This is a genomic window from Nonomuraea sp. NPDC049655, assembly GCF_044465465.1.
GTDB lineage: Bacteria > Actinomycetota > Actinomycetes > Streptosporangiales > Streptosporangiaceae > Nonomuraea.
Genome location: NZ_JBITLS010000012.1, coordinates 241,274 through 296,471, shown reverse-complemented (window position 1 = coordinate 296,471; position 55,198 = coordinate 241,274). Strand labels below are relative to the sequence as shown.

The 55,198-nt window shown below is 72.2% G+C and carries 52 protein-coding genes (1 of these 52 only partly in view); 24 read left to right on the top strand and 28 right to left on the bottom strand.

Annotated elements, in window-relative coordinates; genetic code table 11:
* Together ACIBQ6_RS35260 and ACIBQ6_RS35255 are read right to left on the bottom strand one after the other, a co-directional pair.
* Positions 1–966 carry the 5' portion of a sigma-70 family RNA polymerase sigma factor gene (locus ACIBQ6_RS35260; protein WP_358298830.1) on the bottom strand. It extends 12 nt beyond the left edge of the window, so the window shows 966 of its 978 coding nt (coding positions 1–966); it begins with the start codon at positions 964–966; the stop codon falls past the left edge of the window.
* Between the two features lie 36 nt (positions 967–1,002).
* On the bottom strand, positions 1,003–1,410 hold the full coding sequence (locus ACIBQ6_RS35255; RefSeq protein ID WP_397217241.1) for an SgcJ/EcaC family oxidoreductase: 408 nt from the start codon (positions 1,408–1,410) through the stop codon (positions 1,003–1,005).
* 166 nt (positions 1,411–1,576) lie between these two features.
* Here ACIBQ6_RS35255 and ACIBQ6_RS35250 point away from each other — a divergent pair, with 166 nt between their 5' ends.
* Positions 1,577–2,689, top strand: coding sequence for an NAD(P)/FAD-dependent oxidoreductase (locus tag ACIBQ6_RS35250; RefSeq protein ID WP_397217239.1), 1,113 nt, complete (start codon positions 1,577–1,579; stop codon positions 2,687–2,689).
* 13 nt (positions 2,690–2,702) lie between these two features.
* Here the strand turns inward: ACIBQ6_RS35250 and ACIBQ6_RS35245 are convergent, their stop codons facing one another.
* The gene (locus ACIBQ6_RS35245; protein ID WP_397217237.1) at positions 2,703–3,164 is read right to left on the bottom strand and encodes a MarR family winged helix-turn-helix transcriptional regulator; all 462 of its coding nucleotides are present in this window, start codon (positions 3,162–3,164) and stop codon (positions 2,703–2,705) included.
* Positions 3,165–3,325: 161 nt separating this feature from the next.
* Between ACIBQ6_RS35245 and ACIBQ6_RS35240 the strand changes: the two genes are divergently transcribed.
* Positions 3,326–4,990 carry an alpha-amylase family protein gene (locus tag ACIBQ6_RS35240; protein WP_397217235.1) on the top strand — a complete coding sequence of 555 codons (1,665 nt, stop codon included), beginning with the start codon at positions 3,326–3,328 and terminating at the stop codon, positions 4,988–4,990.
* A gap of 113 nt (positions 4,991–5,103) precedes the next feature.
* On the opposite strand, the gene ACIBQ6_RS35235 is transcribed toward ACIBQ6_RS35240, so the two are convergent.
* Positions 5,104–5,697: a TetR/AcrR family transcriptional regulator gene (locus ACIBQ6_RS35235; RefSeq protein ID WP_397217233.1), complete on the bottom strand. Its 594-nt coding sequence runs from the start codon at positions 5,695–5,697 to the stop codon at positions 5,104–5,106.
* Positions 5,698–5,764: 67 nt separating this feature from the next.
* On the opposite strand from ACIBQ6_RS35235, the gene ACIBQ6_RS35230 reads away from it, so the two are divergent.
* Genes ACIBQ6_RS35230 through ACIBQ6_RS35220 form a run of 3 tightly spaced genes read left to right on the top strand, consistent with a single transcriptional unit; the run spans position 5,765 to position 9,047 of the window.
* Positions 5,765–6,487, top strand: coding sequence for an SDR family NAD(P)-dependent oxidoreductase (locus ACIBQ6_RS35230; RefSeq protein ID WP_397217231.1), 723 nt, complete (start codon positions 5,765–5,767; stop codon positions 6,485–6,487).
* Positions 6,488–6,496: 9 nt separating this feature from the next.
* Entirely contained in the window at positions 6,497–7,270 is a 774-nt protein-coding gene (locus tag ACIBQ6_RS35225; RefSeq protein WP_397217229.1) for an alpha/beta fold hydrolase, read from the top strand.
* 25 nt (positions 7,271–7,295) lie between these two features.
* A complete protein-coding gene (locus ACIBQ6_RS35220; RefSeq protein WP_397217227.1) occupies positions 7,296–9,047 on the top strand; it encodes a bifunctional metallophosphatase/5'-nucleotidase in 1,752 nt (583 codons plus the stop codon).
* Between the two features lie 41 nt (positions 9,048–9,088).
* Here the strand turns inward: ACIBQ6_RS35220 and ACIBQ6_RS35215 are convergent, their stop codons facing one another.
* The 4 genes from ACIBQ6_RS35215 to ACIBQ6_RS35200 all read right to left on the bottom strand — a co-directional run bounded on the left by ACIBQ6_RS35215 (position 9,089) and on the right by ACIBQ6_RS35200 (position 12,975).
* Entirely contained in the window at positions 9,089–9,829 is a 741-nt protein-coding gene (locus ACIBQ6_RS35215) for a cytochrome d ubiquinol oxidase subunit II (protein WP_397217225.1), read from the bottom strand.
* An 11-nt stretch (positions 9,830–9,840) separates the two neighbouring features.
* Positions 9,841–11,091 (bottom strand): cytochrome ubiquinol oxidase subunit I, encoded by a 1,251-nt coding sequence (locus tag ACIBQ6_RS35210; protein ID WP_397217223.1) that lies wholly within the window; start codon positions 11,089–11,091, stop codon positions 9,841–9,843.
* Positions 11,092–11,188: 97 nt separating this feature from the next.
* Complete coding sequence (locus tag ACIBQ6_RS35205) at positions 11,189–11,857, bottom strand: response regulator transcription factor (RefSeq protein ID WP_352361586.1); 669 nt, start codon at positions 11,855–11,857, stop codon at positions 11,189–11,191.
* A complete protein-coding gene (locus ACIBQ6_RS35200) occupies positions 11,854–12,975 on the bottom strand; it encodes a sensor histidine kinase (RefSeq protein ID WP_397217221.1) in 1,122 nt (373 codons plus the stop codon). The genes ACIBQ6_RS35205 and ACIBQ6_RS35200 overlap by 4 nt, the downstream gene beginning before the upstream one ends.
* Positions 12,976–13,022: 47 nt before the next feature.
* Here ACIBQ6_RS35200 and ACIBQ6_RS35195 point away from each other — a divergent pair, with 47 nt between their 5' ends.
* Positions 13,023–13,238: a hypothetical protein gene (locus tag ACIBQ6_RS35195; RefSeq protein ID WP_358000040.1), complete on the top strand. Its 216-nt coding sequence runs from the start codon at positions 13,023–13,025 to the stop codon at positions 13,236–13,238.
* 3 nt (positions 13,239–13,241) lie between these two features.
* Here ACIBQ6_RS35195 and ACIBQ6_RS35190 read toward each other — a convergent pair whose 3' ends face one another.
* The 7 genes from ACIBQ6_RS35190 to ACIBQ6_RS35160 form a co-directional block, all read right to left on the bottom strand.
* Complete coding sequence (locus ACIBQ6_RS35190) at positions 13,242–14,258, bottom strand: acyl-CoA desaturase (RefSeq protein ID WP_358298851.1); 1,017 nt, start codon at positions 14,256–14,258, stop codon at positions 13,242–13,244.
* 172 nt (positions 14,259–14,430) lie between these two features.
* A complete protein-coding gene (locus ACIBQ6_RS35185; RefSeq protein WP_397217219.1) occupies positions 14,431–17,343 on the bottom strand; it encodes a BTAD domain-containing putative transcriptional regulator in 2,913 nt (970 codons plus the stop codon).
* 86 nt (positions 17,344–17,429) lie between these two features.
* Complete coding sequence (locus tag ACIBQ6_RS35180; RefSeq protein ID WP_352323140.1) at positions 17,430–17,642, bottom strand: hypothetical protein; 213 nt, start codon at positions 17,640–17,642, stop codon at positions 17,430–17,432.
* An 82-nt stretch (positions 17,643–17,724) separates the two neighbouring features.
* Positions 17,725–18,042, bottom strand: a complete 318-nt coding sequence (locus tag ACIBQ6_RS35175; protein ID WP_352323139.1) for a DUF3140 domain-containing protein — start codon at positions 18,040–18,042, stop codon at positions 17,725–17,727.
* A 29-nt stretch (positions 18,043–18,071) separates the two neighbouring features.
* Positions 18,072–18,728: a response regulator transcription factor gene (locus tag ACIBQ6_RS35170; protein WP_357976348.1), complete on the bottom strand. Its 657-nt coding sequence runs from the start codon at positions 18,726–18,728 to the stop codon at positions 18,072–18,074.
* The gene (locus tag ACIBQ6_RS35165; RefSeq protein ID WP_397217217.1) at positions 18,725–19,894 is read right to left on the bottom strand and encodes a sensor histidine kinase; all 1,170 of its coding nucleotides are present in this window, start codon (positions 19,892–19,894) and stop codon (positions 18,725–18,727) included. The genes ACIBQ6_RS35170 and ACIBQ6_RS35165 overlap by 4 nt, the downstream gene beginning before the upstream one ends.
* Before the next feature lie 16 nt (positions 19,895–19,910).
* The gene (locus ACIBQ6_RS35160) at positions 19,911–20,498 is read right to left on the bottom strand and encodes a hypothetical protein (RefSeq protein ID WP_397217215.1); all 588 of its coding nucleotides are present in this window, start codon (positions 20,496–20,498) and stop codon (positions 19,911–19,913) included.
* Positions 20,499–20,782: 284 nt separating this feature from the next.
* Between ACIBQ6_RS35160 and ACIBQ6_RS35155 the strand changes: the two genes are divergently transcribed.
* A complete protein-coding gene (locus tag ACIBQ6_RS35155) occupies positions 20,783–21,529 on the top strand; it encodes an SRPBCC domain-containing protein (protein ID WP_397217213.1) in 747 nt (248 codons plus the stop codon).
* 79 nt (positions 21,530–21,608) lie between these two features.
* On the opposite strand, the gene ACIBQ6_RS35150 is transcribed toward ACIBQ6_RS35155, so the two are convergent.
* Entirely contained in the window at positions 21,609–22,397 is a 789-nt protein-coding gene (locus ACIBQ6_RS35150) for an alpha/beta fold hydrolase (protein WP_397217211.1), read from the bottom strand.
* A gap of 276 nt (positions 22,398–22,673) precedes the next feature.
* Complete coding sequence (locus ACIBQ6_RS35145) at positions 22,674–23,870, bottom strand: MFS transporter (RefSeq protein ID WP_397217209.1); 1,197 nt, start codon at positions 23,868–23,870, stop codon at positions 22,674–22,676.
* 72 nt (positions 23,871–23,942) lie between these two features.
* Here ACIBQ6_RS35145 and ACIBQ6_RS35140 point away from each other — a divergent pair, with 72 nt between their 5' ends.
* Positions 23,943–24,914, top strand: a complete 972-nt coding sequence (locus ACIBQ6_RS35140) for a GlxA family transcriptional regulator (protein ID WP_397161622.1) — start codon at positions 23,943–23,945, stop codon at positions 24,912–24,914.
* 16 nt (positions 24,915–24,930) lie between these two features.
* On the opposite strand, the gene ACIBQ6_RS35135 is transcribed toward ACIBQ6_RS35140, so the two are convergent.
* Positions 24,931–25,206: a sulfurtransferase TusA family protein gene (locus tag ACIBQ6_RS35135; protein ID WP_358298869.1), complete on the bottom strand. Its 276-nt coding sequence runs from the start codon at positions 25,204–25,206 to the stop codon at positions 24,931–24,933.
* 163 nt (positions 25,207–25,369) lie between these two features.
* Between ACIBQ6_RS35135 and ACIBQ6_RS35130 the strand changes: the two genes are divergently transcribed.
* Together ACIBQ6_RS35130 and ACIBQ6_RS35125 are read left to right on the top strand one after the other, a co-directional pair.
* The gene (locus ACIBQ6_RS35130; RefSeq protein ID WP_397217207.1) at positions 25,370–27,472 is read left to right on the top strand and encodes a histidine kinase; all 2,103 of its coding nucleotides are present in this window, start codon (positions 25,370–25,372) and stop codon (positions 27,470–27,472) included.
* Positions 27,473–27,576: 104 nt separating this feature from the next.
* Complete coding sequence (locus ACIBQ6_RS35125) at positions 27,577–28,383, top strand: hypothetical protein (RefSeq protein WP_397217205.1); 807 nt, start codon at positions 27,577–27,579, stop codon at positions 28,381–28,383.
* A gap of 26 nt (positions 28,384–28,409) precedes the next feature.
* On the opposite strand, the gene ACIBQ6_RS35120 is transcribed toward ACIBQ6_RS35125, so the two are convergent.
* Positions 28,410–29,630 carry a hypothetical protein gene (locus ACIBQ6_RS35120; protein WP_397217203.1) on the bottom strand — a complete coding sequence of 407 codons (1,221 nt, stop codon included), beginning with the start codon at positions 29,628–29,630 and terminating at the stop codon, positions 28,410–28,412.
* 142 nt (positions 29,631–29,772) lie between these two features.
* Here ACIBQ6_RS35120 and ACIBQ6_RS35115 point away from each other — a divergent pair, with 142 nt between their 5' ends.
* Positions 29,773–31,587, top strand: a complete 1,815-nt coding sequence (locus ACIBQ6_RS35115; RefSeq protein ID WP_397217201.1) for an ABC transporter ATP-binding protein — start codon at positions 29,773–29,775, stop codon at positions 31,585–31,587.
* Positions 31,587–33,410 (top strand): ABC transporter ATP-binding protein, encoded by a 1,824-nt coding sequence (locus ACIBQ6_RS35110; RefSeq protein WP_397217199.1) that lies wholly within the window; start codon positions 31,587–31,589, stop codon positions 33,408–33,410. Before ACIBQ6_RS35115 ends, ACIBQ6_RS35110 begins: the two co-directional genes overlap by 1 nt.
* 5 nt (positions 33,411–33,415) lie before the next feature.
* Here ACIBQ6_RS35110 and ACIBQ6_RS35105 read toward each other — a convergent pair whose 3' ends face one another.
* The 4 genes from ACIBQ6_RS35105 to ACIBQ6_RS35090 all read right to left on the bottom strand — a co-directional run bounded on the left by ACIBQ6_RS35105 (position 33,416) and on the right by ACIBQ6_RS35090 (position 36,722).
* On the bottom strand, positions 33,416–34,627 hold the full coding sequence (locus ACIBQ6_RS35105) for a PP2C family protein-serine/threonine phosphatase (RefSeq protein ID WP_397217197.1): 1,212 nt from the start codon (positions 34,625–34,627) through the stop codon (positions 33,416–33,418).
* Positions 34,628–34,728: 101 nt separating this feature from the next.
* Positions 34,729–34,938: a hypothetical protein gene (locus ACIBQ6_RS35100; protein ID WP_397217195.1), complete on the bottom strand. Its 210-nt coding sequence runs from the start codon at positions 34,936–34,938 to the stop codon at positions 34,729–34,731.
* Positions 34,935–35,543 (bottom strand): hypothetical protein, encoded by a 609-nt coding sequence (locus ACIBQ6_RS35095; protein WP_397217193.1) that lies wholly within the window; start codon positions 35,541–35,543, stop codon positions 34,935–34,937. Before ACIBQ6_RS35095 ends, ACIBQ6_RS35100 begins: the two co-directional genes overlap by 4 nt.
* Before the next feature lie 54 nt (positions 35,544–35,597).
* Positions 35,598–36,722, bottom strand: coding sequence for a hypothetical protein (locus ACIBQ6_RS35090; protein WP_358298887.1), 1,125 nt, complete (start codon positions 36,720–36,722; stop codon positions 35,598–35,600).
* Positions 36,723–37,211: 489 nt separating this feature from the next.
* On the opposite strand from ACIBQ6_RS35090, the gene ACIBQ6_RS35085 reads away from it, so the two are divergent.
* Together ACIBQ6_RS35085 and ACIBQ6_RS35080 are read left to right on the top strand one after the other, a co-directional pair.
* Positions 37,212–37,508, top strand: coding sequence for a hypothetical protein (locus ACIBQ6_RS35085; RefSeq protein ID WP_397217191.1), 297 nt, complete (start codon positions 37,212–37,214; stop codon positions 37,506–37,508).
* A gap of 193 nt (positions 37,509–37,701) precedes the next feature.
* Positions 37,702–38,016: a hypothetical protein gene (locus ACIBQ6_RS35080; RefSeq protein WP_358298891.1), complete on the top strand. Its 315-nt coding sequence runs from the start codon at positions 37,702–37,704 to the stop codon at positions 38,014–38,016.
* Between the two features lie 20 nt (positions 38,017–38,036).
* On the opposite strand, the gene ACIBQ6_RS35075 is transcribed toward ACIBQ6_RS35080, so the two are convergent.
* Positions 38,037–38,900: a helix-turn-helix transcriptional regulator gene (locus ACIBQ6_RS35075; RefSeq protein ID WP_358298893.1), complete on the bottom strand. Its 864-nt coding sequence runs from the start codon at positions 38,898–38,900 to the stop codon at positions 38,037–38,039.
* A 152-nt stretch (positions 38,901–39,052) separates the two neighbouring features.
* On the opposite strand from ACIBQ6_RS35075, the gene ACIBQ6_RS35070 reads away from it, so the two are divergent.
* The 7 genes from ACIBQ6_RS35070 (at position 39,053) to ACIBQ6_RS35040 (ending at position 45,312) form a co-directional block, all read left to right on the top strand.
* Entirely contained in the window at positions 39,053–40,114 is a 1,062-nt protein-coding gene (locus ACIBQ6_RS35070; protein WP_397217188.1) for an aldo/keto reductase, read from the top strand.
* A 14-nt stretch (positions 40,115–40,128) separates the two neighbouring features.
* Positions 40,129–40,416: a putative quinol monooxygenase gene (locus tag ACIBQ6_RS35065; RefSeq protein WP_358298897.1), complete on the top strand. Its 288-nt coding sequence runs from the start codon at positions 40,129–40,131 to the stop codon at positions 40,414–40,416.
* A 191-nt stretch (positions 40,417–40,607) separates the two neighbouring features.
* Positions 40,608–41,414, top strand: a complete 807-nt coding sequence (locus ACIBQ6_RS35060; RefSeq protein WP_397217186.1) for a S1C family serine protease — start codon at positions 40,608–40,610, stop codon at positions 41,412–41,414.
* A gap of 35 nt (positions 41,415–41,449) precedes the next feature.
* Entirely contained in the window at positions 41,450–42,427 is a 978-nt protein-coding gene (locus ACIBQ6_RS35055; RefSeq protein ID WP_352361528.1) for a MoxR family ATPase, read from the top strand.
* A 6-nt stretch (positions 42,428–42,433) separates the two neighbouring features.
* Positions 42,434–43,318, top strand: coding sequence for a DUF58 domain-containing protein (locus ACIBQ6_RS35050; protein ID WP_358298901.1), 885 nt, complete (start codon positions 42,434–42,436; stop codon positions 43,316–43,318).
* Positions 43,315–44,265, top strand: coding sequence for a VWA domain-containing protein (locus ACIBQ6_RS35045; protein ID WP_397217184.1), 951 nt, complete (start codon positions 43,315–43,317; stop codon positions 44,263–44,265). Before ACIBQ6_RS35050 ends, ACIBQ6_RS35045 begins: the two co-directional genes overlap by 4 nt.
* On the top strand, positions 44,266–45,312 hold the full coding sequence (locus ACIBQ6_RS35040; protein WP_397217183.1) for a VWA domain-containing protein: 1,047 nt from the start codon (positions 44,266–44,268) through the stop codon (positions 45,310–45,312). It begins immediately after the preceding gene.
* Between the two features lie 15 nt (positions 45,313–45,327).
* Here ACIBQ6_RS35040 and ACIBQ6_RS35035 read toward each other — a convergent pair whose 3' ends face one another.
* Positions 45,328–45,753, bottom strand: a complete 426-nt coding sequence (locus ACIBQ6_RS35035) for a DNA-binding protein (protein ID WP_358298907.1) — start codon at positions 45,751–45,753, stop codon at positions 45,328–45,330.
* Positions 45,754–45,907: 154 nt separating this feature from the next.
* Between ACIBQ6_RS35035 and ACIBQ6_RS35030 the strand changes: the two genes are divergently transcribed.
* On the top strand, positions 45,908–47,074 hold the full coding sequence (locus ACIBQ6_RS35030) for an erythromycin esterase family protein (protein WP_397217181.1): 1,167 nt from the start codon (positions 45,908–45,910) through the stop codon (positions 47,072–47,074).
* 81 nt (positions 47,075–47,155) lie between these two features.
* On the opposite strand, the gene ACIBQ6_RS35025 is transcribed toward ACIBQ6_RS35030, so the two are convergent.
* Positions 47,156–49,528 (bottom strand): hypothetical protein, encoded by a 2,373-nt coding sequence (locus ACIBQ6_RS35025; RefSeq protein WP_397217179.1) that lies wholly within the window; start codon positions 49,526–49,528, stop codon positions 47,156–47,158.
* Between the two features lie 251 nt (positions 49,529–49,779).
* Here ACIBQ6_RS35025 and ACIBQ6_RS35020 point away from each other — a divergent pair, with 251 nt between their 5' ends.
* Positions 49,780–50,589, top strand: a complete 810-nt coding sequence (locus ACIBQ6_RS35020; RefSeq protein ID WP_397217177.1) for an ArsR/SmtB family transcription factor — start codon at positions 49,780–49,782, stop codon at positions 50,587–50,589.
* A 61-nt stretch (positions 50,590–50,650) separates the two neighbouring features.
* Here the strand turns inward: ACIBQ6_RS35020 and ACIBQ6_RS35015 are convergent, their stop codons facing one another.
* Positions 50,651–52,258 (bottom strand): beta-N-acetylhexosaminidase, encoded by a 1,608-nt coding sequence (locus ACIBQ6_RS35015; protein ID WP_397217175.1) that lies wholly within the window; start codon positions 52,256–52,258, stop codon positions 50,651–50,653.
* A complete protein-coding gene (locus ACIBQ6_RS35010) occupies positions 52,255–53,499 on the bottom strand; it encodes a Gfo/Idh/MocA family oxidoreductase (protein ID WP_358298918.1) in 1,245 nt (414 codons plus the stop codon). Before ACIBQ6_RS35010 ends, ACIBQ6_RS35015 begins: the two co-directional genes overlap by 4 nt.
* A 141-nt stretch (positions 53,500–53,640) precedes the next feature.
* On the opposite strand from ACIBQ6_RS35010, the gene ACIBQ6_RS35005 reads away from it, so the two are divergent.
* A complete protein-coding gene (locus ACIBQ6_RS35005; RefSeq protein WP_397217173.1) occupies positions 53,641–54,813 on the top strand; it encodes an ROK family protein in 1,173 nt (390 codons plus the stop codon).
* Positions 54,814–55,198 lie beyond the last annotated feature (385 nt).

The window sequence follows — 55,198 nt, the reverse complement described above, 5'->3', positions numbered from 1 at the left end:
GTCGAAACCGGCCGCCAGACCGAAGGCCGCGAAGATCTCGGCCCCCTGGAACACCGAGTTCCGGCTGATGCCCTCGGCGGTGACGGTGAAGATCTGCAGCGTGTGGGGCTCGTACCGGTCGCCGGCGCGCCGGAAGGCGCCGAACCCCGGCTGGCCGTTGGCCGTGACCGCCGCCAGCCGCCAGTCGGTGCCGGCCGCCTCGAAGACCCAGTCCATGAACAGGCCGTAGTTGCCGCGCCCGGCGAACCAGTTGAGCATCGGCGGCATCTCCATGACGACGTCCTCGGTGAGCAGCCGTTTGAGCTCCTCGACGTCGGCGTGCTCGAAGGCGCGCATGTAGCGGTCGACCCAGGCGCGCTGCTCGGCCAGCGGCGGCTCGCCGAGCGGTTCGCGCCGGACGCCGGCCTCCTTCACCCGGGCGCGCGCCCGCTGCAGGGAGCTGTTCACCGACACGACGGTGGTGCCGAGGATCTCCGCCGACTCCGACGCGGAGAAGCTCAGCACGTCCCGAAGGATCAGCGCGCCGCGCTGGCGCGCCGACAGGTGTTGCAGGGCGGCGGCGAACGCCAGGCGCAGGCCGCTGCGCTCGACCACGGCGCCGGCCGGGTCGCCGGCGTCCAGCATCGAGTCCGGCAGGGGCTGGAGCCAGGCCAGGTTCTCCCCCTGGACGAGCGGCGCCAGCGGGTCGGACGCGGCCACCAGCCCCGACGGCAGCGGCCGGCGCCCCCGCACCTCCAGGGCCGTCAGGCAGGCGTTGGTCGCGATCCGGTAGAGCCAGGTGCGCAGGGAGCTGCGGGTGCCGTCGTACTGCTCCCGCGCCCGCCACGCCCGCAGGTACGTCTCCTGGACCAGGTCCTCGGCGTCGTGGGGTGAGCCGAGCATCCGGTAGCAGTACGCCAGCAGCTCCTTGCGGAACGGCTCGATCCGGCGATCGAAGCCCTCTTGTCCCGGCGTCACCGCGTCCACGCCCTTGCCCTGCCTTCCGCCTGCCTTACGGGTACGTCAGCCTGCCACGACGGCCGGGCTGTTGTGGTAGGCCGCGAGCAGCCAGGCGCCGTCCCGCTTCTCCAGCACCCAGGTCGCGTACACCATACGCTCGGCGGGGACCTCGGTCTCGCCGGGGAAGAGGACGCCGGTCTGGCTCACCGCGATCGCGGCGCTCTCGCCCAGGAAACGGATGCTCTCCAGCCGGTCGGCGGTCGTGCTGCCCTTGAGGTAGGACGCGAAGCCCTCGGCCATCTTCCCGCGCACCTCCTCCCTCGACCGGCGCACGCTGCCGGGCAGGATCGAGGTGGCGTCCTCGGTGTAGTCGGTGACGAAGGCGTCGGCGTCGCCGTCGGCCCATGCCTGGTAGAGGCGCTCAAGGACGCTCTTGATGGCGGCCACGTCGTGCTCTCGGGTCTCGGTCATGGCTCTCTCTCCTCATCGCTGATGACAGGTTCACGGATACGTACCGGCGGGGCCGCCGGAACTCATCGCGCCGGGGCGGAGAACTTCTGGGCAGTTGCGGTTCGGGTTACGAACTATTATGGTTCGTAATACGAACAAGCTGTGGTTCCGACGGGAGATGTGCACCATGAGCCGTACTGTGGCGATCATCGGTGGTGGTTACGGCGGCGCGGCGGCCGCCAAGGCGCTGGACGAGCACGCGGACGTCGTGCTCATCGAGCCCAAGGACGCCTTCGTCCAGAACGCCGCGTCCATGCGGGCCCTTGCCCGGCCGGAATGGGCCGGGAAGATGTTCTTCCCCTACGACCGGTTGATGGAACGTGGCCGGATCGTCAGGGAGCGGGCGGTCTCGGTGGATTCGCGGGGTGTGCTGCTGGCGTCCGGGGAACGGGTGGAGGCCGACTACCTCGTGCTGGCCACCGGGTCGGTGTACCCCTTCCCGTTCAAGTTCGAGGACGACCTGGCCGGGCAGGCGCGGGAGCGCATCCACGCCGTCCACGAGGAGCTGGCGGGGGCCGGGCGGGTGCTGATCGCCGGGGCCGGGCCGGTCGGGCTGGAGCTGGCCGGGGAGATCAAGGTCGTGTGGCCGGACAAGCGGGTCACGATCGTCGATCCCGGCACGGAGCTGCTGCCGGCGTTCGAGCCGCAGGTGCGCGCCGACCTGCGCAGGCAGCTCGCCGAGCTGGGGGTGGAGCTGCTGCTCGGCACCACACTGGACGCCGAGCCGCCCGCCGGGCCGGGGCGGGCCGGGCCGTTCACCGTCGGGTCCACGGCGGGGGAGCTGTCGGCCGACATCTGGTTCCGCGCGTACGGCGTGCGCGTCCGGACCGGCTACCTCGATGGCGACCTCGGCGACGCGCGCACGCCCCGCGGCCACGTACGGGTGACCGAACGGCTCAACGTCGAGGGCCACGAGCACGTCTACGCGATCGGCGACATCACCGACCTGGCCGAGGCCAAGATGGCCGGGAACGCGATGCAGCACGCCGAGGTCGTGGCCGCGAACATCATCGCCCAGCTGCGCGGCGAGCGGCCCTCGTCGGTGTACCGGCCCTCGCCGCTGCCGTTCGTGCTGCTGCCGCTGGGGGCCGAAGGGGGCGTCGGCCAGCTGCCCTCGCCCGAGGGGCCGATCGTGCTGCCGGCCGAGTCGGTGGCCGACTACAAGGGCCGGGACCTGTTCACCGGACGGTTCGCTGAGCTGTTCGGGGTCGCCGGCGAGCCGGCGCCGGCCGGGGTGTGACCGCGGGCGGCGGTCAGGGGGTGTCGGCGCGCTCGATGAAGACCGTGGGGGCGTTGTTGTCCCGCACCAGGCGGGAGAGCAGATCGGCGAGCGTGGCGCGCTCGGCCTCGTCGAGCCCCGACGGAAGCTCGTCGATGCGCCGGCACGCCTCGGTGTAGAAGTCGTCGGCGAGCTTGGCGCCCTCCTCGGTCAGCGTGACCTGGACGGCGCGCCGGTCGGCGGGGTTGGGCTCGCGGCGCACCATGCCGCGCTGCGCGGTGCGGTCGACCAGCTCGGTGAGGCTCGACTTGGCCAGGCGCAACATCGCGCCCAGCTCGCTCATCCCGTACGGCTGGGCCATCAGCACGCACAGGAGCTGGCCCTGCTGGGAGGTCAGCCCGTACGCGCGGGCGGACTCGGCGTAGACGGCGTTGACCAGGAAGGTCGAGCGCACCAGGGCGGAGACGACTCCCAGCTGCTCCTCGGGCTTGGCCATGAGATCAGATTACCATCAGTTCGGCCCCCGAACTATTCGCGTGGGATCCGCACGGCTGCTCGGGTTCGGCGATGCCCCGGTAGCCCGAGGTCACGAGATTAGAACCGGACGCAAACCACCAAAAGGACATTTCTTCTGGCCGGGTGGGTAGCAGCCCCGCCATGCGACTGACGTACACCTCCGACGTCTGGTGGAAGAACGCCGTCGTGTACTGCCTGGACGTGGAGACGTTCAAGGACGGTAACGGCGACGGTGTGGGCGACTTCCGCGGCTTGACCCAGCAGATCGACTACCTCGCGGGTCTCGGCGTGACCTGCCTCTGGTTGATGCCGTTCTTCCCCACCCCCAACCGGGACGACGGTTACGACATCACCGACTTCTACAGCATCGACCCCCGGCTGGGGACCCTGGGCGACTTCGTGGAGTTCATGCGGACCGCCAACGACCGGGGCCTGCGGGTGATCGCGGACCTGGTCGTCAACCACACCTCGGACCAGCACCCCTGGTTCAAGGAGTCGCGCAAGAGCAAGGACTCGCCGATGCGCGACTGGTACGTCTGGTCCGACACCCCCGAGCCCGACGACCCGAAGCAGGTGGTCTTCCCCGACAAGGAGGACTCCATCTGGCAGTACGACAAAGGCAGCGGCCAGTACTACCTGCACAGCTTCTACCGTCACCAGCCGGACCTGAACGTCGGCAACCCCGAGGTCAGGGACGAGATCACCCGCATCCTCGGCTTCTGGATGGAGCTCGGCCTGTCGGGCTTCCGGGTGGACGCGGTGCCGTTCCTCATCGAGAACGTCAACCCCAAGCTGGCCAACCCGCACGAGTTCCTGGCCGACCTGCGGGCCTTCATGACCAGGCGCAAGGGCGGCTCGATCCTGCTGGGCGAGGTCAACCTGCCCTACAAGGAGTTACTGCGGTACTTCGGTGAAGGGCTCGGTGACCAGATCACCATGTGCTTCGACTTCATCGGCATGCAGAACAGCTGGCTCTCCTTCGCCCGTAACAACGCCCGACCCCTGATGGACGCCCTGCAGGAACGCCCCCGGGCCCCCAAGGACTGTCAATGGGCGATGTTCCTCCGCAACCACGACGAACTGACCCTCGACAAGCTCACCGACGAGGAACGCCAGGAGATCTTCGAGGCGTTCGGCCCCCGTAAGGACATGCAGATCTTCGGCCGCGGGCTGCGGCGGCGGCTGCCCACGATGTTCGGCGGCGACCTGCGGCGCATCAAGATGGCCTACAGCCTGCTGTTCTCCCTTCCCGGCACCCCCGTGATCTTCTACGGCGAGGAGATCGGCATGGGGGAGAACCTGGACGAAGAGGGGCGGATGGCCGTCCGCATCCCCATGCAGTGGTCCGAGGACGGCGGCTTCAGCCAGAAGGAGGAGACGGTCCGCGAGATCCCCGAGGGCTCGTTCGCGCCCGACCGGGTCAACGTGGCCGACCAGAAACGCGACACCGACTCGCTGCTGCGCTGGTTCCAGCTCCTCATCGAGCGGTACCGCGAATGCCCTGAGCTGGCCTGGGGGCAGTACACGGTGCTGGACACCGGCGACGACGCGATCTTCTCGCACCGCTGCGACGCCGACGGCGCGACGGTCGTGGTCGCCCACAACCTGTGCGACACGGCCAGGGACGTCGAACTGCGGCTGGACGGCCTGGAGAACTGCGACCTCACGGACCTGCTGGTGGACGGCACGATCAAGGTGTCGGCCGACGGCACGGCCAAGCTCGCGCTGGGACCGCACGGCTGCCGCTGGCTGCGCGCCTCGCCCCCCGAACTGCCCCCGGAGGACGCGGGCGTCATGTCGCAATAAATCGGACGGCCAAGCATTCCAGGCGTTTGTAAGCCGCGCGGCCGCGCGGGTCAGGTTTTGTGCGCCGGGCGGCCGTGCGGCTTTCGGGCGGCCGTGCGGCTTTCGCGCGGCCGTCAGCGCGGGGGCGGCGGGTAGGCCGCCATGGCGAGTTCGGCGACCCCCAGCAGGCCGGCGTAGGAGGCGCCGTCGCGGGACTGCGTGGACATGCCCTGGATCACCGACGCGAAGAAGGTGGCCAGGGCTTCCGTGTCGGTGCCGGGGGCCAGCCGGCCGGCCGCCACGTCGTCGTCCACGCGCTTCCTGATCGCCGCCTTCGCCGCCTCCCTGAACCCGCGCAGCAACTCCGCCACGTCGGCGGACTCCGGCCCGCAGTTGACCGCGGCGCTGATGATCAGACAGCCGGGCGGGTGGTCCGCGTTCGTGTACTCGGCGGCCGACTCGCGCAACACGCGTTCGACGGCTTGGCGGCCGGTGGGCTCCTCGGCGAGCGCCCTGGTGGTGAACGCGCCGTGGGTGAGCTGGTAGCGGCGCACCGCCTCCTCGAACAGCCGTCGTTTGTCGCCGAAGGCCGCGTACAGGCTGGGGGGCCTGATGCCCATGGCGGCGGTCAGCGCCGCGATCGAGGTCGCCTCGTAGCCGTGCTCCCAGAACGCGCGCAGCGCGCTCTCCAGTGCCGCGTCCCTGTCGAATGCCCGCTGCCTCGCCATGCGCTCATTCTATAGCGATCGCTATGTTATGGTTTCTGTATCGATCGCTAAAGAAAGGATTCGAGCGATGAGGACTGCCCTGGTGACGGGCGCCGGCAGGGGCATCGGCCGGGCCATCGCGCTGCGCCTGGCCAAGGACGGGTTCCGCGTGATCGTGAACTACGCCAGGGACGCCGCCGCGGCCGAGGAGGTCGTCGGGCTGATCGGGGCGAACGCCGTGGCCGTGCGGGCCGACCTGGGCGTGCCCGAGGAGGTCGAGCGGCTCGCCCGCCGGGTGGCCGAGGAGACCGACGTGCTCGACGTGCTGGTCAACAACGCCGGCATCGGCCTGTCCAAGCCGCTCGCGCAGGAGACGGAGGAGGGCTACGACCGGCTGTTCGCGGTCAACGTCAAGGGCCCGTTCTTCCTCACCCGGCAGGTGCTGCCGCTGATCCCCGACGGCGGCCGCATCGTGAACATCACCTCCGGCGCGGCCCGCATCGCCTATCCCGAGGGCATCGCGTACGCGATGACCAAGGGCGCGGTCCAGGTGTTCACGCTGGCCCTGGCCAAGGAGCTGGGGCCGCGCGGCATCACGGTCAACAACGTCGCGCCCGGCATCATCGACACCGACGTCAACGCGGGCTGGCTGAGCGACCCCGGGGCCCGCGCGTACGCGGCGAGCAGGCACGCGCTCAACCGCATCGGCGAGCCCGGCGAGATCGCGGACGTGGTCGCGTTCGCCGCCTCGCCCGCGGCGAGCTTCATCACCGGCACCACCCTCGACGCCACCGGCGGCGGAAACCTCTAGGAGACCCCCATGCCCACAGTCGTCCACGACGGCGGACACGTGCACTTCAACCGGGCGGGCAGCGGCCCCGGCCTGGTCATGGTGCACGGCACCGGCGGCGACGCCGTCAGCAACTACGGCCACCTCGTCCAGAACTTCACCGACATCCGCACGGTGATCACCCCCGACTACGCCGGCAGCGGCGAGACCGCCGACCCCGGCGGCGACCTCACCCTCGACCTGCTGATCGAGCAGGTCGCGGCGACCTTCCCCGAGGGCGGCCCGTCCGACCTGGTCGGCTTCTCGCTGGGCGCGGTGGTGGCGGCGGGGGTCGCCGCCCGGCATCCCGAGCTGGTCGGGCGGCTGGTGCTCATCGCCGGCTGGACGCACGCCGGCGACCCCCGGCTCCGGCTCGGCCTGCGCACCTGGGCCCGGCTGGCGGCCACCGACCCCGAGAGCTTCGCGGCGTACGCCCCGCTGGTCGGCTTCAGCCCGGCCTTCGTGAGCGGCCAGGGCGAGGACGGCCTGAAGGCCATGATGGCCGGCGACCCGCCCCCCGGCACGGTACGCCAGATCGAGCTGGACCTCAGGACCGACATCAGGGACCTGCTCCCGAGCATCACCGCGCCCACGCTGGTGATCGGCTGCACGCAGGACCACCTCGTCCCGGTCGGGCACGCCCGCGCCCTGCACGCCGCGTTGCCCGGCAGCCGTTACGCCGAGCTGGACAGCGGGCATGTGGTGCTACACGAACGTCCCGAAGAGGTGACAGCCTTGATCCGCGATTTCGTAACCAACGAGTAATTTGTCCTGGTTACCCTCCAGGCACATGCAGACCAAGAAGCTCGCCGCCACAGGGGCCGCCGCGCTGACCGCGCTGGCCCTGGTGGCGCTCCCGGCCCACGCGAGCGGGGACAAGAGCGTCACCGTCACCGTGATGGGGACGTCGGACATCCACAGCAACGCCCTCAACTGGGACTACTTCAAGGACGCCGCCTACGCCGACAAGCAGGGCAACACCATCGGCCTGGCCCAGGTGTCGTCGCTGGTCAACAAGGTCAGGGCCGAGCGCGGGGCGGACCACACGCTGCTGTTCGACTCGGGTGACACGATCCAGGGCACGCCCCTGGCCTACTACTACGCCAAGGTCGAGCCGATCACCGAGACCGGGCAGACCCACCCGATGGCCAAGGCCATGAACGCCATCGGCTACGACGCCGTCACCCTCGGGAACCACGAGTTCAACTACGGTCTGCCGCTGCTGGCCACCTGGATCAGGCAGATGCGGGCGCCGGTGCTGGGCGCCAACGCCGTGCACGCCGGGAGCGGGCTGCCGGCGTACCGGCCGTTCGTGATCAAGACCATGAAGGTCAAGGGCGACAAGCCGATCAAGGTCGGCGTGCTCGGCCTGACCAACCCCGGCGTGGCCATCTGGGACAAGGCGAACGTCGAGGGCAAGCTGCGCTTCACCGACCTGGTCGAGTCGGCCAGGAAGTGGGTGCCGGTCATCCGCGGCCTCGGCGCGGACGTGGTCGTGGTGACCGCGCACGCGGGCGACAGCGGCATGTCCTCCTACGGCACCGACCTGCCCGTGGAGAACGCCTCGGCGATGGTCGCCGAGCAGGTGCCGGGCATCGACGCGGTGCTGTTCGGGCACGCGCACAACGAGGTCGCCCAGCGCTTCGTGACCAACAAGAGCACCGGGCAGCAGGTGCTGCTCACCGAGCCGGGCAAGTGGGGCCAGCGCCTGTCGCGGCTCGACTTCACCCTCACCAAGCAGCGCGGGAAGTGGGTCGTGACCGGCAAGAGCTCGGCCACGCTCAACACCAACACGGTGACGGAGGACCCGAAGATCGTCTCGCTGCTCAAGCCGCAGCACGACACCACGGTGGGCTACGTCAACAAGGTCGTCGCCAAGTCGGCCGAGGAGCTGTCGGCGGCCGAGTCGCCGTACAAGGACACGCCGATCCTCGACTACATCCAGCAGGTGCAGACCGAGACGGTGAAGGCCGCCCTGCCGGGCAACACGCTGCCGGTGTTGTCGATCGCCGCGCCGTTCAGCCGCACCGCCGTCTTCCCCGCCGGTGACGTGCGGGTCAGGGACGTGGCCGGGCTCTACGTCTACGACAACACGCTGCTGGCGATCAAGCTGACCGGCGCCCAGATCAAGGACTACCTGGAGTACTCGGCCCGGTACTTCAACCAGCTCAACCCGGGCGACCCGGTGGACGTCACCAAGCTGACCAACGCCGGCAACACCCCGGACTACAACTACGACCAGCTCTCGGGCGTCTCCTACGACATCGACGTGGCCAAGCCCGCCGGGCAGCGCGTCGCCAACCTCACCTTCGAGGGCGCGCCAATCCCGGCCGGCAAGGAGTTCGTGGTCGCGATCAACAACTACCGCCAGTCGGGCGGCGGCGGCTTCCCGCACGTCACCACCGCTCCCGTGCTGTACAACGCGCAGGTGGAGATCCGCCAGGCGCTGATCGAGTACGCCACCGCCAAGGGCACGATCAACCCCGCCGACTTCGCCTCCGCCAACTGGCGGCTGACCCGCGACGGCGCTCCGCTGTTCTGACCCGACGCCAGGCGGGTGCTCCACCAGGGTCACCCGCCTGGTCACAGGTACGACGGCCCGCTGACCCGGTGCCGGAACGTCCACCACACCCACCCCTGCGAGGCCACCAGCAGCGGGATCAGGACGAGGATCACCGGCGTCAGCAGCGCCCCCGACGACCCCGCCACCAGCGGCAGCCGCAGCCCGGCCAGCACCCCCACCACCAGCAGCGCACCGGCCGTCAGCGCGTACGTGCGGCCCTCGCCCGCCTCGCCGGACAACACCCCGGCCCGCTCCCGCAACGGTCCGCGCAGCCGCAGCGCCGCGAACGCCAGCCCGTGCACCGCGAACAGCGCCGCCACCACCAGCGCGGCCAGCAGCACGAGCGGCCCCTGGATGCCGAGCAGCACCTCGGCGAGCAGCAGCCCCCAGCTCAGCGCCAGCCCCCAGCTCCCGGCCACGATCCCGCCGTCCCAGAACGCCTGCCAGCGCGCGCCGGGCACCCGCCCGCGCAGCCACAGGCCCATGTCCCTGACCACCCACGAGACGAGCAGCGCGACGACCACCGCGTAGTTGCCGCTCAGGAGATGGCCCTCCAGGTCGGGGAAGAGCCCCGCGAGCACTCCGGCCGAGGCCACCAGCCACACCTCGTTGCCGAGGAAGAACGGCGCGATCGCGGCGATCACCTCGCGCCGCTCGCCCGCCGACCGCCCGAGGTAGGGCAGCGCCATGCCGACCCCGATGTCGGCCCCGCCCAGCACGAGGTAGCCGAGGGCGAAGAAGGCCAGGACGAAGATCTCCATGATCGGCTCCTTCAGAACGCGGGGACGGGGACGGGGGTCTCGGCCGGAAGGGCGCCGAGCGCGACCGCGCCGGGCCCGCGCCTGGCCGCCCGGGCCAGCAGCCAGTAGTTGACCGCGATCAGCACCGTGAACACCGACACGAACGCCGTCAGCGACAGCCGCATCTCGCCCGCCGTCACCGGCGACATGGCCTCGGACGTGCGCAGCAGCCCGTAGACCACCCACGGCTGACGCCCCACCTCGCGGAAGGTCCACCCGGCGAGCATGGTGACGAACGGCACGGGGATCATCAGCGTCAGCAGCCAGTGCCAGGCCCGGAAGCCGCGCACGACGGGCCGGAAGAACATCAGCAGCAGGCTCAGCCCCGCCACGACGGTCATCACCACCCAGAGGATCATCATCGTGATGCCGGCCCCCTGCACCCAGCCGGTCGGCGGCAGGTAGTCGCCCGGCCCGAACCTGGCCGTCATGTCCGCCTGCACGGCGGCCAGCCGCTCGGCCTGGCCCGTCCAGGCCGCCGCCTTGGACGGCTGGAGGGTCTGGAACCCGAGCCCGCCGAACGTCACCGTGAAGAACGAGGCCGGCAGCGCGACGCCGACGCCGATCCGCAGCGACTTCCGGAACAGGTCGTGCTCGGCCGTGCGTCTGCGCAGGTGGTAGGCGCTCACCCCGGCCATGAAGAACCCGCCGACGATCATCGCGCCGCCGATGACGTGCCCGAACGCGATCTGCGCGGCCGGGTTGGCGATCATCGCCCCGAAGTCGGTCAGCCGCAGCCTTGCGCCCTCGACGGCGTGGCCGACCGGGTTCTGCAGGAAGCCGTTGGAGATCATGATCCAGAACGCCGACGCGTACGCGGTGAGCGTGACGACCCAGATCAGCGCCAGGTGCGCCCAGCGGTTCAGCCGGTTCCAGCCGAAGATCCACAGGCCCAGGAACGTGGCCTCGACGAAGAAGGCCACCAGCGTCTCGATCGCCAGCGAGGCGCCGAAGACGTTGCCCGCGTAGTCGGTCAGCCCGCTCCACGACAGCCCGAGCTGGAACTCCATGACCAGCCCGGTGACGATGCCCATGGCGTAGTTGATGATGTAGAGCTGCCCCCAGAACCTCGTCATCCGCAGGTGGACGGGGTCGCCGCTGAAGGTGGCCCGGGTCTGGACGACGGCCACCAGCGTCGCCAGGCCGAGCGTCAGCGCGACGAAGAGGAAGTGCGCGCCCGCGGTGAACGCGAACTGCAGCCGGGCGAGGTCGACGGTGTCCATGCCGAGAGCTTGGCGTCACGGCCTGCTCCGCCGCGTCATGCTCCGGTCTGCAATCCGGCGTACAACCCCGGGCCGAAGATCACTAAAGTCGTACGACTCAGGTTGTAAGCCAGCCCGGCGTGATCATCCCGGCCTCGTAGGCGACCACCACGAGCTGGGCCCTGTCGCGCACGCCGAGCTTGGTCATGATGCGGCTGACGTGCGTCTTCGCCGTGGCGGGGCTGAGCACGAGCCGGGCGGCGATCTCGTCGTTGGACAGCCCGGCCGCCACCAGGCCCATGACCTCCCGCTCGCGCTCGGTGAGCGCGTTGAGCTCGGGGCCCGGCTCCGGCCGCTTGACCCGGCCGGCGAACTCCGCGATCAGCCGCCGCGTCACCGACGGCGAGATCAGCGCGTCGCCCCTGGCCACGACCCGGACCGCGTGGATCAGCTCGGCCGGCTCGGTGTCCTTGACCAGGAACCCGCCCGCGCCCGCGCGCAGCGCGCCGTAGACGTAGTCGTCCAGGTCGAAGGTGGTCAGGATGATGACCTTGACGCCGTCGAGCCGCGGGTCGCCGGCGATGCGCCGGGTGGCCTCCAGGCCGTCGAGCTCGGGCATGCGGATGTCCATGAGCACCACGTCGGGCCGGTGCTCGTGGGCGCCCGCCACGGCCGCCGCGCCGGTGCCGGCCTCGCCGACGACCTCGATGTCGTCCTCGTCGGAGAGTATCGACCGGAATCCGGCGCGGACCAGGGTCTGGTCGTCGGCGAGCAGTACGCGGATCATCGGACTCCGTTCAGTGGCAGGCGGGCGACGACGCGGAAGCCGCCCTCGGGGCGCGGGCCGGCCTCCAGGTCGCCGCCGAGCGCGGCGGCGCGCTCGCGCATGCCCTGCAGGCCGAAGCCGCTGCCTTCGGTGTACGTGGCGCCCGGGCCGTCGTCCTCGACCCGGATCAGGATGTTCCCTGAGGAGTTGCTGACCGAGAGGGTGGCCTTCGTCGTGCCGGAGTGGCGGGCGACGTTGGTCAGCGACTCCCTGATGATGCGGGCGGCGGCCAGGTCGACCTCGGTCGGCACGGCGTCCAGGAGCCCGGACGGCTCGACGGCCACCTCCAGCCCCGACGCCGCGACCAGGTCCGGCAGCCGCGCCAGGCTGTCCGCGGGCCTGGTCGGGGCGTCCTCGTCCACCTGGCGCAGCACCCCCAGCGTGGTGCGCAGCTCGCGCAGCGTCTCCTTGCTGGTCTCCTTGATGGTCCGCAGCGCGGCCTCGGCCTTCTCGGGACGCCTGGCCAGCCCGTGCAGCGCGGCCGACGCCTGCACGTTGATCATGGAGATGTTGTGCCCGAGCACGTCGTGCAGCTCCCTGGCGATGCGCAGCCGTTCCTCGCTCTCGCGCCGCCTGGCCTCCTCCTCCTTGGAGTGCTCGGCGTCCAGCGCGCGCCGCTGCGCCTCCAGCAGGTACGCCCGGCGGTTCCTGGTGACCCCGCCGAACGCGATGGCGGCCACCACCCAGCCGGTGATCGCGCCGAACGTGCCGTCGTCCACGTGCCTGGACCCGTGGGACTCGCCGAACCCCATCGCCAGCAGCACGGCGGCCCCGGTGGCGATCGCGGCGGCCAGCCGTCCCTGGTCGGCGGCGGTGTAGAGGGCCACGAACACCAGCACGACCAGCGGCCCGTCGAACCGGGCGAGCGGATAGTAGGCGGACACCGCCACGACGACCACGATCAGCGACGTGACGGGAAGGCGCCGCCGCAACAGCAGCGCGCCGCACGACACGATCGGCAGCACCACGTCCAGCGCGCCGGCGGGCTGCTCGCTCCTGAGCCCGGCGAGCAGGGTGCCGGCGAGCACGACGGCGACGACCACGAGGGACACCGTGCTGCTCGCCGACAATCTAGGCATGTGCTCTATTTTGTATGGTCGTGCGAGTGATGGGGTAGTTGACCGAGATGAGTACCAAGGATGAGCTCCGGCAGGTCGAAGAGGACCTGGCCCGGCTGAAGGCGGAGAACCAGGACGTGCGCGACCAGGTGGGCACCATGGGCGCGACCGACCAGATCGAGACCGCCGCCATGATCGCCCAGGCCGACGAGCAGTCCGAGCTGATCGCCGACCTCGAACGACGCCGTGCCGATCTGGAGAGGCGGGTCGAGGAGGAGGGCTGAGGCTCAGCGGCGCAGCGGAGCGCCCACCTCGTGCAGGTGGCGCAGGGCCTGGCCGTAGGAGGCGACGAGCCCGGTCTGCAGGTAGCTGACGCCGACCTCGGCGCAGTAGCTCTCGACGATGGGCTGCGCCTTGCGCAGGTTGGGCGCGGGCATGTTCGGGAACAGGTGGTGCTCGATCTGGTAGTTGAGCTGGCCGAGCGCCACGTCGGTGAACAGGCCGCCCCTGACGTTGCGGGAGGTCAGCACCTGCTTGCGGAGGAAGTCCAGCTTGTCGTCCTTGGTCAGGACGGGCATGCCCTTGTGGTTGGGCGCGAACGTGGAGCCCAGGTAGAGGCCGAACAGCCCCTGATGCACGGCCAGGAACACCAGCGCCTTGCCGAACGGCAGCACGGCGAAGACCGCGCCGAAGTAGAGCACGAAGTGGGTGGTCAGCAGCGCCAGCTCCGCCCACGGCCGCTTGGCCGCCGGCGCGAGCAGCGCCTTGAAGCTGGCGATGTGCAGGTGCCAGGCCTCAAGGGTGAGCAGCGGGAAGAACAGGAACGCCTGGTACCTCGCGACGGCCCGCGCCAGGCCCGCGCTCCGCGTCACCTGGTCGTCCGACCAGACGATCACCGCGGGGGAGACGTCCGGGTCGTGGTCCTCGTGGTTGGGGTTGGCGTGGTGGCGGTTGTGCTTGCTGGTCCACCATCCCCAGCCCAGGCCGATGCCGAGGTTCCCCAGCAGCAGACCGGTCACGTCGCTCGGCCGCCGCTTCCTGAACACCTGGCGGTGGCCCAGGTCGTGGGAGACGAAGCCGATCTGCGCGAAGACCACGGCCAGCGCGACCGCGACGAGCAGTTGCCACCACGAGTCGCCCACCCAGGCGAACAACGCCCAGCAGCCGAGGTACGCGGCGACCACGATGGTCAGCCGCACCGCGTAATAGACCGGACGCCGGTCGAGGAGACCGGCGTCAGAGATTCGGCGGGCTAGTCGGGCGAAGTCACTGCCCCGGGTGTCGACCACACTTGGACTGGCCACAGATCTCCTCACATTGCGGTGGAAAGTTGCCACAACCCTGGCGTATCCGCCGCGAAACCGGAAGGTGTTCCATGCTCGTCCGGGGAGCGGCGGAGAAGGGGTTCGTCGTCGGTTTCCGTGGCCTCTTCCCCGACCATATGGCCCGGCGGCGCATGCCGCGTACGCGACGGGCTCAGCCGAGCATGGACATTGCGTGCCGCTCCGGGGCCGGCAGCGCCGCTCCGCTGGTCAGAGCCTCGCGGAAGGCGTCGGCGCCGAGGGCGGAGCGGCACCGTCCGACCAGGGCCACCACGGCGGGGTCGGCGGAGTCGGCGACGCCGCGCAGCGCGCGGGCCGCGCCCAGCAGCTCGGCCGCCGGCCGGGGCGGCAGGTGCTCGGCGACGCCTTCCAGCACGGTCGCGCGGGCCGTCCGGTCGCCGCAGGTCTCCATCAGCTCCAGCGCCGTGCGCAGCGGCGGGCCGGGCTCCGTCACGCGAGCCAGCTCGACCTGCATGAACGCCCTGAACTGCGCGGGCCCGTCCCCGCTGCCGAGGGCCAGCGCGCGGTCGAGCAGCCGGGCCGCCGCCGACCGGTCGCCGGTGCGCCGGGCCAGCTCGGCGCGGGCGTGCAGGACCCTGGCCTGGGTCACCGCGTCCTCGGCCCGCAGCGCCGACCGCCATGCCTGCGCCAGCGTGGTCGCGGCCCCCTCGTGGTCGCCCGCCCGCGCCTTGAGCTGCCCGAGCCGGAGCAGGAACGTCATCGGGCCGAACGGCGCGTCCAGCCCCGACAGCTCCGCGGCCAGGCGTCCCGGCTCCTCGGCACGGGCGAGCGCGGCGGCGAAGTCGCCCCCGTTCTCGGCGACCAGCGACAACCAGTAGAGGCAGGCCCACTGGCCCCAGCGGTCGCCGGTGCGGCGGAAGCCGTCGAGCGCCGGGCCGAGCAGGTCCTGCGCGCCGGCGACCGGGCCGTACTCGAACCGGACGATGCCGCCGACCAGCAGCGCGGCCGAGCGCGTCCACAGGTCGGGGGAGTCGCGCAGGCGCTCGACGACGTCCTCGGTGAGCTCGACGACGTCGGCGGGCGGGCGTTGCGCGCCGCTCATGGCCCAGAAGTTCAGCGCGGCGGGATGGTCGGAGTCGAGCACCGCCGGGGTCGGCTCGCCGCCCGTGAGCACCCGGCACAGCCCGTGCGCCAGCTCGCGTCCCGGCGGCGGCACGTCACCGACCCGGCGCAGCACGGCCGCCGCCCGCTCGCTCATCTCGCGCCGCCGTCCGCGCATGATCCAGGGCCAGAACCGGGGCAGGATCAGCCTGAGCGGGTCGTCGGAGTGGCGCAGCGCGGCGTCGAGGTTGTCCTGCTCGGCGTCCAGCACCTCCAGCCAGACGAGCTGCTCGCCGGTACGCAGGAGCGGATCGGCGGTCTCGGCCAACCGGGTGTAGTAGCGGGCGTGGGCCTGCCGGAGGGCGGGCAGGTCGGCGGCGGCGTACTGCCTGATGGTGGCCAGCATCGAGTAGCGGTCGCCGGAGACCGAGACGAGCGACTTGTCCACGAGCGAGGCGAGATCGTCCGGGTCGCCGCCGCACACCTCCGCGACGGCCTCGTACGTCGCGCCGCCGGAGAAGACCGTCAGCCCGCGCAGCAGCTCGCGCTCGGGCGCCGACAGCAGGTTCCAGCTCCAGTCGATGACGTCGCGCAACGTGCGATGGCGCGGCTCGGACGTCCGCCCTCCGCGGAAGGCCAGCCGGTCGCCGAGCTGCCGGACCAGCACGGACACCGGCATCGTGCGCAGCCGCGCGGCGGCCAGCTCGATCGCCAGCGGGATGCCGTCGAGCTCCCGGCAGATGCGCCCGGCGTCGGCCGCGCTCACCTCCAGGCCGGGCCTGGCCGCCGCGGCCCGCGCCAGGAACAGCTCCGCGGCCTCGGGCAGCGGCAGGACGGGATGCAGCACCTCGCCGGGGATGTCGAGCGGCTCCCTGCTGGTGGCCAGGACGCGCAGCCCGGCGACCTCCGACAGCAGCCACCGCGCGACCGTGGCGGCCTCCTCCACGACGTGCTCGCAGTTGTCCAGCACGATGAGCGGCGACGTGCCGCGCAGCGCCCGGACCACGTCGGTCGTCCGCAGCACGCTCTCGACCGCGGCCCGCACCCCCGTGGCGGAGGCCAGCTCGACCAGCCACACGCCGTCGGGCACGTCGAGACCGCGGGCCGCCTCCAGCGCCAGGCGGGTCTTGCCCACGCCGCCGGGGCCGACCAGCGTGACCAGCCGCTCGTCCCGGCCGCCCAGCAGGGCGTGCAGCCGGGCGACGTCGCCGGTGCGGCCGACGAAACCGGTCAGCCGGGCGGGCAGGTTGCCCCTCGGCGCGGGAGCAGGGTCGCGCAACGCCGCCATGTGGGCCGCGCGCAGCTCGGGGCCGGGATCGACGCCCAGCTCGTCGGCCAGGTCGGCCCTGATCCGCTCGAAGACCTCCAGCGCCTCGCCGCGCCGCCCGCGCGCCACCAGCGCCCGCATGAGCAGGGCGTGGAACGGCTCGCGCAGCCGGTGCGCCGCGACCAGCTCCTCCAGCTCGGCCACGCCCCCCGGCCCGCCGTCCTGTCCGCCTCGCGCCTGCTCGGACGCGGGCTCGGACGCGGGCTCGGGACCGAGGGCGGAGGCGGCCTCGGCGGTCAGGTCGGCGGTGATCGCGGCGGCCAGGGCCGTGAGGCGCAGTTCCTCCAGCCGGGCCGCGGGCGCGGCGGCGAAGGCCAGCCCGGCCGCGTCCGCCAGCGCGGGCCCGCGCCACAACGCCAGCGCGCCGCGCGGGTCGCCGGCCCGCACCAGCCGCTCGAACGCCGAGGCGTCCACCTCGCCGGGCGGCACGTCCAGCAGGTAGCCGGCCGGGTGCGAGGAGATCAGCCCAGGCGCCTGCCTGCGGGCCCGCGACACCAGCGACTGGAGCGCCGCGGCCGGATGGGCGGGCGGCTCGCCGGGCCACAGGTCGTCGATCAGCCGGTCGGCGGTCACCACCCGGCCCGGGTCGAGCGCCAGACGGACGAGCAGGGCCCGCACCCGGGCGCCGCCGATCTCGGCCCCAGCCACCTGGAGCGGCCCCAGGACCCCGATCCGCATGCCTCCACCGTACGGGCATGCGGCCATGCCGGGTTCCCGGCGGGCCGCCCGCCTTCACCCGGTTCGAGCAGCCCGGCGCAGTGAGCTCAGCTCTCCGAGAGCCGGTCGAAGAGGGTGAGCGCCGCCTGGCGCACCTCCTCCGGGGTCAACCCGTCGAGGGCCTGCCGCGCGTCGGCGATGTCACGCGTCGTGGCCAAGGTGATGGCCACGGACGAGGCCGCGGCACGGTCGATCGATCCCGTCGGGGCGGCGTCGGCCAGCTGCTGGGCGCTCGCGGCGAGGTCGAGGTTGTCTCTCAACGGATCTCCTCGGACGAAGTCGGCTTCGCACATTTCATCACTTTGCGTCGCCCCACATCCACCATTTGTTGAATTCGAGGCGTTATGCCCTGAGCGGGTCGTGGCCGACGGACATCAGCTCGCGCCGCGAGTCGTCGTCCGTCCGGTCGCCCATGGTCTCGACCAGCTCGACGACCTGGCGCATCACGTCCAGGTCGGCCTTGGTCAGGTCGCCCTTCCGCTTGCTCAGGACGTGCAGCACGCCCCTGCCCAGCTCGTCGATGCCCATGTCGGGGTCGGGAGGGAAGCCCTCCTCGTCCGAGGCGTCGGCGAGCAGGTAGCCGCGCAGCTCCTCTGAGTTCATGTTGACCGCCCGGTGGAACTCGTTCCAGAGCGTGTCCGTGTCGAAACCCTCAGTCATATGGGCCGCCTACCCGCCCGACCCTCGCGTTACGCCCCGGGAACGGTCAGCCCCGACTCGTAGGCCGCGATCACCGCCTGCACCCGGTCGCGCAGCCCCAGTTTGCTCAGCACGTTGCTGACGTGCGTCTTCACGGTGTGCTCGCTGACCACCATGGCCTCGGCGATCTCCGCGTTGGACAGGCCGCGCGCGATCAGCTGCAACGTCTCGCGCTCCCTGGCGGTCAGCGACTCCAGCGTGTGCGCGGGGGCGGCGGTCGTCGCGGGGCGGGAGGTGAACTCGGCGATCAGCCGCCTGGTCACCGTGGGCGCGAGCAGCGACTCGCCCGCGGCCACGACGCGCACCGCGGTCACCAGGTCGTCCCGCCGCACGTCCTTCAGCAGGAACCCGCTCGCGCCCGCGCGCAGCGCGTCGAACACGTAGTCGTCCAGGTCGAACGTGGTCAGCATCAGCACCCGGCAGGCGGTCTCGGCGCACACGATCCTGGCCGCCTCGATGCCGTCCATCCTGGGCATGCGGATGTCGAGCAGCAGCACGTCCGGCTCGTGGGCCCGTACGGCGGCCACGGCCTCGACCCCGTCGCCCGCCTCGGCCACCACCGAGATGTCGGGCTGGGCGTCGAGGATCATCGCGAACCCGCCCCTGACCAGCTCCTGGTCGTCGGCCACCACGACGCGCACGCTCATCGGCCGGCCCCCAGCGGCAGTCGCGCCGACACCGCGAAGCCGGGCACGTCCGCGCGCGGGCCGGCGGTCGCGCTGCCGCCGCAGGCCGCGGCGCGTTCGCGCATGCCGATCAGGCCGTTGCCGCCCGAGGGCAGCGCGGGGCCGCCGCCGCGCCCGTTGTCCGTGACGTCGATCATCAGGTGGTCGTCCTCCCAGGTGAGCCGGATCTCGGCGCGGTCGGCGCCGGAGTGCTTGACGATGTTGGTGAGCGCTTCCTGCGTGATCCGGTAGGCGGCCAGCGCGCTGTCGGGGCCGATCGGGCGGGGCTCGCCGGACTCGGCGAAGCGCACGTCCAGGCCGGTGCCCGCCACCTGGCCGGCCAGCGCGGGCAGGTCCGCGAGGGTCGGCTGCGGCGTCCGCGGCGCCTGCGGCTCGTCCTCCTTCAGTACGCCGAGCATGCGGCGCAGCTGCACCATCGCGTCCCGGCCCGCGGCGGCGATGGCGTCGAAGGCGGCCTCGGCCCTGGCCGGGTTGCTGCGCACCACGACGGGCCCCGCCTCGGCCTGGACCACCATGAGGCTGACCGCGTGGGCCAGGATGTCGTGCATGTCGCGGGCGATCCTGGCCCGCTCGCGTTCGGCCGCGCGCTCGGCTTCCAACTGACGCTCCCTTTCGAGCCGGGCCGCGCGCTCGGCCAGCTCGGCGGCGTGGGCGCGGGAGGTGGCCGCCGCGCGGCCGATGGCGTAGGCGGCGGTGAACAGGGCGACCCCGCGCATCGCGGTCTCCCACGAGCCGACGGAGGACAGCCCGCCGACGAGGGTCACGACGAGCATGACGACCCTGGGCAGGCGGGGTGAGTACGCGGCGACCGTGTAGAAGGCGACCAGGGCGCCGTACCAGATGGGCTGGCGGGCGACGTTGTCGGCGAAGTCGTAGAGCGCGCCCACGACCAGGCTGGCGATCAGCATGGTCACCGGCCACCGGCGCCGCCAGACGACGGGGAGCGAGGCGCCGATCGCGATCACGTACCCCCACCAGTCCCATCTGCCGCCCTGCGGGTCATGGCTGGAGACCAGCGGCCAGACCTGGACGAGGGCGATCAACAGGGCGAGCGCCCCGTCCACCCAGAGGTGGGGGAGCGCTCGAAGCCGGCGACGGAAGACGTCGACAAGCGTCAGATCGGACACGGGGTCCCATTCTTCCTCACGCATGGACGAGCACGGGCCGGGCGCCGGCCGGGGCCTGGCGGCGGGCCAGCGGCCAGAACGACACCAGCATGCACACGGCGCCGAGCGGGATCAGGTCCTTCTCCAGGATCGGGATGGCGAAGTCGAGCATGACCAGGACGGGGGTCCAGAGCTTGACCTGCCGCCGCGCGGCGAGCTGGACGACCAGGGCCAGCTGGGCGACGTAGAACAGGAGCGGGCCGGCGGCGTAGACCGCGAGCGACACCCCCGGAACCGCCTGGACCTGGTCGAACAGCGGGGACATCGCGTCGTGGTCGGCGGCCATGAACCCGACGACGATGTCGATCACGAACTGCGCGGCCGCGCAGGCGATGCCCACCAGGCCGACCACGAGGCTGGTGGTGGCGATGCGGTTGCGGCCCAACATCCGCCACATTTCCCGAAATATCACGATGAACAGGGCAAGAGCGGCAAGGAAGGCGAGATGGCCGGCCGTCCAGGCCAACCCCGGCCCTCGGCTCCCGTCCAGGCCGTCGACGATCCGGATCACGCCGTACGACAGGACGAGCAGCGGGGCGGCCACGAAGGCGGCGCGGGTGTTCATCGGGGGTTCTCCTCAAGGGGCGGGGCGATGCACTTATCCTGCGGTTTTCCGCTCCGGATGTGATCGCCGGGACGGGCGATCCCGCGCCTCGCTCTCAAGAGGGATGCCCCTCGCTCCCACGCCCCACAAGCCTGCCGATCGCGCCCACATGCCTGCCGACCGTGCCCAGACGCCGGCCGACCGTGCCCCACATGACGGCCGACAACGGGAGTCGGCTTGACAACCGATATTGTCGGTGCGATCGTCGGCCGCACACCGCGCCGGGCCGTGACAGGGAGACCGCCATGCCGCACGAGTTCGAGATCCGCCACGAGATCCAGCTGGACGCCGCCCCCGACGTCGTCTGGCAGGCCATCGCGGAGGGCCCGGGCATCGACTCGTGGTTCATGGGCCGTACCGAACTGGAACCGCGCGAAGGCGGCCGGGGCGCGCAGACCTTCGGCGACGACGTCGCCACCGAGTCGGTGGTGACCGCCTGGGAGCCGGGCAGGCGCCTGGCCCACCGGGGCGTGGAGAACCCCGACGGCACGTTCATGGCCTTCGAGTACCTGCTGGAAGCCCGCGGCTCGGGCAGCACGGTGCTCCGCTTCGTCCACAGCGGCTTCCTCGGCGACGACTGGGAGTCGGAGTACGACGACCTGGAGCGCGGCGACCTCCAGTACCTGTACAAGCTGGCCGTCTACCTCAGGCACTTCCCCGGCAGGATCTCCACCCACAACCTGTTCCTGGCCGGCCCGTGCGCGTCGGAGGAGCGGTTCTGGGCCGCCCTCGCGGGCGCGCTCGGCGTCGCCGGCCGCCCGGTGGCGGGGGAGAAGGTGACGGTCGCGATCGAGGGGCGTTCGCCGGAGCGGGGCGTCGTGGAGTGGGTGACCGCTCCGGGCACGTTCGTGGCGGTCCGTACGGACGACGGCCTGTACATGTTCGTCCAGGGACGCGGCATGGCGGTGGTGGAGCACCACGCCTACGCCCCGGTGGACGGCGAGGCCCTGGAAGCCGCCTGGACCCACTGGCTCGCCACCGTCTCCGCCTGACCGCCCGCCCTCAGGCGAAGAACCCGCCTGAGCGGCGGCCCTCAGGCGAACCTCACCGTCTTCGCCTGACCGGCGGCCCTCAGGCGAAGAACTCCCGCAGCACCGGCGCCAGGGCCTCCGGCTTGACGATGTGGGTCTGCCCGTCGAGCGTGCGGTGGTCGGCCGCGGGCAGCGCCTTCGCCAGCGCGCCGACGGAGTTGCGCATCCACTGCGGGCTCTTCCCGCCGTCGGCGACGAGCGTCGGGACGGTCACCGACGCCCACGCGTCCTCCGGGTACGGCACGCCCCGCTGGTGCGGGAAGACGAGCGCGGTGTCGTACGGCAGGGTGTGCGCCACGGCCTTCAGCGTGGCCCACGCGGGCATGAACCGCATCATCGCCACCACGATCGCCGGCAGGCCGACCCCTTCGCGCATGAACATCCTGACCGCCTCGGCCCGGCGGCCGGCGGCCACCAGCGCCTCCAGCCGTCGCGGGTAGTCGTCCTTGATCGGGGGGCGGGTGCCGTCCACGACGAACGGGGGCTCGTACAGGGCCAGGCGCTCGACGGGCAGGCCGTGCTGGACCGCGGCCAGGGCGAGGGCGGCGCCGGAGGAGGTGCCGTACAGGCGGACCGGGCCGCCGGCCTCCTTGACGAGCGCGGCCAGGTCCTCGACCTCCCGTTCGACGGCGTACGGCTGGGTGTCGCCGCTCTCGCCCCGTCCGCGGCGGTCGTAGGTGTAGACCGTGAAGTCGGGGGCGAGCGCCTCGGCCAGGCCGCCGTTGATGCTGGAGCCGCGGAAGCTGAGTGCGCCGTCCACGAGGATGACCGCCGGGCCCTGGCCTGCGCGTTCGTACGCGATGGGGGTGCCGTCCGCGGAGTTGATCATGCTGCTCATGGTGTTCCTCCCGTTTCGTGGTGCCCACGCTAGCTACCGACAAATAAAATTGTCAAGAAATCTTTTGGGAGAAGACGTACTGATACGGGTACCTCTGCGCTCTTACCTGGTGGAGTCGTCCCGAGCGCGGGGGAACGCCGGGGCGGCTCCCACATCGCGTGCCGCGAAAAGGAGGGGACGGCACGTGCCGCAGACGGGGGCGGGCGGTCTGCCAGCCGCTCGCCCCGGCCGCGGCACGTGCCGTGGGCACCGTCCCCTCGGCGTCGGCTACGTCGCCGGGACCGTGACCGGCCCGCTCCCGGACGCCTGCGACCTGCGGCCGAGCCGCCGTACCGGCCCGATCACCAGCAGCGCCGTCACCACGCCGACCGTCACCAGGGCCGAGCCCAGCATGAAGACGCGCGGCTCGACCAGCGCGGTGACCGGGCCGGCCAGCGCCTGCCCGACCGCCATGCCCGCGACCGACCCGGCCACCTGGTAGGCGTTGACCCGGTTCAGCACGTCCGGCGCGACCTGGGTCTGCACGGTCGTCGACCACATCACCGACCAGAACGCCATCGCGCACCCCCCGAGCAGGTGCCCGGCCATCAGCAGCGGCAGCGGCAGTCCGAGCGCGACCGACAGCGGCACGGCGACGTACCCGATCAGCGCCACCGCCCCCGCCGCCAGCGGCCTGCGCGGCTTCAGCCGGATCGCCACCAGCCCGCCCAGCACGGTCCCGAGGCCGAGCGCCGCCATCACCCAGCCGTAGTCGGCCCCGATGACCTGGGACGACAGCGGCACGTACGGCCCCACCACCAGCACGCCCCAGAACACCCAGACCAGGATGACCGACCACATCCAGCTCCTGGCCTTGAACTCCTCCCAGCCCCTGCGCAGGTCGCTCAGCACGTCGGACGGCTCCGGCGTGGGCACGGCGACCCGCACCAGCAGCAGGCACACCGCGCTGACCAGGAACGTCGCGGCGTCCACGGTGTAGACGAAGACCGGCCCGGTGGCCACGACGAGGATCCCGGCCAGCGCGGGCCCGACGAGCTGGGTGACCGCCTCGGCGATCTTCAAGGTCGCGTTGGCCCGCTGCGCATCCTCGGCGACCAGCGGCACCATCCCGTTGACGCACGGTTCGAACACCCCGGCGGCCATGCCCGACAGGAAGGCCATCGCCAGCAGCAGGGCGAACGGCGGGGCGCCGTCGAGGAAGGCGACGGCCACGACCGCCTGGGTGACCACCCTGACCACGTCCGCGCCGATCATCAGGCGCCGGGGTCCGATCCGGTCGGCGACGACCCCGCCGAACAACATGACCAGCACGGCCGACGCGGTCCAGAGCGCGAGCACGAAGCCGACGCCGGCGATCCCGTAAACTTTGCCGATCGCCAGCGCCGAGGCGACGGGCATCATCGCGTCGCCGAGCAGCGAGATCGTGCGGGCCCCGAAGTAGAGGGCGAAACTCCTCGTCCACATGAGCCCTAATTCTGGATTTTTCCAGATCAGAGCGCTGGTGTCCCAAATGACATCATTGGGTACATTTGCGCCATGCCCCTGGACTGTCCCGAGACGCCTCCGGCCCCCGTGAGCCCGCACCGCGTGGTCGCCCTGGTCGCCCCCAACCAGGAGCTCTATCCCGTCACCTCGGCCTCGGCCGTCTTCGGCTACCAGGGCCCCGACATCCCCCAGCACTACAGCCTCACCCTGTGCGCCGAGCGGCCGGGCTCGCTGCCCACCACCCTCGGCGTCCCCATGCAGGTGGACAGCGGTCTCGAAGCCATCGACGAGGCCGGCACCGTGATCGTCGCGGGCTGGACCCTGGTCCCCTCGCCGGCCGTGCTCGACGCGGTGTCCCGGGCCCACTCCCGCGGGGCGCGGATCGTCGCCGTCTGCGCGGGCATCTTCATCCCCGCCGCGCTGGGCCTGCTGGACGGCCGCCGCGCGTCCGTCCACTGGGAGCTGTCCGGGGAGCTGGCCGCCCGCCACCCGCGCGTCATCCCCGACGACACCGTCATCTACGTGGACCACGGCGACGTCGCCACCGCCGGAGCCTCGGCCGCCACCCTCGACCTGTGCCTGCACCAGGTGCTCCAGGACCACGGCGCGGCCCACGCCATGCGCATCGGCCGCCAGCTCGCCGCCGGGCCGCACCGCGAGGGCTGCCAGCGCCAGTACCCGCCGCTGCCCACCGCGGGACCCATGCCGGACTCCCTGGCCCCGCTGCTCGAATGGCTGCTCGGCCGCCTGCCCGACCACGTCACCGTCGAGGACATGGCCGCCTACTCAGGCGTCTCCGCGCGGACCCTGACCCGGCAGTTCGCCGACCAGCTCGGCGTGCCGCCCGCCCGCTGGCTGCTGGAACGCCGGCTGGCCGCCACCCGGGCGCTGCTGGAGGAGACGGACCTGCCGGTCGAGACGATCGCCACCCGCGTCGGCCTCTCCTCGGCCGTCAACCTCCGCCGCCGTTTCCACACCGCGCTGCGCACCACCCCGGCCGCCTACCGGCGCTCCTTCCGCTGACGGGCGGCGGCCGCCGTCAGGCCGCGTGCCAGGGACGGGCGGGCTCGGTCTCCTTGGCGGCGTCCGCGACGCGCACCGCGTACGTCGGGCGCTCGGCGCCGGGCACCGGCCCGAGGTAGGAGTGGCCGGTCAGGTGGCACCACGCGGGCAGGTCGACGGGCGCGGCGGGGTCGCTGGCGATCAGGTGGATCACGGCGCCCGGACCGGCGCGCAGCACGTGCCCGCGCAGCTCGATGAGCAGTTGGACGCACATCTTGTCGCCGCCGTCGATCACCAGATCAGGTTCGGGCATGCGTATAGGAAACCACGCGTCGCCGTCGAGTAGGTTGAGGCCTGTCCTGGCCCCGTGAGGGGCCGGAGCAGGCGTCGGACGGTAACGGCCCGGACACAACGGGCGGATTATCCCAGTAAAAGGGTCATAATCCTGTTCAAGTGTTGGGGAAGGCGGTGATGAGATGACCGGGTTCACCGAGATCGCCGAAGAGGCCGGGCCGGCGGAGAGCCACGGGACCGGGCGCGGCTCCGCGGGCCGGGGCGTGCGGCTCGCGCGCGTCACGGCCGTCGTCCTGGCGGTGGCCTCGCCGGTCCTCACGGTCGCCGCGCTGCTCGTCTACGCCCGTCTGCCGGAGGCGTGGACGCCGCTGAGGACCGCCTCGCCCCAGACGGCCGCCGCCCTGACCTTCCCGGCGGTCGGCGCGTTCCTGATCTTCCACCGGCCGCGGCTGAACATGGCGTGGCTGATGGTCGCGGGCGGCATCGCCGCCGCCGTCAGCGACCTGTCCAGCGCGATGATGTTCCGGCTGGCCGCCGACGGCGACCTGGTCGCGGCCGGGCTCGTACGCTTCCCCGCGCAGGTCGGGTGGGCGGTGTGCGGCCTGGCGCTCACCATGCTGCTGCCGCTCTACTCGCCCGACGGGCGGCTGCCCTCGCCGCGCTGGCGGTGGGTGCTGCTGCTGGGCGCGTTCTCACTCGGGCTCGACCTGGCCCGCTCGGTGTTCCGGCCCGACCCGCCCCCCGGCAGCTACCCCTACCCGGCCGTCATCCCCAACCCGCTGCAGATCCGCGCGCTCGGGCCGTACGTGGAGGCCGTCTCCATGGTGGCCTGGACCGGCATCTACGTCGCCATGGCGCTGACGGCGCTCTCCCTGGCGCTGCGGCTGCGCCGGGCCGATCCGGTGGGCAGGCGGCAGATCGGCTGGCCGCTGTTCGCGTTCGCGGGCTACGTCGTGTTCCTGATCACGGCCGCGTTCGTGCCGGCGCTCCTGTGGCCGAGCGTCGTGTGGGCGGCGCTCATCCCGGTCGCCGTCGCGTTCTCGGTGACCCGCTACCGGCTCTACGGCATCGACACGGTGATCAGCCGGGCCTTCGTCGCGGCCGGGCTGGTGGCCGTGGTGAGCGCGGTCTACTTCGGCGCGGGCGCGCTGTCCAGCCTCGTGGTCTCCGGCTACGACGAGATCGCGGGCATCGCCGCCGCGCTGTTCGCCGGCGCGTTCTTCCAGCCGCTGCGGCACGTGCTGCAACGCGCCGTCGACCGCCTCCTGTACGGCAGCGTCGGCGACCCCGCCGTGCTGGCCGAACGCCTGACCCAGGCCGTCCGGCGCGGCGACCCGGCCAAGGCGCTGACCTCCGTGGTCAGCGTGCTGCGCGACGGGCTCGCGGTCGAGGGCGTGGCCGTGGAGGTCGCCGACGGCGAGCCGCGTTACGTCGAGAGCGGCCGGGTGGGCGCGGAGCCCCGCCAGGTGCCGCTGGTGTGGCACGGCGAGCGCGTCGGCCGCCTGTTCGTCGGGCCGCCCGGCCCGCGCCGCTTCCCCGCCGCCCACAACGAACGCGTGCTCACCACGCTCACGCCGTACGCCGCCGACGTGGCGCACGCCGTGCGCATGGCCGCCGACCTGCAGCGTTCCAGGGAGCGCATCCTGACGGCCAGGGAGGAGGAGCGCCGCCGCCTGCGCCGTGACCTGCACGACGGGCTCGGCCAGACCCTCTCGGCCATGGCCATGACCATCAACATGGCCAGGATGAGCCTGAAGAAGTCCCCCGACGCCGCCGACGAGCTGCTGCGCGAGCTGCACACCGGCATGGGCGCGGTCACCGACGACATCCGCGAGCTGGTGTACGGCCTGCGTCCGCCCGCGCTCGACGACCTCGGCCTGGCCAGAGCCGTCCGCGAGCTGGCCGGCCAGTCCTCCCCGGACACCGAGATCGAGGTGGAGGTCGAGGGCAGCATGACCGACCTGCCCGCCGCCGTCGAGGTGGCCGTCTACCGGATCGTCCAGGAGGCGCTGACCAACATCCGGCGGCACGCCAGGGCCTCCCGCGCCCGCGTCGTGCTCCAGCGGGACTCCGTGCTGCGCGTGCTGGTCGCCGACGACGGCCGCGGGTTGCCCGCCGCGTACAGCGCGGGGGTGGGCCTCGGCTCGATGCGGGAACGGGCGGCCGAACTCGGCGGCATCTGCGTCGTCAACAGCGGGCCGGGGGCCGGGACACGGGTCGAGGTCATGCTGCCCCTCGGCTCGGCCGCGAAGGAGCCGGTCAGGCCGCCGCGCGCGGGCCGCTGAGCGCCGCGGACCGCCCTGGGCAAAATTAACCAAGAGTAGTTTTGATCTCACTCTTGGTGTGGAACATGGTGAAGTATCACCTCATTCCTCACGGAGGACGTGCCTTGCCCCAGCACACACCCCGCCTGGTGATGTACTACCGGACCCACTGCGACGGCGGCCTCTACGTCTCCCCGCTGCCCCTGATCGAACGGCGTACCGGCCTCACCCACCTGGTCGTCGCCACCGTGGAGGTCGGCGCGGACGGCGACGTCCGCCTCAACGGCGCCCCGCCCGACTGCCCCGACCTCGCCCAGATGTGGGACGACGTGCAGGTCACCCAGGTGTACGGCGCCCGCGCCCTGGCCATGATCGACGGCCTCGACCGCCTCGACCACGACTTCGGCGCCTGTTACCCGCCGCTGCGCCGCCTGCTCGCCCGCCGCCGCCTCGACGGCGTGGACCTGCGCCTGACCGCGCCCATGTCGCCGCCCGGCCTCGCACGCCTGATCGACCGGCTGCGCGCCGACTTCGGCCCGGCCTTCCTGATCGCGCTCACCCCGTCCGCCGCAGTGGACCACGACCAGGTCTTCCGCGACCGGGGCGCCGACCTCGCCTGGCTCAACCTGCCGATGTACGGCGGCTCGCGCAGCCTGGCCGACCCGTGCGACTACGACGCCGTGCTCGCCGGGGGAGTGGTGCCGGCGGGCCGGCTGGTGGCCGGGGCGGTCACCACCCCCGACAACGGGGGCGGCGGCTACGTCGAGATCGACCGCCTGGCCGCCACCGTCGCCGAGCTGCTGCACCGGCATCCCGGGATGGGCGGGGTGAGCGGCTGGGAGTACTACAACGCCCTGCCCGGCGGCACGGACGCCCCCTGGCAGTGGGCCGAACGCGTCGGCGCCGCACTCAAACTGACCCGCAAGCCCTGACCTTCAGAGCCCCTTGGAGGGCCCGGTCAGCGTCGCCGGCGCTTCTGGGCGCCCGCCGTCTTGCCCGGCTTGCGGGGCTTCCTGGGCAGGCGCCCGCGCTCGCCCGGCGGCCGTACGTGCACCCCGCGCCACCGCTGCAACGCCACGCGCGCGGCCGAGGCCACCCGGGGCGCCGGATGGTGCTCGATGAGGAAGCGCAGCATCGGCGTCGTGTAGGGATGGTCGCTGCAGGTCATCATGCCGAGCATGTTGAGCACGTCGTCGACGTCGAGGTTGCCGGAGAGCTGGAGTATCGACTCGGCCGGGCCGCCGATCTCCATCGCGGCCACGGTCATGTCGGCGTACACCCAGGCCACGTCGACGGGCGCGGGCGGGACGTCGTGGTCCTCCTTCTCCCGTGCCCGGATGAGCGCCCCCAGCCGGGGCACCTCGCGCAACGCGGCGGCGATCTCCTGACCGGGCCGGCCGAGGTCCTCCAGCAACACGGTCAGGCCGACGGCCCGGCTCAGCGGGCTGACGTCGAGCAGGACGTCGGCGATCTCCTCGGCGGCCCGCGCCGGATCCCGCCCGCCCAGCCAGACGCGCACCTCCTCGGCGCGTTCGTCGTCGTCGTAGGTGCGCAGGGCCCGCAGCAGCGTGGGGGCGTCGGCGCCGGCCGTGCCGCCGTGGACCGGGATGTCCTGGCCGATGAGGGTCTTGAAGAGGTCGAGCGCGCTCCAGGTGCCGAGCGGGGTCAGCGACACCGACGAGCCCTCGCGCCGGATCAGCCGCAACCAGGCCAGTTCGTCGGCCGCCTCGTCGGTCAGCTCGGGGATCTCCGCCACCGGCAGGGCGTCGCGGTGGCTGAGCAGCATGAGCAGGGTGCTCGTGCCCGCGTCGAGCGCCGCGGCGTCGGCCTCGGGGGAGAACAGCGAGTAGAGGATGTCGCCCCACGTGTCCAGCACGTCGTCGGCCGGCCCGGACGTCAGGGTCTCGACCGCCGGGCCGGTCGTGGCGGTCCCGTCGCGCACGTCGATGAGCCGGCTGTCCTCGGCCACGCCCCAGAGCCGCCCCTGCTCGGGCCGCGCCGCCCCCTGCTCGGGCCACGCCGCCCCCTGCTCACCGGCGGCGGAGGCGAGGCGGAGCAGGTCGTGGACGACCGGCGTCGCCCGGACCACGGCCGCGAGGTCGTCGGCCGGGAGGAGGCGCACCGGCGGCTGGAGGGTCACGAGCGGCAGCAGGTCCGCCTGATGGAGGAAAGGGTCCACGGTGGGTAAGGTTACTGTCTCATTGCGTGACGATGCCCGCTCTTTGCCTTCACGGGCGGCCGGAAAACCCCTCGGATTCTGTCGGTGGCCGGTGATACAAACGGGTCCGATGTTCGCCCGCCCTCGGCCAAGGGGTTTCACCGTGACCAGCGGCAGTTCGGAGTTCTCCGTCGAAGGCCCGCGCTACGACCGGCGTGGGCCGGTCCGCTGGCTCTGGTCCCACCTGCGCCGCCATCCGCTCCCCCTGACGGGCTTCCTCGGCGGCTCGCTGGTGATGGTGGTGCTCAACGCGCTGGTCCCCCAGCTCACCGGCTCGGCCTTCGACGCGGTGCTGAGCGGGAGGGGCACGTCCGCCGCCGCGCTCGGCCTGGTCGCCCTGGCGCTGCTGGCGGTGGTGTCGGCCCGCGGCCTGTTCGACCTCGTCGCCCGGCTGAGCAGCGAGATGCTGGCCAAGCGGCTCGAACGCGACGCCCGCGACGAGCTCTACGCCGGCCTGCTCGGCAAGAGCCAGACCTTCCACAACCGGCAGCGGGTGGGCGACCTGATGGCGCGGGCGGCCAACGACATCCGCCAGCTGTCCATCATGATCAGTCCGGGCGTCGACCTGATCGTCGACTCCGGGCTCACCGGCCTGGTGCCCCTGGTGTTCATCGCCGCGATCGACCCGCGGCTGCTGCTGGTGCCCGTGGCGTTCGGGGTGCTGTTCGGGGTCGCGCTGCGCCACTACATGGGGCAGCTCAACCCGGTGGCCACCCGCATGCGCGACGAGTTCGGCGACCTCAACGCCGGGCTGAGCCAGGCGGTGCGCGGCATCGAGGTCATCAAGGTGACCGCGCAGGAGGAGCAGGAGCGGCTGCGCTTCCGCGCCAACGCCCGGCGCTACCGCGACTCGTTCGTGCGCAACGGCCTCGTCCAGGCCCGCTACCTGCCCACGTTGCTGTTCGCGTGCGCCATGGCGGGGGCGTTGTGGCACGCGCTCCACCTCCACGCCGCCGGCGCGATCACGATCGGCGACCTGGTGGCCTTCATGGGGCTGATGGGCATGCTGGGCTTCCCGACCCAGATCTCGATCTTCACGTTCTCGCTCGTGCAGATCGGCATCGTGTCCTCCCGCCGGATCCTCGACATCGTGGGCGCCGAGACCGAGCTGGAGCAGCCGGTCGCCGGCCACGTCGCGCCCATCGGGGGCGAGATCGTCTTCGACGACGTCACGTTCGGCTACGGCGAGGGCGAGCCCGTCCTGCGGGGGGTGACGTTCACCGTGCGGCCGGGGGAGACGGTGGCGATCGTCGGCGAGACCGGGGCGGGCAAGAGCTCGCTGACGAAGCTGGTGCCCCGCATCTACGACGTCACCTCGGGCCGGATCCTGGTCGACGGCGTCGACGTCCGCGAGTGGGACCTCGACTCGCTGCGCTCCCAGATCTCCACCATCGAGCAGGACGTCGTGCTGTTCTCGCGGTCCGTGGCCGAGAACATCGCCTTCGGCCTCGGCCAGCGGGCCGACCGCGCCGCCGTGGTCAAAGCGGCGGAAGACGCGCAGGCGGCCGAGTTCGTGGCCGAGCTCGACGACGGCTACGACACCGTCATCGGCGAGCGCGGCCTCACGCTGTCCGGCGGCCAGCGCCAGCGGCTGGCCATCGCGCGGGCGCTGCTGACCGACCCGGCCATCCTGATCCTCGACGACTCCACCAGCGCCATCGACTCCGCCACCGAAGACCGCATCCAGCAGGCCATCGAGCGCATCCAGGAAGGGCGCACGACCCTGCTGATCACCCACCGGCTCTCCCAGATCCGCTGGGCCGACAAGGTCCTGCTGCTGCGGCGCGGCGAGGTGGCCGCCTTCGGCACCCACGACGAGCTGATCGCCGGCAGCCCCCTCTACCGCCGCATCTTCTCCCACTACGACGAGGTCACGGCCGATCAGGGCGCGCTCGACGAGCAGGAAAGGGTCCACTGATGGGCTTCATCATGGACGGCCTCGACGCCGAGGACTACGACCGCACCTACTCCGACCGTGACCTGACGCGCCGGATCCTCGCCTACTTCCGCCCCAAGCTGGGCGCGATGTTCCTGGTGGCGGCCATGATCGTGCTGGTGTCGGCGGCGCAGGCGGCCCTGCCGCTGCTGGCCAGCCAGGGCGTCGACGCCATCCAGGACGGCACGATCGCCGATGTGGGCCCGCTGCTGGCCGCCGGCATCCTGCTCGCCGGCGCGCTGAGCTGGGCCTTCAACTTCGTCCGCCAGTGGTACAGCGCGCGGGTGACCGGCGACGTCGTGCTGCGCCTGCGCGAAGACGCCTTCGACGCCGTGCTCGAACGCGACCTGTCGTTCTACGACGAGACCCCGTCGGGCCGCATCGTCAGCCGCGTCACCTCCGACACCGACGACTTCGCCACGGTCTCCACCCTGACGATGGACCTGATCAGCCAGGTGCTGATGGTGGGGTTCGTCACCGTCCTGCTGTTCCTGCGCAGCGTCGAGCTGGCGCTGCTGACCCTGCTGGTGGCGCCGGTCGTGATGGGCATGGCGCTGCTGTTCCGGCGGCTGGCCCGATCCAGCACGCGGCGGGCCCAGCGGTCGCTGAGCCGGGTCAACGCCAACCTCCAGGAGACCATGGGCGGCATCGCCGTGGCCAAGAACTTCCGCCAGGAGCGGCAGGTCTACGACGAGTTCCGGCCGGTCAACGAGCAGAGCTACCGGGTGACGCTGCGCCAGGGCTTCGTCTTCTCGGCCATCTTCCCCCTGCTGTTCCTCGTGGCGGGGCTCGCGACGGTCGCGCTGGTCCAGCTCGGCGGCACCGCGGTGCTGGGCGGCGGCCTGTCGGCGGGCGACTGGTACCTGTTCCTGCAGGGCGTGTCGCTGTTCTGGATGCCGCTGACCTCCATCGCCGCCTTCTGGTCGCAGTTCCAACAGGGCCTGTCGGCCTCCGAGCGGGTCTTCGCCCTGATCGACGCCCCGCCCCGGGTGGTGCAGACCGGCTCGGCCGACCCGGGCAGGCTGGCCGGGCGCATCGAGTTCGACGACGTCACCTTCGGCTACGACGCGGCCCACCCCGTGCTCCGCCGCTTCGACCTGGTCGTCGAGGCGGGCGAGACGGTCGCGCTGGTCGGCCACACCGGCGCCGGCAAGTCCACGCTGGGCAAGCTGATCACCCGTTTCTACGAGTTCCAGGAAGGCCGCCTGCTGATCGACGGCCACGACATCCGCTCGCTCGACCTCGGCGCGTACCGGCGGCAGATCGGCGCGGTGCCGCAGGCGCCGTTCCTGTTCAGCGGCACGGTCGCCGACAACATCCGCTATCCGCGTCCCGACGCGGGCGACGACGAGGTGCTGGCCGCGGCGGCCGCGGTCGGCGGCGGCGACTGGATCGAGGCCCTGCCCCACGGCCTGGCCACCGATGTGGGCGAGCACGGGCGGGCCCTGTCGATGGGCCAGCGGCAGCTCGTCGCGCTGGCCCGCCTGCTCATCCAGGACCCGGCGATCGTCGTCCTCGACGAGGCCACCGCGAGCGTCGACCCGCTGACCGAGGCCCAGATCCAGGAGGGGCTCGACGTGGTGCTGGCCGGCCGCACCTCGATCGTCATCGCCCACCGGCTGTCCACGATCGAGCACGTCGACCGCATCATCGTGCTCGACCACGGCCGGATCGTGGAGGAGGGCGACCACGCCTCGCTGCTGGCCCGCGGCGGCCGCTACTGCCAGGTCTACAACACCTACTTCCGCCACCAGTCGCCCGACTACCGGCCCGACAGCGGGTTCGTCGCCGTCGGCGAGACCTGACGGGCTCACATGACGAGCCGCTGCTGCCTGCTGCTGCCCCACTCCACCATCAGCACGGTCGCGTCGTCCTGGAGCCGTCCGTGCTGGTGCTCCAGGATGGCCTGCACCAGCCGGCGCAGCGTCTCGGGCGCCGACAGGCCGTCGGCCTCCTGCCGCAGGATGAAGTCGATGAAGCGCTCCAGGCCGAACAGCTCGCCGTCCGGGCTCTGCGCCTCGATGATCCCGTCGGTGTAGAACAGCAGCCGGTCGCCGGGCTGGAGCTGGTAGCGCAGTTCCCCGGTGTACGGCCGCAGCAGGAAGCCCATCGGCGGGTCGGGCTCGCCGGACAGCGTGGCCACCTGCTGGCCCTCGCGGATCACCAGCGGCGGATGGTGCCCCCGGTTCACCCAGGTCAGCCAGCCGGTGCGCAGGTCGAGGCAGGCCAGGATGCCGGTGGCGAAGCGGCCGGTGAACTGCTCGGCGATGGCTGCGTCGATCGCCTGGCCCGTGTTGACGAGATCGGCGCCCTGCCGCCGGTTGTTCCGGCTGGCTCCGACGGCGATGGTCGCGGTCAGCCCGGCCGAGGTGTCGTGGCCCATCGAGTCGAAGATCGACACGTGCAGCGCCTCGCCGTCGACGGCGTAGTCGAAGGCGTCCCCGCCCACCTCGTACGCCGGTTCGAGCACGGCGCTGACCACCACTTCGTCGTTGGCGAACGTCCCCGGGGGCAGCAGGGGCACCAGCACCTCGGCCGACAGCGTCATCGGCCGGGCGCGGATCAACCGCGAGTAGGAGTCGCTGTGCGGCCGCTTGCTGATCACCAGCAGCGCGACCAGCGACGCGAGCTGCTGGGCCCGCCACTCGGCGACCTCGTCGTCCAGCGGCACCGTCACCCCGAGCACGCCGACCCGCTCGGTGCCGTCGAGGAGCGGCAGCCACAACCGCCTGGCCGTGTCGCCGGGCCTGCCCGGCACGTGCGCGACCTCGACGTTGCGGAAGGCGATCCCGGCGAGCGTGCCGTCGATCCGCAGGGCCGTCAACGGCTCGCCGGACGCGTCCCGCTGCTCCGAGAGCGGGATGAGCTCCTGCTGCTGCAGGTCGGTGACGTAGATCGCGGTCTCGGAGAAGCCGACCAGCGCGGCGTGCCCGGCGACCACGTGCGGCAGGTCCTCCATCGCGGTCAGATGGTTGGCGGACAGCATGCCGCCCAGCATCAGCTCGCCGCCACTCCGCCGCATCGGCACCCCCTTCCTGAGGTCTGGCCGGAAACCTACCCATTCGAGGGGCGGTTCCTGCTCCGTCGACCGCCGCCGACACCTCCGTACGGACCGGGCCGGCCTCACTCGGCGGCAGGCGGTCCTTCCGCGCGCTCCGCCGCCGGCGCCCGCCATCGCGCCGCGTCCTGGTACGCCTTCGTCACCGCGAGGATCATGGCCGCCTGCGCGCCGGCCAGCGACAACCAGAGCATGGCCCCGCCTATGAAGAGGGCGAACGCCAGCAGGGCGGCGACCGTGAAGACCCATCCGCCGACCGATCCAGGAATCTTCAAAACCGGCTCTCCCATAGGTACCAGGGGCCTTCGAGGTGGGTGTAACCCGTGTGGGACTCCTCCGGCGGCGCGCCTCCCGGGCTCCAGGCGAAGCCGTACCGGTCGAACAGGCCGGTGTCGCTCACCAGGAACCGCGCGCCGCCCGGCACCCGTTCGATCGACGTCAGCGGAAAGAGGCCCACCCATTGGTCTTCGCGCCTGACGGTCTTGGTGTCCGCGGCGACCGTCCGGGCGAACTGCTCCAGCCCCGACTCCGACAGCGCGAACCGGGCGCTGAACGGCGCCCCGGTGAGCACCAGCGCGGTCACGATCACGCCCATCACCGGCGCGGCCGTCCAGCGGGCCCAGTGGCGGCGCAGCCCGGGACGTCCGTCGGAGCGCAGCAGGCCCACCGCGAACCGGGCGACCCAGACGACCACGGTGACGACGGCGAGCGCGAGCCCCGCCAGCAGCAGTGTGAACGAACCTCCGCCCGGCACGCTCGTGTGGTTGAGCACGATCAGCCCTGCCACGGCGACCAGCGGAAGCAGCACCTTGCCTGGCGGGCCGACCAGGGCCCGGGTGAGCGCCGGTAAGGGAGGTCGCTCGGCGACGTTTTCCGACATGCCAGAGAGTACCGCGATCATGTGACGCCGGCCCAGCGGGCAGGGAGGGACCGGTTACAGCAGCCGGGAACGGTCCAGCGCCGCCCTCTTCCGCACCTCGGCCAGGAAGACCTCCGTGTGACGGTGGTGGCGGCGCGGACGGCCGGGCTCCCGGCCGGGCGGGGTGTCGGCGTGCTGGGAGAAGGTCAGCCAGCAGCTGCGGATGCCGTAGAGGAGGTTCTCCAGCAGGTCGAGGGCCGGGCGGGCGGGGTTGAGCGGGGTGATGGGCAGGTAGACCGTGCTGGGGCCGAGGCCGAGCTCGGGATGGTCGGTGCGGGCCTGGGCGATCAGCTCCTCGGCCACACCGATGCGGTGTTTGGCCTCGGTGACGCCGTAGAGATGGCCCTCGGCGACGTGCAGCGCGTTGCGGATCATCGGCATGACCGCGGCCCTGGGCGAGCCGCCGCCGCTCATCGCGGAGATCACCTCGGTGAGGCTCTCCTGGGCGGGGGCCTTGATGTTGTCGACCTCGGAGATGGTCTGCATCGGATGCAGGCCGGTGTGCCGGGCGCTGATGGTGGCGGCGGCGTAGAGCCAGTGGGCCGCCGCGATCGCGGCCGCGGTGGGGTCGATCTTGGTGAACAGCGCCTCCGTGCCGAACGGATGCTGGTGCAGCAGGCTGTCGGCCTGGGCGACCTGGAGGGGCGAGGCGTCCTCGCGGCTGAGCATGACGGCCTGCTGGGCGCGCGCGGTCAGGTCGCCGAGCTCGGCGTTCTCGATGGCGGCCAGCTCGGCGGTGACGTCGGTGGCCACGCTGCCGGCCAGCGGCGCGTGGTTGATCGTGTGCAGCGTACGGCCGACGCGGTGGGCGACCTCCTCCACCCGCGTGGAGTAGAGGGTCAGCGCGCCGTTGGCCGGCCGGACGGGCGCCAGCAGGGCCGGGATGACCGAGGCGAACGCGTCGCGCTCGGCCTGCCGCTGCCAGCCGACGCTGTTGGGGCCGTGCTGGTCGGCGGCGCTGGACGGGTGGGTGTAGCAGCGCCAGCAGGCGTAGGACAGCTCCGTGAGGCTGGTGGCCAGGCGGAGCACGTCGGGGCTCGAAGGCACCTGTTCCGCCACGGTGGTGGCGATGTCGCCGATCCCCGTACCCCAGGTGGCGATGAGCGCGTGGCGTGAGTGGTCGACGGCGAACCGGGTCACGGAGGCTCCTTACAACGGGGGGTGGGGGAGCGTGATGACATGCTCAGGATGCTTGATCCGGCGTGGTCGCGGAGGGGAATTCGCATGGTTGCCGGTCCCTGATCTGCGGATTTGCCGTGATATGCGCCAGAAGATTTTTCCAGCGGACGGGCCGGTTCCCACACCCCTGACGGGCCGGTTCGGGCCCGTGGCCGGGGCAGGCGCGCCGGTGCCGCGGGCCGGTGCCGTGGGCCGGTACGCGCCCGTCGCGGCGGGCCGCCGTCTCCGCCCTCGTTCCTCCGGCCTGGCCCTGTTTCGGTCCGTCACTTTCGGCGGCCAATATCCGCTGGCAGAAAAGAAACTTGGGCGCCGGTGTAATGGAACCTCACCCGGCGAAATCAAGATCATCCCCACGCGGGCGGCCGATGTGCCACCGTTTTCGTCATCCCCGGGGCGCCCGCCCGCTCGTCCGGCGCGGGCCCCTGTCCAGCTGCGCGAAGGCAGGAATGTGTGGACCTAGAGACACGGATACTCAAGTTGCTGTTGCGCCTGCGGAAGCTCAAGGCAGGCAGGCCCGCCGGCGACCTCACGGCGACCACGACCGGCATCACCCGGATGCAGGCCGACATCGCCGACATCCGGACGGAGATGCGACAGGACTTCGCCGCGCTCGGCGACGAGCTGGCGGCCCTGCGCCGCCACATGAACGACCACTTCACGTCGAGCAGGCCGCGCTGCTGCAAGGACCCGGAGCCCAGCTGCCCGCAGGGGACGCAGGCGTACGGCCCGGACCCGATCAACAACTGACCTGTCAGGCCAGGCTCGGCCTGAGGCCGCCACCCGGCGCCGGGCCGAGCCCTTCGCGGACCCGCACCCGTTGCTTGCCGGCGGTCGTGTCGGGTATACACGGGTTGCCACCATGTGCTTACAGCAAGTGGGACCCGGCCGCCCTCCACCACTGGGCCGGCTCCCTACCGACTACCGGCAAAGGTAGGAGTAAGTGGATGTAGAGGCGGAGATCCTGGACATCAGGCTTCGGGTCCAGGCGCTGGAGGCGACACTGTGCGCCGAGGCCGACTGCTCCGAGGCGGTGCTCGGCATCGCCGAGATGCGGGCCGACCTCGCCGAGACCCGGAGTCAGTCGGGCCAGGACGTCACGGCCCTGACCGACGAGCTGCTCGGGCTGCGAGGGCAGACCGACGAGCACTTCCAGGCGATCCGGTCGAAGATCCGCCGACGGCTCGACCTGCTGCGCTGTGAGACCCTCGATCTGGCCATCAGGCTCGACCACCTGCTGGAGAAGGACGACTCCTAGAGGGCGCGCCCCGCCGCGGGTCAGGTGGCGGCGTGGGCCTGACGGGTCCAGGCGGACAGCAGGCGGAGAGCGGTCTGGGAGGGGGAGCCCTCCTCGGTGGTGTGGGCGATCAACGCCTGGTCGGGGTCGTCGGGCAGGCGGAGGGTCTCGAAGCCGAGGTCGAGCCTGCCGACCACCGGGTGCAGGTAGACGTAGCGTCCGTGGGTCTTGTCCTTGAGCCGGTGTTCGGCCCAGAGCTCGCGGAACTCCGGGCTGGCCGCCGACAGCTCCTCGACCAGCTCCGACGTCCGGGTGTCCGCAGGATGGCGGCCGGCGTCGAGGCGCAGGTAGGCGGCCACGTCGGCGGCCTTGGCGGGCCAGTCGGCGTACAGGTCGCGCATGCCCTCGTCGAGGAACACCAGGCGGGCCAGGTTGCGCTGCCGGGGCGGCAGCGCGCCGAAGTCGGTGATCAGCGCCGCCGCGAGGTGGTTCCAGGCCAGTACGTCGGTGTTGCGCCCGACGACGTAGGCCGGCACGTCGGCCGACGCGTCCAGCAGGCGCTGGAGGCCGGGCCGGACGCGTTGCAGCGGCGGCGCGGCTGGCGCGCGGTCGCCGTCGTTCCAGGGGCGGGCCAGGCGATGGAGGTGCGCGCGCTCGACGGCGTCCAGGCGCAGGGCGCGGGCGACGGCGTCCAGGACCGCTTCGGAGAAGTGCAGGGTACGGCCCTGCTCCAGCCGGACGTAGTGGTCCACGCTCACCCCGGCGAGCTGGGCCAGCTCCTCCCTGCGCAGGCCGGGCACGCGTCTGCGGCTGCCGTACTCGGGCAGGCCGAGCTCCTCGGGACGCAGCCGGGCGCGGCGGGATCGGAGGAATTCGCCCAGTTCTGCGCGTCTGTCCAGTGCCATGGGACCAGTATCGCCGTCCGGCGTCGTCGCGAGCCTGGTCATGCCGTGCCTAGGCAGCGGCGGGCACTGGGTGGGCCGCGGGCGGCGCGCCAGAGTGAGCTGCACCGGACGTCCACGAGGGATGCCCGGTCACCCACAGGGAGCAACGCGACATGAGCACCACCCACCTGCCCACCCGGCCTCTGGGCGCCACCGGCATGGACGTCACCCGCCTCGGCTTCGGCTCCTGGGCGGTGTCGGGGGCCGGCTGGAAGTTCGGCTGGGGCACGACCGACGACGCGGAGTCGATCGCCGCGATCCGGCACGCCGTCGCCGGCGGCGTCAACTGGATCGACACCGCGGCCGTGTACGGGCTCGGCCACTCCGAGGAACTGGTCGGCAAGGCCATCGCCGACCTGCCCGAGGCCGACCGCCCGTACGTCTTCACCAAGGTGGGCCTGGTCTGGGACCCCGACGACCCGCAGGCCGCCCCGCGCCGGATCATGAAGCCGGCCAGCGTCCGGCGCGAGCTGGAGGACTCGCTGCGCCGCCTGAACGTCGAGCGCGTCGACCTGTACCAGGTGCACTACCCCGACACCGGCGAGTCGCTGGAGTACGCCGGCGGCGGCTTCGGCGCGGTGTCGCCCAACGCCACGCCGCTGGAGGAGTACTGGCAGGTCATGGCCGACCTGAAGGCCGAGGGCAAGGTCCGCGCGATCGGCCTGTCCAACCACTCGCCCGAGGAGCTGGCGGCCGCGGAGCGCATCGCGCACGTGGACGTCATCCAGCCGCCGTTCTCGGCGATCAACCGGTCGGCGGCGGCCGAGATCGCGTGGGCGCACGCCCACGGCACGGGCGTGATCGCGTACTCGCCGCTGCAGTCGGGCCTGCTCACCGGGACGTTCTCCGCCGAGCGCGTCGCGAGCCTGCCCGACGGCGACTGGCGCACCGCCCACCACGACTTCACCACGGGCCTCTCGGCCAACCTGCGGCTGGCGGAGGCGCTGCGCCCGGTCGCCGCCCGGCACGGCGTCGGCGTCGCCGAGGTGGCCATCGCGTGGGTCCTGGCCTGGCCGGGCGTCACCGGGGCCATCGTCGGCGCCCGCCGGCCCGAGCAGGTGGACGGCTGGATCGGCGCCGGTGCGGTGGACCTGACGCCGGCCGACCTGGCGGAGATCGCCGCCGCGATCACCGCCTCCGGCGCCGGCGCCGGTCCCGCCCGGCCCCTCGCGTGAGGACGGCGCCGGAGATGTCCCTCATCGTGCTGGCCCAGTACGTGGCCGCGGCCGGCCAGGAGGACCGGCTGCGGACCGCGCTCGAAGCGATGATCGAGCCGTCCCTGGACGAGCCCGGCTGCCTGGCCTACCGCGCCTACGGCGACCCGAACCACCCGGCGAGCATGGTGGTGATCGAGGAGTGGGCGGGCGCCGGGGCGCGGGCGCGGCACCTGACCACTCCGCATCACCGGCATGCGGCTCAGGTGCTGGCCCTCGTCCTGGCCGAGCCGATGGTCGTGCGCACGCTCGTGACCGCCTAGCTCTGCCCGAGCGCCGCCGGGCCCGATCTGACCTGGGGTGTCCGCAAGAGGCGGAGGACCGGTCGGCGAACGGCTGAGGAATCGGTCCCGCCGTATGGGTTGCGGCCCGTCCCCGGCGCGTCCGGAGGTCCCGGCCATTTGTGTGTCCTTCTTTATGGCAGTTTTCGGTGCGATTGCTGAGTATGAGGGGCATGGAGCGCGTGCCGCAGGAGGACGGTGCGGCCGGGGCTCGGGAAGCCGGGCGGCCCAGGGCCGGGAAGGTTCGGCGGGTCGCCGCCGGGGGCGGGGTGCTGGTCGTCGTGGCGGTGCTGGCGTACTGGCTGGGCGGCGCCGGCAGCGGCGGGACGGCCGCGGGAGGGCCGGGCGCCACGCCGACGCCCACCGCGACGCTCACGGTGCCGGACGTCTTCCGCAGGGTCGGGCCGTCGGTCGTGGTCATCCAGGCGGGCAAGTCGCTCGGCACGGGCGTGATCGCGGCCGAGGACGGGACGATCCTGACGGCCCATCACGTGATCAAAGCCACGAAGGACATCAACCTCACGTTCGCCGACGGGACAAGGGCGAAGGCCGTCGTCGCCGCCGCGAATCCCAAGAGGGACGTCGCCGTGCTCAAGCCGGTGAAGCTGCCGGAGATCGTCGTGCCCGCGACGCTCGGCGGCGCCGTGGCCGTCGGGGCGCCGGTCGTGGCGATCGGCAATCCGCTGGGCCTGACCTACAGCGTCTCCACCGGGGTGGTGTCGGGCCTCGACCGGACCACCGGCCGGACCGGCAAGGACGCCGGCCTGAACGGGCTGATCCAGTTCGACGCCTCCGTCAACCCGGGCAGCTCCGGCGGCCCCCTGCTGGACGCCCGCGGGCTGGTCGTCGGGATCGTCGTCTCGATCGCCGACCCCGGGGGTGACGACGCGTTCGCCGGCATCGCGTTCGCGGTGCCGATCGGCGCGGCCCTGGGCGGCGACGACGGCGACGGCCCACCAGGCGACGGACCCCAGCTCTGACCGCCACCGCCCATAGCGCCCACAGAAGGGACATCATGCCCCCGGCCCAGGCTCATCCGCTCGAACAGGTCCTCTTCGAGGTCAAACGCACCATCGTCGGCCAGGACGTCCTGCTCGAACGCATGGCCGTCGCGCTGATCGCCGACGGTCACCTGCTGGTGGAAGGCGTGCCGGGCCTGGCCAAGACCCTGGCCGTCCGGTCGCTGGCCGCGGCGATCACCGGCGGGTTCCAGCGCGTGCAGTTCACCCCCGACCTGGTCCCCGCCGACCTCGTCGGCACGCGGGTCTACCACCAGCACTCCGGCGAGTTCCGGACGGAGCTCGGCCCGGTGTTCACGAACCTGCTGCTCGCCGACGAGATCAACCGCGCCCCCGCCAAGGTGCAGAGCGCCCTGCTGGAGGTGATGCAGGAGCACCAGGTGACGATCGGCCGCGAGACGTTCCAGGTGCCGGAGCCGTTCCTGGTGATGGCGACGGAGAACCCGATCGAGTCGGAGGGCACGTACCCGCTGCCCGAGGCGCAGGTGGACCGGTTCATGATGAAGGTCGTCGTCGGCTATCCCGCCCAGAACGAGGAGCAGGCGATCGTCGAGCGCGCGCTGCGCCCGCCGGACCCGCCGCAGCCGACGGTCACGACCGCCGAGCTGATGGAGATGCGAGCCCGCGCCCGGCAGGTGTACGTCGATCCGTCGATCGTCGACTACGCCGTACGCGTGGTCGCCGTGACCCGTTCGCCGGGCACGGCCGGGCTGGGGGAGCTGGAGCGGTACGTCACGTACGGGGCCAGCCCGCGCGCGTCCATCGCGCTCGTCACGGGCGCCCGCGCGCTGGCGTTCCTGCGCGGCCGCGACTACGTCCTGCCGGACGATCTGTCCGAACTCGCGCTCGACGTGCTCCGCCACCGGCTCGTGCTGTCCTACGAGGCCCTGGCGGACGACGTCGACGCCGACACGATCATCAGCAGGGTGCTCGGGGCCGTCCGGGTACCCGACGTCGTCCTGCGGAACCGCTGAGCCGTCATGGCAACCGCCCCCGAGAAACTCCTGCTCCGCCTGGAGTGGAAGGTCGTCCGCAGGCTGGACGGCCGCCTCCAGGGCGCCCACCGCACCGCGCACCGCGGCTCCGGCGTCGACTTCACCGGCCTGCGCCGCTACGCCGACGGCGACGACGCCCGGCACATCGACTGGAACGTCACCGCCCGCCTGGACGAGCCCCATCTGCGCGTGTTCACCGAGGACCGCGAGCTGACGGTGTGGCTGGTGCTCGACCGGTCGGCCTCGATGACGGCCGGGCGGCCGGGCCGCGGCAAGCACGACGTCCTGGCCGAGCTGGCGCTCGTCCTCGCCCGGCTGTTCGGGCGGGGCGGCGACCGGGTCGGGGCGCTGCTGTTCGACACCGGGATGGCGCGGGTCGTGCCGCCGGGCACGTCCCGGCGGCACGCGCTGCGGATCGGCGCCGAGCTGGAGCGCACCGCCGGCCCGCGCGCCGGCGCCACCACCGACCTGGCCCTCATGCTCGACGCGGCCGGACGGCTGGCGCGCCGCCGCGCGCTCGTCGTCGTCCTGTCGGACTTCATCGGCGAGGGCGACTGGGAACGCTCGCTCCAGCGCCTGGCCCGGCGGCACGAGGTCGTCGCCCTGCGCATCGTGGACGCGGCCGACGACGTGCTGCCCGAGGCCGGGCTGATCGTGGTCGAGGACGCCGAGACCGGCGAGCAGCTCGTCGTCGACTCCGCCGACCCGCTGCTGCGGGTCCGCTTCCGCGAGGCCGTGGACGCCCGCGACGCCCGGCTCGCGGCGGGCATGCGCCGGGCGGGGGTCCCGGTCCACCGCGTCGCCACCGACCGCGACCTGACCGACACGCTCGTCGAGCTCGCGGCCCGCACAGGGGAGCGGTGGCCATGACACTGTCGTCCCCCTTGTCGCTGGCCGCCGGGCTGCTCGTCACGGCGGCGCTGGCCTGGGCGGCCGTCGTCTCGGCCCGCCGCCGGAGGTCGGCGCTGGCCGCGGCCGGGGTCGCCGGGCCGGGCGGGCGCGGCGCGTACCTCGGGACCGGCCTGACGATCGCCGGGGTCGGCGTGCTCGCGGTCGCGGCCGCGGGACCGGCGGCGATGGTGCCGGTGCCGCGCACCGCGGGCACCGTCATCCTCGCCGTCGACGTCTCCAACAGCATGGGCGCCGGCGACGTCGCGCCGACCAGGCTGGCCGCCGCGCAGCGGGCGGCCCGCGCGTTCGTGGCGGCGCAGCCCGACAGCGTGGACATCGGGGTCGTCGCGTTCGAGCGCGGCGCGCTCACCACCGCGCGGCCCGCCGCGGACCATTCCGTCGCGCTCAGGGCCATCGACCGGCTGAGGATCACCGGCGGCACCTCGCTCGGGGCGGCCATCACGGCCTCGCTGACGGCCATCACCGGCCGGCAGGTGGTCATCGGCCGCGACGGGCCGCCGCCCGATCTCGGCTACTGGCCGTCGGCCACGATCGTGATGTTCTCCGACGGCCAGAACCAGGGCGGCGACGTCGAACGGGCCGCCGCCGCGGCCCAGAAGGCGGGCGTGCGCGTCCACACCGTGGGGGTCGGCACCGCGGCCGGGGCGGCGGTCCAGGTCGACGGCTACCACCTGCAGACCTCGCTCGACGAGGACACCCTCACCACGATCGCGCGGACCACCGGCGGCGCCTACCACCCGGCCGCCGACGCCGCCCGGCTCGACGGCGTCGCCGACGCGATCGACCTGCGGCTCACCGTCTCCGACGAGCCGCTGCCGCTCGCCGGCGGGCTGATCGGGCTCGCCCTCGCGCTGCTCGCCGCGGGCGCGGCGGTCACCGTGTTCCGGTCCGGGCGGGTGATCTGAATGTCGTTGTCCTGGCCGTGGGCGCTGCTGTCGGCGCTGGTCATCCCGTTGATCTTCGCGATCCGCTGGTGGGCGGGCCGCCGGCGGCGGCGGGCCGTCGTGCGCGTCACCTCGATCGCGCTCGTGCGGGCCGCGCTTCCCGGGCGTACGCGCTGGACGCGGCGCATCCCCGTGGCGCTCTTCGTCGCCGGGCTGGCGCTGCTCGCGGTGGGGGCGGCGCGGCCGCAGGCGTCGGTGCCGGTGCCGATGCGGTCGGCGACGATCCTGCTCGCGCTCGACACCTCCCTCTCCATGTGCTCCACCGACGTCGATCCCAACCGTCTCACCGCCGCCAGGAAGGCCGCCGCCGGCTTCATCGAGTCGATGCGCGGCGGACCGCGCATCGGCCTGGTCACCTTCGCCGGCACCGCGGGCCTGCTCGTCCCGCCCACCGACGACACCGACGCCCTGATCGAGGCCCTGGACGGGCTCGCCGTCGCTCGCGGCACCGCGATCGGCCAGGCCATGCTCACCTCGATCGACGCGATCGCCGAGGTGGACCCCTCGGTCGCCGCCACCGCCGCCACGCCGCCCGCCGCGGCCTCCGGGTACGCCGGCGCCGCGATCGTCGTGCTCACCGACGGCGCCAACACTCACGGCGTCGACCCGCAGCGGGCCGCCCAGGAGGCGGCGTCGCGCCGCGTACGCGTGTTCACCATCGGCTTCGGCACCACGAAGGTGGTGCCGATGGTGTGCGACAACTCGCAGTTCGACGGCCGCGGCTTCGGCGACTGGGGCGGCGGGTCCGGCGGGGGCTTCGACCGGGGCCGCAACCCCCGGGTCATCGACGAGCCGGCACTCCGGCAGATCGCCCGTACGACCGGCGGCTCCTACCACCGGGCCGAGAACGCCGACCAGCTCGCGACCGCCCTCGACGCCCTGCCCGGCACCTTCACGGTCGTCCGCGAACGGGTGGACACGGCCGCCGCCTTCGCCGGGGCCGGCGCCCTGCTCGTGGCCGCGGCGCTGTCGCTCTCCCTCTGGTGGAACCGCCCGCGCCGCGCCTGACCTGCGGCGGGCGGCCTAGTCGAGAGCCGTCGCCGACCGTTCGGCGAGCCGTTCGTGGCGTTGCCGGGCGGCCTGCGCGGTGCCGAGGCCGAGCCCGAAGGCGATCTCCTGCCAGGTCATGCCGCGGCCACGGGCCATCGCCAGCAGCCCGGCCTCCAGCGCGTCCAGCTCTCCGCGAACCAGCGGGACGAGGCTCAACGCCGCGGTGATGTCGGCCTGGTCCACCTCCGGCTCGTCGTCGTCGAGCTGCGCGGCCCCGCTGAGCAGGAACGACACCAGCCTGACGGCCTCGTGCGGCCCGATGACCGACGGGTGCGCCTGCCTGAGCCGCTGCTCGTCGGTGGCCGCGTGCCGCTCGGCGATCCGGAACAGGGACGCGTGCACCCGCCGGGCGCGCGCCTGCTCGGGGTCCGGCGGGGAGAAGGGGTGTTCGATCGACATGGAGGCAACGATGTCGCGGGAACCGATTGATGTCAATAGCTTGTTTTGAATGAACTGTTCAACACGTGAAGTGCCGATTGAAGGTTTTATGAGAGCTGTGCCGGGATTCCGGCGGCAAAGGTTACATCGAAAGTTCAACGATAGCGTTGAAGGCATGGATATCAAGGACATCGCCTGGCCGGTCGATGGCGCGGGTGTCTCGGCGTTCCTGGGAACGCTCCCCGCCAGGCCGCTGCTGCTCGGCCTCGGTGAGGCCCGGCACTTCGTGGGGGAACTGGGCGAGCTGCGCAACGAGATCTTCCGGCACCTCGTCGAGTACGAGGGCTACCGGTCGTTCGCCGTCGAGAGCGACTGCCTCAAGGGCCTCCTGGTGGACGACTACGTCACGACCGGCGTCGGCGCCCTCGACGACGTCATGGACCGCGGCTTCAGCCACGGTTTCGGCGCCCTGCCGGCCAACCGCGAGCTCGTCCGCTGGATGCGCGCCCACAACGAGGAGCACGACGAGAAACTGCGCTTCTTCGGCGTCGACGGCCCGCTGGAGTACTGGGCTGCGAGCCCGCGCGAGGCGCTCACCGGCCTCTACGACCTGCTCGACGGCCCGCTCCGCGCCGCGGTGGTGACCAGGGAGACCCTCGACACGCTGCTGGGCCCGGACGACCGCTGGTCCGACGAGGCCACGGCCATGGACCCGGCGAAGTCGATCGGCCAGTCCGCCGACGCCCAGCGGCTGCGGGTGATCGCCGACGACCTGGCGGCGCTGCTCGACACGCAGTCGCCGCAGCTCGGCGCGCGGGACAGGGAGCGCGCGCACCTGTACGCGCGCACCGCCACCGGCCTGCTGCGCTACCACCACTGGATGGCCGACGCCTCCCCGGCACGCTGGACCCGGCTGTCGGCCCTGCGGGACGCGATGATGGCGGCCAACCTGCGTGCCGTCGCCGAGCACGGCCCGGCCCTGGTCTTCTCCTCCAACCTGCACCTCCAGCGCCACAAGACGTTCATGTCGTTCGGCGACCAGCGGCTGGAGTGGTGGAGCGCGGGGGCGATCGCCGCCGCCCATCTGGGCGACCGGTACGCCTACCTGGCCTCCGCCTTCGGCGCGACCGGCGACGACACCCCGCCGCCGGACACCGTCGAGGGCGTGTTGTCCGCGCTCCCGTGGGACCACGCGGTGATCGACGCCCGCCGCCTGGCCGGGATGGTCGCCGACCCGGAGCGGCGCGTGTCCCAGGATTTCGCCTACTTCCCGCTGGACCCGTCCCAGCTCGGCACGATCGACGGCGTCGTCTTCCTCAAGCAGGTCGGCGCCTGGGGGTGACCGTCCGGAGGGCGGACAGCACGATGGTCCCTCCCCGCGGGGAGGGACCATCAGGTTGACGCGGATGGGAAGAGGGACGACCTACTCGGAGGTCTCCCAGGGCATCGGCATGTCGCCCATCTCCCGGTAGGAACGTTCCATGTACGGGTCGTCCATCATGTCCTCAGGCTGAGGCTCGTAGGACTCGTCCATGGACTGGCCCATGTCCCGCTCGTTCTTGTCCGCGTGCTCCGGGACGCATCCCGATTCGGCGGTCCTGCCGTCGTACGGCATCTTGCCGGGCGGGCACTGGTGGTCGTAGCCGTGGTCGTACCGCTGGTCGTACCCGTGGTCGTGACCGTGGTGACGGCCGTGGCCGTGGTGGTGGTGCTGCTTCTTGCCGGGCCGGCAGTGGCGGTCCTTCTTGCCCGGCCGGCACGGGTGGTGCGGGTTCTTCGACTTCTGCACGACCCGGATGGTCGCCGTCGCCGGAGCGGAGGTCAGGCCGTCCGCTTTCGCCACGGCGGTGTTGGTGACGGTGAAGCGGCAGCCCTTCCGGCAGTCCTTCTTGCCGCCGGGACGGCTCGGCACGACGAAGACGCCCGTGCACGTGGTGGTCTCGCCCGGCTCCAGGGTGGTGGTCCGGCAGACGATGTTCGTCACCCGGTTGTCGTCGATCCGGAGGTTCTCCACCGTCTCGTCAGAGTTGTTCCTGACCTCGTAGCGGTAGGTGACCCGCTCGCCCGGCCGGTACGTGCGGGTGTCGTCCACGGTCTTCTCCAGCAGGAGCGTCCCGCGCTCGCCCATGACGTCGATGGTGGCCTCCGACGGCGGCGAGCTCACCTCCGTGTCGTCGATCAGGCCCACCGCGGTGGCGGTGTTGGTGACCGAGCCGTGGGCGGCGTCCTCTTCGGTGACCGTGTAGGTGCCCGTGCAGGACGTGGACTCGCCGGGCTCCAGGGTGGTGGTCTCGCAGACGATGTCCGACACCCGGTTGTCGTCGATCCGCAGGTCGGTCACGATCTCGTCGAACGTGTTCCGCACGACGTAGCGGTAGGTGACCCGGTCGCCGGGGCGGTACGTGCGGGAGTCGTCGACGCGCTTGTCCAGCTCCAGCATCCCGCGCTCGTCCGTGACGCCGATGGTGACCTCGGACGGCGGCGAGCTGACCTCGTTGCCGTCCGCCCGGCCCATCGCGGTGGCGACGTTGGTCACCGAGCCGCGCTCGGCGTCCTCCTCCGTGACCGTGTACGAGCCGCGGCAGATGACCCGCTCGCCCACGTTCAAGGTGGTCTGCGGGCAGGTGACCTCTTCGACGACGTCGTCGTCCACCATCAGGTCGGCGATGTTCATGTTGCCGGTGTTGGTGACCACGTACTCGTAGGGCACCTCAGTGCCCACCGGCACCGGGTCGGGCAGGTCGGCGTCCTCGGCGACGCGCTTCCTGAGCGACAGCTCAGGCCGCTCGGCCACCGGACGGACGACCACGTTCCGGATCAGGTGCACATCGCTGAACAGACCGGTGGACGCACCGAAGCCGAACTTGTAGGTCTCCGGGACCGGCTGCGGCGCGGGCAGGGACAGCACCTCCTGCATCCCGTTGCCGTCGTTGAAGTCGATCGAGACGGTGACCTCGGGGTTCGGCGCCGGAGTGATCCGGACGTTGACCGTGCGCTTCGACTCCTCCAGCACGGCCTGCGCCGCCCGCGGGTCGTTGGGCACGGTCCGCGTGGGCCCCTGCAGGTCGCCCGGCAGCGTCGAGGGCCACGGCCCGGTCGTGCTGAAGTTGCTGGTGGTGGCGGTCAGGAAGCAGTAGCCCGCGGTGCCGTTGCCGGGCCCGCGCACCGTCACCATGTTCGGCCCGGGAGCCGGGACGCGGAACCCGGTGCCGGCCGGTGAGCGCTCGGCGCAGGTGCGGCCCCGCTGCTCCCAGTCCCCGAAGTAGTTGCCGAGGACGTCCAGGCCGACGCCGATGTAGCCCTGGTTGACCCCCGGCTCGAACGGGTTCGCCGGGTCGTCGTCGGGCAGCTTCTGGGCGTAGCCGAGGCTGCCGCCGAACGCGCCTGGACGGTCCAGCGAGGCTTCCCCGTTGATCAGGAAGAAGGAGATGCCGTCCGCGGGCACCGCCGTGGTGTTGCCGTACTGCCACTGCTCGAACGTCACGTCCAGGCCCTCTTCGGCCGGGATCGGCTCGTTGTAGAGGGCGGCCGCCGTCTGGTCCAGGTCGGCGCTGGTGAGCTGGAGGTAGCCGTACGGGGCTGCTCCGGTCGGCGGGACGGGACCCGCCGCGTTGGCGGGGCAGCCCCCGAGCGGATGGTCGCCGGGCCCGGCGGGCGGAGCCGCCGGCGCGCCGGTCAGGCAGGCCGATCCCACGCCGATGAACTGCGGGATCGCGGTGGCCCCGGTGAAGTCCTCCTCGACCAGCGGAACCGGCTGCGCGGCTGCTGGACGGGCAGGTTGAAGCGCGACAGACACCGCGCTCAGAAGGAGCATGGTGGAAATGGCCGCACGTTTAGGGCCAGCTGAGCTGTTTCCCGGCCCCGCAGGGCCAGATCGTATCTTCACGAATACCGAAGGTAACCATGCGCACTTGTGAACAGCTCGATCGACATAGCAAATGATCAACCACGAATGACTACAGGGATTCCGGATTGCGGTGGCGGCGCGTTCGGCCTGGTCCCGCGGGCTTTGACAATAGGCAGGTAAATACCTGCATAATGGACGGCGTGAGCCCCGAAGCGACAGCCGTGGATCTCGTCTTCAAGGCGCTGGCCGACCCCACCCGGCGCCTCCTGCTCGACCGACTGCGCGAGCACAACGGCCAGACGCTGCGCGAACTGTGCGAACGCCTGGACATGGCCCGCCAGTCGGCGACCCAGCATCTCAACGCGCTTGAGCAGGCCGCCCTCGTCACCGTCGTCCGGCGCGGACGGGAACGGCTCCACTACCTCAACCCGGCGCCCATCCACGAGATCCAGGAGCGCTGGATCTCGGAGTTCGACCGGCCCCGGCTGCGAGCGATCAACGCCGTCAAGAACCAGGCAGAGGAGTACGCCATGAGCGACGCACCCACGTCCGTGCCGACCTACGTCTACGTCACCTACATCCGCGCGAGCGCCGAGCAGGTCTGGCGGGCCCTGACGGACGCGGACCTGACGGCGCGCTACTGGGGACACGCCAACGTCTCGGACTGGCGGCCGGGCTCGCCCTGGGAGCACCGGCGCGCCGACGGGTCGGACGTCGTCGACGTCGTCGGCGAGGTGATCGAGGCCGAGCCCCCGGCCCGCCTGGTCGTCACCTTCGACGACGCCGCCGGCACGGAACCGGCGCGGAAGGCGTCGGTCGTCACCTTCCTCATCGAGCCGCACCAGGACATCGTCCGGCTCACCGTGACCCACGAGGACCTGCCCAACCAGGCGATGCACGACGGGATCGCGCAGGGCTGGCCGGCCGTGCTGGCCAACCTCAAGTCGCTGCTGGAGACCGGCGAGGTCCTCCCGCAGGCGCCGTGGGAGATGCACCGGGCACACGCCTGACGCCCACGGCTCCTGGCCCTGCTCTGAGGCCGGCGCCGCCCTCGGCACGGGGACGCGCGGTTCAGAGACGCAGGCTCGACGTCCAGCGGGCGAGCTGGGCGTCGATCTCCGCTCTGGTCCGGGGGTGACCGGGGGCGTCCGGACGGCGCTGCCAAGGGTGCGGCCCGGCCGCCGGCCGGTACTCCACGCCCAGGGCGTCAAGACGTCTCTCGTGCACGGCGAGCCGCGCCAGGAAGTCCGCGAAGTCGCGCTCGCCGCTCCACATCGCCTCGGCGAAGGCGGCCAGCCGCGGGAAGGCCATGTAGTCGAGCAGCCGGGGGGAGTCGATGTGCTCGGTCCACAGAGCGGCCTGCGCGCCGAGAATCCGGTCGCGCTCCTCTGCGTCCAGGCCGGCGGGGACGGGGTCGAAGGCGTGCACCGCCCGCAGGGACGTCACGCTGCCGATCGGCACCGGCTCCTGGTCGCCGTCGGCCTGGCGGAAGTCCAGGTACGTCTCGCTGAACGGCGAGACGACCACGTCGTGACCGGCCCGCACGGCCAGCACCGCGCACTTGTCGCCGCGCCAGGCCGCGACGGTGACGCCGGGCGGCAGGCCGCCTTCCAGGAGCTCGTCCCAGCCGAGCGGTCTGCGCCCGCGGGACAGCAGGTAGTCGGTGAAGTGGCGCATGAGCCAGGTCTGCAGCTCGTCGGCGTCGTGCAGGCCGAGCTCCCGGATGCGCTCCTTGGCCGGGACGCTCTCGTTCCACTGGGTCTTCGGCACCTCGTCGCCGCCGACGCAGACGTACCGGCCGGGGAAGAGCTCCAGGACCTCGTCCAGGACGTCGGTGAAGAAGGCGATCGTGTCGTCGGCGACGTTGAGCACGTTCTCGCCGACCCCCCACTCGGTGCGGACCGGCAGGCGGTCGTCGAGGTTGCCGAGCTCGGGGTAGGCGGCGATGGCGGCCTGCGTGTGGCCGGGCAGGTCGATCTCCGGCACGACCGTGACGAACCGGTCGGCGGCGTAGGAGACGATCTCGCGGATGTCGTCCTGGCTGTAGAAGCCGCCGTGCGGGCGCCCGTCGAAGCGCTGGTGCCGCGCGGCGCCCACCGGTGACTCGTGCCGCCACGCGCCGACCTCCGTGAGCCTGGGGTACTTCCTGATCTCCAGCCGCCAGCCCTGGTCGTCGGTCAGGTGCAGGTGCAGGACGTTGAGCTTGTGCGCGGCCAGCAGGTCGATGTACCGCAGCAGGTCGTTCTTCGGCAGGAAGTGCCTGGCCACGTCGATGAGGCAGCCGCGCCAGCCGTATCGCGGAGCGTCGGCGATCTCCGTCGCGGGGATGCTCCACGTCCTGTCCCCGGTGCGTCCGGCCCGGAAGGCGGCGGGGTCGAGCAGCTGGCGCAGGGTCTGCGCCCCGTAGAAGGCGCCGGCCGGGCCCGTCGCCTCGATCAGCACCGACTCGGTCGTGGCGGTGAGCCGGTACTCCTCGGGCCCGAGGCCCGCGACGAGCCGGATCTCCACCCCGCCGGGCCCCTCGGGGAGCGGCAGGCCGGTGGCCGGGGTGAGGGCCTCGCGAAGCCATTCCGCGGCTCTGGCCAGCGCCGGGTCGGCGGACAGCGGGGTCGTGGCGGTGAAGGTGAACCGGCCCTCGCCGGGCGTGCGGCGGGCGGGCGCCGGGATCGTCGCGTTCACAGGGCCTGCACGGTGCGGGTCTCGCGGGCGCGCTCGGCGGCCCAGACGACCAGGTGCCCGGCCAGGGCCTCGGCCGGGCCGGCGCCCAGCGGCGCCTGGTCCCCGGCGGCGACGGCGTCGATGAACGCCTTGGTGAGACCCCCGTCGCCGCCGCCGTGGCCGTCGGCGAGCGACGCGCCCGCCGTCGTCTGGGTGTCGATCCGCTCCTCGGCGCCGGTCACGAAGTCGACGACCCTGATCTCGCGCCCGTCGCCCTCGGCGTACCCGCGGGTGCCGAAGATCCGGGTCCTGCGGTGCTCCAGCGGCGTGAACGCCGTCATGGTGAACGACACGGTCGCGCCCTTCGCGAACTCCAGCGTGACGACCTGCTGGTCGACCACGTCGTTGTCGCAGTCGTAGACGCAGCGGCCGTACGGGCCGGTCTCCAGCGCGTGCGTGACGCCCGCCACGGTGGCGTCGGACGTCACGGCGCCGAGCGGCCAGAACTCCCGGCGCGGGTCGCCCAGGCAGCTCAGGTAGAGACGCTTGGCGGAGTAGGCGCAGTCGGGCTCCACGGCGCAGCTCACGCAACGCGTGCTCGCGCCCTCGGGCCGGTTCTCCGGCCGGAAGTGGGTCAGCGAGCCGAAGGACGACACCGCGACCGGCTGCTCGCCGAGGATGTGGAGCAACCAGTCGATGTCATGACAGGACTTGGTCAGCAGCATCGGCCCCGATTCGGCCGCGTTCCGCCAGGCGCCCCGCACGAAGGAGTGGGCCATGTGCCACCAGCCCACCGGCTCCAGGTGCTGCACGCTGGAGATCGTGCCCAGCCTGCCGCTGTCCAGCAGCTCCTTGAACGCCCTGGTGTAGGCCGTGTAGCGGAGCACGTGACAGACCGCGAACAGCACGCCGTTGCGTTCGACCGCCTCGACGATCCGGCGGGCCTCCGGTTCCGTCGGCGCCATGGGCTTCTCCAGCAAGATGGCGTAACCGAGGTCGGCGAAGGCCACGGCCGGCTCGACGTGCAAGCGGTCCTGGGTCGCGATGACCACGGCGTCCGCGAGCTTCGGCACGGCGGCCAGCTCGTCCCATCCGGCGAAGCAGGCGCTGTCCGGCAGGTCGTGGTCGGCGGCCACCTTGGCCCGCCGGGCCGGGTCCGGGTCGGCGACTGCCACGATGCGGGCCCGGCCGTCCGCGGCGGCGGCCCTGGCGTAGATCTGGCCGCGCGATCCGGCCCCGACGATGGCTATGGTCACTGTCATTTCGCAAACTCCTTTATGAAGGTCTCCATAGATAGTCACGAGAATGACCTTGCCGTCAAGCCTCTTCTCGCCGGGCACATGCAGCTAGAAGTGGGGATGGGCCAAAGCGATATAGTTCAGAGACCAGTGATAGTGAGGAGTGTGACCGTGCAGGTCAGTGGTGGCGACCTTCAGCGGCTACGCCAGCTGAACTCCCTGAGCAGCATCCGCGCCCTGCGGGAGGCGCGCGAGCCGCTGACGCTCACCGAGCTGTCCGCCCGCACCGGGTTGTCACGGGCCTCCGTCGTGGACGTCGTCACGGATCTGGAGCAGCGCGGCTGGATCGCCGAGGTGCCGCCCGCGCCGGGCGCCATGGGCCGGCCCGCCAAGCGCTACCGGTTCCGTAGCGACGCGGGGCACGTGCTCGGCATCGACGTGGGCGTGCACAAGGTGCTGGCCGTGGTCACCGACCTGGCCGGCCGGATCGTGGCCAGCGGGCGGGTCGCCGTCGACCGGCACACCGCCCAGCGGGAGCGGCTGGAGGCGGTGTGGCGGGCCGTCGACGCCGCGCTCGTCGCCGCCGGGCTGAGCGCGTCCGACATGTGGGGCGTCACCGGGGGCAGCACCGGCGTCGTCAACCGCGAGGGGCTCGTCACCATGGTCAACGACCTGCCCGACTGGCCCGGCGTCGACCTCGTCGGTCACCTCGGGCAGCGGCTGGCCTGCCCGATCACCATCGAGAACGACAGCAAGCTGGCCGCGCTCGCCGAGCAGCGGCTCGGGGTGGCCGCGGGCGTCCAGCACCTCGTCTACCTGCACGTCGGCCGCCGGCCCGGCGCCGCGCTGATCATCGACGGGCGCCTGTACCACGGGTTCAGCGGGGCCACCGGCGAGGTCGGGCTCATGGAGATCACGGGCTGGAGCACCATGGCCGGGCGGCTGGAGAGCGGCCCGGCGGCCGAGGGCGCCGCGCCCGAGGAGGCCGCCCGGCACGTCTTCGGCGCGGCCCGGGCCGGCGACCTGGAGGCCCAGGCCGCGGTCGACGCGTACGCCCGCCATCTCGCGCTCGGCACCGCCGCGATGGTGCTGACGCTCGACCCCGAGCTGGTCGTGCTCGGCGGCGGGTTCTCCCGCTCGGCCGACGTCCTGCTGCCCGCGCTGCGCCGGGCGCTCGAACCTCACTGTGTACGCGTTCCCGACATCCGGCCCTCGACGCTCGGCGAGGAGTGCGTCGCCCTGGGCGGAGCCTGTCTGGCCCTGGACCACGTGGACGATCGATTCTTCTCCCTGGAGGGTTCCATCTCCAGCCCCGCCGCTCCGCAGCGACCCTCCTGACCTGCTTTTCTCGTGGACTCCACGAGAAGCCCGTCGCTGACCTCCCGGGCGGATTCGGAGGCTTTCGACACCGGCCAGTGATGCGTCACCTTTCCGCCAGATCACTTTCCGCTGTCGGGCGATTACGTTCTGTATGCATTGCTCATGGTCGTCACCGGCTCCCGAGCCGGTCGATCGTCTCGTGTGGGCTCGCCCGCCGTCCGAGGCCCGTGCCGGCCCACCCACCGCATCAGTGGAGGTAACCCATGCCCGCCAGCCCCGTCGCCCGCCTGATGGCCGCGTCCGCCGTCGCCCTGGTGGCCGCCGCCGTCGCCCCCGCCTCGACGGCTCACGCCGCCCAGGCCGGCCCGCCGGTGTGCCTGGACGCCACCAACAGCCGCGCCGA

What these genes read in the sequence shown, in the direction of transcription:
- ACIBQ6_RS35255 (WP_397217241.1), bottom strand. Translation starts at nt 1,410, where the DNA reads ATGACCGAGACCCGAGAGCACGACGTGGCCGCCATCAAGAGCGTCCTT.
- ACIBQ6_RS35250 (WP_397217239.1), top strand. Translation starts at nt 1,577, where the DNA reads ATGAGCCGTACTGTGGCGATCATCGGTGGTGGTTACGGCGGCGCGGCG.
- ACIBQ6_RS35245 (WP_397217237.1), bottom strand. Translation starts at nt 3,164, where the DNA reads ATGGCCAAGCCCGAGGAGCAGCTGGGAGTCGTCTCCGCCCTGGTGCGC.
- ACIBQ6_RS35240 (WP_397217235.1), top strand. Translation starts at nt 3,326, where the DNA reads ATGCGACTGACGTACACCTCCGACGTCTGGTGGAAGAACGCCGTCGTG.
- ACIBQ6_RS35235 (WP_397217233.1), bottom strand. Translation starts at nt 5,697, where the DNA reads ATGGCGAGGCAGCGGGCATTCGACAGGGACGCGGCACTGGAGAGCGCG.
- ACIBQ6_RS35230 (WP_397217231.1), top strand. Translation starts at nt 5,765, where the DNA reads ATGAGGACTGCCCTGGTGACGGGCGCCGGCAGGGGCATCGGCCGGGCC.
- ACIBQ6_RS35225 (WP_397217229.1), top strand. Translation starts at nt 6,497, where the DNA reads ATGCCCACAGTCGTCCACGACGGCGGACACGTGCACTTCAACCGGGCG.
- ACIBQ6_RS35220 (WP_397217227.1), top strand. Translation starts at nt 7,296, where the DNA reads ATGCAGACCAAGAAGCTCGCCGCCACAGGGGCCGCCGCGCTGACCGCG.
- ACIBQ6_RS35215 (WP_397217225.1), bottom strand. Translation starts at nt 9,829, where the DNA reads ATGGAGATCTTCGTCCTGGCCTTCTTCGCCCTCGGCTACCTCGTGCTG.
- ACIBQ6_RS35210 (WP_397217223.1), bottom strand. Translation starts at nt 11,091, where the DNA reads ATGGACACCGTCGACCTCGCCCGGCTGCAGTTCGCGTTCACCGCGGGC.
- ACIBQ6_RS35205 (WP_352361586.1), bottom strand. Translation starts at nt 11,857, where the DNA reads ATGATCCGCGTACTGCTCGCCGACGACCAGACCCTGGTCCGCGCCGGA.
- ACIBQ6_RS35200 (WP_397217221.1), bottom strand. Translation starts at nt 12,975, where the DNA reads ATGCCTAGATTGTCGGCGAGCAGCACGGTGTCCCTCGTGGTCGTCGCC.
- ACIBQ6_RS35195 (WP_358000040.1), top strand. Translation starts at nt 13,023, where the DNA reads ATGAGTACCAAGGATGAGCTCCGGCAGGTCGAAGAGGACCTGGCCCGG.
- ACIBQ6_RS35185 (WP_397217219.1), bottom strand. Translation starts at nt 17,343, where the DNA reads ATGCGGATCGGGGTCCTGGGGCCGCTCCAGGTGGCTGGGGCCGAGATC.
- ACIBQ6_RS35175 (WP_352323139.1), bottom strand. Translation starts at nt 18,042, where the DNA reads ATGACTGAGGGTTTCGACACGGACACGCTCTGGAACGAGTTCCACCGG.
- ACIBQ6_RS35170 (WP_357976348.1), bottom strand. Translation starts at nt 18,728, where the DNA reads ATGAGCGTGCGCGTCGTGGTGGCCGACGACCAGGAGCTGGTCAGGGGC.
- ACIBQ6_RS35160 (WP_397217215.1), bottom strand. Translation starts at nt 20,498, where the DNA reads ATGAACACCCGCGCCGCCTTCGTGGCCGCCCCGCTGCTCGTCCTGTCG.
- ACIBQ6_RS35155 (WP_397217213.1), top strand. Translation starts at nt 20,783, where the DNA reads ATGCCGCACGAGTTCGAGATCCGCCACGAGATCCAGCTGGACGCCGCC.
- ACIBQ6_RS35150 (WP_397217211.1), bottom strand. Translation starts at nt 22,397, where the DNA reads ATGATCAACTCCGCGGACGGCACCCCCATCGCGTACGAACGCGCAGGC.
- ACIBQ6_RS35145 (WP_397217209.1), bottom strand. Translation starts at nt 23,870, where the DNA reads ATGTGGACGAGGAGTTTCGCCCTCTACTTCGGGGCCCGCACGATCTCG.
- ACIBQ6_RS35140 (WP_397161622.1), top strand. Translation starts at nt 23,943, where the DNA reads ATGCCCCTGGACTGTCCCGAGACGCCTCCGGCCCCCGTGAGCCCGCAC.
- ACIBQ6_RS35135 (WP_358298869.1), bottom strand. Translation starts at nt 25,206, where the DNA reads ATGCCCGAACCTGATCTGGTGATCGACGGCGGCGACAAGATGTGCGTC.
- ACIBQ6_RS35130 (WP_397217207.1), top strand. Translation starts at nt 25,370, where the DNA reads ATGACCGGGTTCACCGAGATCGCCGAAGAGGCCGGGCCGGCGGAGAGC.
- ACIBQ6_RS35110 (WP_397217199.1), top strand. Translation starts at nt 31,587, where the DNA reads ATGGGCTTCATCATGGACGGCCTCGACGCCGAGGACTACGACCGCACC.
- ACIBQ6_RS35105 (WP_397217197.1), bottom strand. Translation starts at nt 34,627, where the DNA reads ATGCGGCGGAGTGGCGGCGAGCTGATGCTGGGCGGCATGCTGTCCGCC.
- ACIBQ6_RS35095 (WP_397217193.1), bottom strand. Translation starts at nt 35,543, where the DNA reads ATGTCGGAAAACGTCGCCGAGCGACCTCCCTTACCGGCGCTCACCCGG.
- ACIBQ6_RS35075 (WP_358298893.1), bottom strand. Translation starts at nt 38,900, where the DNA reads ATGGCACTGGACAGACGCGCAGAACTGGGCGAATTCCTCCGATCCCGC.
- ACIBQ6_RS35070 (WP_397217188.1), top strand. Translation starts at nt 39,053, where the DNA reads ATGAGCACCACCCACCTGCCCACCCGGCCTCTGGGCGCCACCGGCATG.
- ACIBQ6_RS35065 (WP_358298897.1), top strand. Translation starts at nt 40,129, where the DNA reads ATGTCCCTCATCGTGCTGGCCCAGTACGTGGCCGCGGCCGGCCAGGAG.
- ACIBQ6_RS35060 (WP_397217186.1), top strand. Translation starts at nt 40,608, where the DNA reads ATGGAGCGCGTGCCGCAGGAGGACGGTGCGGCCGGGGCTCGGGAAGCC.
- ACIBQ6_RS35055 (WP_352361528.1), top strand. Translation starts at nt 41,450, where the DNA reads ATGCCCCCGGCCCAGGCTCATCCGCTCGAACAGGTCCTCTTCGAGGTC.
- ACIBQ6_RS35050 (WP_358298901.1), top strand. Translation starts at nt 42,434, where the DNA reads ATGGCAACCGCCCCCGAGAAACTCCTGCTCCGCCTGGAGTGGAAGGTC.
- ACIBQ6_RS35045 (WP_397217184.1), top strand. Translation starts at nt 43,315, where the DNA reads ATGACACTGTCGTCCCCCTTGTCGCTGGCCGCCGGGCTGCTCGTCACG.
- ACIBQ6_RS35040 (WP_397217183.1), top strand. Translation starts at nt 44,266, where the DNA reads ATGTCGTTGTCCTGGCCGTGGGCGCTGCTGTCGGCGCTGGTCATCCCG.
- ACIBQ6_RS35035 (WP_358298907.1), bottom strand. Translation starts at nt 45,753, where the DNA reads ATGTCGATCGAACACCCCTTCTCCCCGCCGGACCCCGAGCAGGCGCGC.
- ACIBQ6_RS35030 (WP_397217181.1), top strand. Translation starts at nt 45,908, where the DNA reads ATGGATATCAAGGACATCGCCTGGCCGGTCGATGGCGCGGGTGTCTCG.
- ACIBQ6_RS35010 (WP_358298918.1), bottom strand. Translation starts at nt 53,499, where the DNA reads ATGACAGTGACCATAGCCATCGTCGGGGCCGGATCGCGCGGCCAGATC.